Annotated in this window: 56 protein-coding genes (2 of these 56 cut by a window edge); 25 read left to right on the top strand and 31 right to left on the bottom strand. The window is 41.7% G+C overall.

Annotation, left to right across the window (positions count from 1 at the left end; translation table 11 throughout):
- The 3 genes in view from HMPREF9145_RS02595 to HMPREF9145_RS02585 are tightly spaced (at most 51 nt apart) and all read right to left on the bottom strand, a layout consistent with a single transcriptional unit that may run on beyond the window.
- Positions 1-734, bottom strand: the 5' portion of a protein-coding gene (locus HMPREF9145_RS02595) for a cytochrome d ubiquinol oxidase subunit II (protein ID WP_021824575.1). The gene continues 409 nt to the left of window position 1, outside the view; 734 of the gene's 1,143 nt are visible here — the first part of the coding sequence; it begins with the start codon at positions 732-734; the stop codon falls past the left edge of the window.
- Positions 731-2,281, bottom strand: coding sequence for a cytochrome ubiquinol oxidase subunit I (locus tag HMPREF9145_RS02590; protein WP_007134247.1), 1,551 nt, complete (start codon positions 2,279-2,281; stop codon positions 731-733). The genes HMPREF9145_RS02595 and HMPREF9145_RS02590 overlap by 4 nt, the downstream gene beginning before the upstream one ends.
- Before the next feature lie 51 nt (positions 2,282-2,332).
- Entirely contained in the window at positions 2,333-2,566 is a 234-nt protein-coding gene (locus HMPREF9145_RS02585) for a DUF4492 domain-containing protein (protein ID WP_036906256.1), read from the bottom strand.
- 181 nt (positions 2,567-2,747) lie between these two features.
- Between HMPREF9145_RS02585 and HMPREF9145_RS02580 the strand changes: the two genes are divergently transcribed.
- From HMPREF9145_RS02580 to HMPREF9145_RS02560, 5 genes are read left to right on the top strand one after another with little or no spacing between them, the layout of a single operon-like run.
- Positions 2,748-3,620 (top strand): GumC domain-containing protein, encoded by an 873-nt coding sequence (locus HMPREF9145_RS02580; protein ID WP_021824515.1) that lies wholly within the window; start codon positions 2,748-2,750, stop codon positions 3,618-3,620.
- A 40-nt stretch (positions 3,621-3,660) separates the two neighbouring features.
- A complete protein-coding gene (locus HMPREF9145_RS02575; protein ID WP_021824603.1) occupies positions 3,661-5,160 on the top strand; it encodes a TolC family protein in 1,500 nt (499 codons plus the stop codon).
- 21 nt (positions 5,161-5,181) lie between these two features.
- Positions 5,182-6,165: an HlyD family secretion protein gene (locus tag HMPREF9145_RS02570; protein ID WP_007134251.1), complete on the top strand. Its 984-nt coding sequence runs from the start codon at positions 5,182-5,184 to the stop codon at positions 6,163-6,165.
- Positions 6,166-7,335: an ABC transporter permease gene (locus HMPREF9145_RS02565; RefSeq protein WP_007134252.1), complete on the top strand. Its 1,170-nt coding sequence runs from the start codon at positions 6,166-6,168 to the stop codon at positions 7,333-7,335.
- Positions 7,335-8,621, top strand: coding sequence for an ABC transporter permease (locus tag HMPREF9145_RS02560; RefSeq protein ID WP_021824757.1), 1,287 nt, complete (start codon positions 7,335-7,337; stop codon positions 8,619-8,621). The genes HMPREF9145_RS02565 and HMPREF9145_RS02560 overlap by 1 nt, the downstream gene beginning before the upstream one ends.
- 335 nt (positions 8,622-8,956) lie before the next feature.
- Here HMPREF9145_RS02560 and HMPREF9145_RS02555 read toward each other — a convergent pair whose 3' ends face one another.
- The 9 genes from HMPREF9145_RS02555 to HMPREF9145_RS02515 all read right to left on the bottom strand — a co-directional run bounded on the left by HMPREF9145_RS02555 (position 8,957) and on the right by HMPREF9145_RS02515 (position 18,357).
- A complete protein-coding gene (locus HMPREF9145_RS02555) occupies positions 8,957-9,670 on the bottom strand; it encodes a hypothetical protein (RefSeq protein ID WP_036906254.1) in 714 nt (237 codons plus the stop codon).
- A gap of 1 nt (position 9,671) precedes the next feature.
- On the bottom strand, positions 9,672-10,562 hold the full coding sequence (locus tag HMPREF9145_RS02550) for a hypothetical protein (protein WP_021824539.1): 891 nt from the start codon (positions 10,560-10,562) through the stop codon (positions 9,672-9,674).
- Positions 10,563-10,660: 98 nt separating this feature from the next.
- A complete protein-coding gene (locus tag HMPREF9145_RS02545) occupies positions 10,661-11,767 on the bottom strand; it encodes an Mrp/NBP35 family ATP-binding protein (RefSeq protein WP_021824728.1) in 1,107 nt (368 codons plus the stop codon).
- 352 nt (positions 11,768-12,119) lie between these two features.
- A complete protein-coding gene (trmB, locus tag HMPREF9145_RS02540; RefSeq protein WP_021824683.1) occupies positions 12,120-12,890 on the bottom strand; it encodes a tRNA (guanosine(46)-N7)-methyltransferase TrmB in 771 nt (256 codons plus the stop codon).
- Positions 12,891-13,082: 192 nt separating this feature from the next.
- A complete protein-coding gene (locus HMPREF9145_RS02535; RefSeq protein ID WP_021824616.1) occupies positions 13,083-13,712 on the bottom strand; it encodes a DUF975 family protein in 630 nt (209 codons plus the stop codon).
- An 82-nt stretch (positions 13,713-13,794) separates the two neighbouring features.
- Positions 13,795-14,835: a branched-chain amino acid aminotransferase gene (locus HMPREF9145_RS02530; protein WP_262502492.1), complete on the bottom strand. Its 1,041-nt coding sequence runs from the start codon at positions 14,833-14,835 to the stop codon at positions 13,795-13,797.
- Between the two features lie 620 nt (positions 14,836-15,455).
- A complete protein-coding gene (gene xseB, locus HMPREF9145_RS02525) occupies positions 15,456-15,653 on the bottom strand; it encodes an exodeoxyribonuclease VII small subunit (RefSeq protein ID WP_021824610.1) in 198 nt (65 codons plus the stop codon).
- A 5-nt stretch (positions 15,654-15,658) separates the two neighbouring features.
- The gene (gene xseA / locus HMPREF9145_RS02520; protein ID WP_021824534.1) at positions 15,659-16,951 is read right to left on the bottom strand and encodes an exodeoxyribonuclease VII large subunit; all 1,293 of its coding nucleotides are present in this window, start codon (positions 16,949-16,951) and stop codon (positions 15,659-15,661) included.
- A complete protein-coding gene (locus tag HMPREF9145_RS02515; protein WP_036906251.1) occupies positions 16,948-18,357 on the bottom strand; it encodes a S8 family peptidase in 1,410 nt (469 codons plus the stop codon). The genes xseA and HMPREF9145_RS02515 overlap by 4 nt, the downstream gene beginning before the upstream one ends.
- Positions 18,358-18,545: 188 nt before the next feature.
- On the opposite strand from HMPREF9145_RS02515, the gene HMPREF9145_RS02510 reads away from it, so the two are divergent.
- Positions 18,546-20,369, top strand: a complete 1,824-nt coding sequence (locus tag HMPREF9145_RS02510) for a transglutaminase domain-containing protein (RefSeq protein ID WP_036906249.1) — start codon at positions 18,546-18,548, stop codon at positions 20,367-20,369.
- A gap of 50 nt (positions 20,370-20,419) precedes the next feature.
- Complete coding sequence (locus HMPREF9145_RS02505; RefSeq protein ID WP_021824677.1) at positions 20,420-22,552, top strand: DUF3857 domain-containing protein; 2,133 nt, start codon at positions 20,420-20,422, stop codon at positions 22,550-22,552.
- Positions 22,553-23,002: 450 nt separating this feature from the next.
- Here HMPREF9145_RS02505 and HMPREF9145_RS02500 read toward each other — a convergent pair whose 3' ends face one another.
- A complete protein-coding gene (locus HMPREF9145_RS02500; protein ID WP_021824510.1) occupies positions 23,003-23,290 on the bottom strand; it encodes a GNAT family N-acetyltransferase in 288 nt (95 codons plus the stop codon).
- A 205-nt stretch (positions 23,291-23,495) separates the two neighbouring features.
- Here HMPREF9145_RS02500 and HMPREF9145_RS02490 point away from each other — a divergent pair, with 205 nt between their 5' ends.
- The 10 genes from HMPREF9145_RS02490 to HMPREF9145_RS02445 are packed head-to-tail and all read left to right on the top strand — an operon-like array spanning position 23,496 to position 31,864.
- Positions 23,496-24,881, top strand: a complete 1,386-nt coding sequence (locus tag HMPREF9145_RS02490; protein WP_036906245.1) for an MATE family efflux transporter — start codon at positions 23,496-23,498, stop codon at positions 24,879-24,881.
- Positions 24,856-25,479, top strand: coding sequence for a cytidylate kinase-like family protein (locus HMPREF9145_RS02485; RefSeq protein WP_021824781.1), 624 nt, complete (start codon positions 24,856-24,858; stop codon positions 25,477-25,479). The genes HMPREF9145_RS02490 and HMPREF9145_RS02485 overlap by 26 nt, the downstream gene beginning before the upstream one ends.
- The gene (locus tag HMPREF9145_RS02480) at positions 25,476-25,985 is read left to right on the top strand and encodes a metallophosphoesterase family protein (protein ID WP_021824654.1); all 510 of its coding nucleotides are present in this window, start codon (positions 25,476-25,478) and stop codon (positions 25,983-25,985) included. The genes HMPREF9145_RS02485 and HMPREF9145_RS02480 overlap by 4 nt, the downstream gene beginning before the upstream one ends.
- A gap of 5 nt (positions 25,986-25,990) precedes the next feature.
- The gene (gene rfbB / locus HMPREF9145_RS02475) at positions 25,991-27,139 is read left to right on the top strand and encodes a dTDP-glucose 4,6-dehydratase (protein ID WP_021824634.1); all 1,149 of its coding nucleotides are present in this window, start codon (positions 25,991-25,993) and stop codon (positions 27,137-27,139) included.
- A gap of 27 nt (positions 27,140-27,166) precedes the next feature.
- Entirely contained in the window at positions 27,167-28,330 is a 1,164-nt protein-coding gene (purT, locus tag HMPREF9145_RS02470; RefSeq protein ID WP_021824735.1) for a formate-dependent phosphoribosylglycinamide formyltransferase, read from the top strand.
- A gap of 7 nt (positions 28,331-28,337) precedes the next feature.
- A complete protein-coding gene (locus HMPREF9145_RS02465; protein WP_021824547.1) occupies positions 28,338-28,610 on the top strand; it encodes a hypothetical protein in 273 nt (90 codons plus the stop codon).
- Positions 28,611-29,021, top strand: coding sequence for a sugar 3,4-ketoisomerase (locus HMPREF9145_RS02460; RefSeq protein WP_021824631.1), 411 nt, complete (start codon positions 28,611-28,613; stop codon positions 29,019-29,021).
- On the top strand, positions 29,009-29,947 hold the full coding sequence (locus tag HMPREF9145_RS02455) for a GNAT family N-acetyltransferase (RefSeq protein ID WP_021824651.1): 939 nt from the start codon (positions 29,009-29,011) through the stop codon (positions 29,945-29,947). The genes HMPREF9145_RS02460 and HMPREF9145_RS02455 overlap by 13 nt, the downstream gene beginning before the upstream one ends.
- Positions 29,944-31,044, top strand: a complete 1,101-nt coding sequence (locus HMPREF9145_RS02450; RefSeq protein ID WP_021824766.1) for a DegT/DnrJ/EryC1/StrS family aminotransferase — start codon at positions 29,944-29,946, stop codon at positions 31,042-31,044. The genes HMPREF9145_RS02455 and HMPREF9145_RS02450 overlap by 4 nt, the downstream gene beginning before the upstream one ends.
- A gap of 19 nt (positions 31,045-31,063) precedes the next feature.
- The gene (locus HMPREF9145_RS02445) at positions 31,064-31,864 is read left to right on the top strand and encodes a TlpA family protein disulfide reductase (RefSeq protein WP_036906305.1); all 801 of its coding nucleotides are present in this window, start codon (positions 31,064-31,066) and stop codon (positions 31,862-31,864) included.
- A gap of 566 nt (positions 31,865-32,430) precedes the next feature.
- Here the strand turns inward: HMPREF9145_RS02445 and HMPREF9145_RS02440 are convergent.
- From HMPREF9145_RS02440 to cdd, 4 genes are read right to left on the bottom strand one after another with little or no spacing between them, the layout of a single operon-like run.
- Entirely contained in the window at positions 32,431-33,006 is a 576-nt protein-coding gene (locus HMPREF9145_RS02440; protein WP_021824700.1) for a LutC/YkgG family protein, read from the bottom strand.
- A gap of 19 nt (positions 33,007-33,025) precedes the next feature.
- A complete protein-coding gene (locus tag HMPREF9145_RS02435) occupies positions 33,026-34,399 on the bottom strand; it encodes a lactate utilization protein B (RefSeq protein WP_021824630.1) in 1,374 nt (457 codons plus the stop codon).
- A gap of 25 nt (positions 34,400-34,424) precedes the next feature.
- Positions 34,425-35,162, bottom strand: a complete 738-nt coding sequence (locus HMPREF9145_RS02430) for a (Fe-S)-binding protein (RefSeq protein ID WP_021824725.1) — start codon at positions 35,160-35,162, stop codon at positions 34,425-34,427.
- Positions 35,163-35,189: 27 nt separating this feature from the next.
- Positions 35,190-35,672: a cytidine deaminase gene (cdd, locus tag HMPREF9145_RS02425; RefSeq protein ID WP_021824743.1), complete on the bottom strand. Its 483-nt coding sequence runs from the start codon at positions 35,670-35,672 to the stop codon at positions 35,190-35,192.
- Positions 35,673-35,832: 160 nt separating this feature from the next.
- On the opposite strand from cdd, the gene HMPREF9145_RS02420 reads away from it, so the two are divergent.
- A complete protein-coding gene (locus HMPREF9145_RS02420; protein WP_021824609.1) occupies positions 35,833-37,947 on the top strand; it encodes a DNA topoisomerase 3 in 2,115 nt (704 codons plus the stop codon).
- Positions 37,948-37,997: 50 nt separating this feature from the next.
- Here HMPREF9145_RS02420 and HMPREF9145_RS02415 read toward each other — a convergent pair whose 3' ends face one another.
- The gene (locus HMPREF9145_RS02415; RefSeq protein WP_021824687.1) at positions 37,998-38,486 is read right to left on the bottom strand and encodes a hypothetical protein; all 489 of its coding nucleotides are present in this window, start codon (positions 38,484-38,486) and stop codon (positions 37,998-38,000) included.
- A 102-nt stretch (positions 38,487-38,588) separates the two neighbouring features.
- On the opposite strand from HMPREF9145_RS02415, the gene porE reads away from it, so the two are divergent.
- Entirely contained in the window at positions 38,589-40,640 is a 2,052-nt protein-coding gene (gene porE / locus HMPREF9145_RS02410; protein ID WP_021824793.1) for a PorE family type IX secretion system protein, read from the top strand.
- A gap of 282 nt (positions 40,641-40,922) precedes the next feature.
- Here porE and HMPREF9145_RS02405 read toward each other — a convergent pair whose 3' ends face one another.
- From HMPREF9145_RS02405 to HMPREF9145_RS02395, 3 genes are read right to left on the bottom strand one after another with little or no spacing between them, the layout of a single operon-like run.
- Complete coding sequence (locus HMPREF9145_RS02405; protein WP_021824531.1) at positions 40,923-41,285, bottom strand: DUF5056 domain-containing protein; 363 nt, start codon at positions 41,283-41,285, stop codon at positions 40,923-40,925.
- On the bottom strand, positions 41,272-41,814 hold the full coding sequence (locus HMPREF9145_RS02400; protein WP_021824599.1) for an RNA polymerase sigma factor: 543 nt from the start codon (positions 41,812-41,814) through the stop codon (positions 41,272-41,274). Before HMPREF9145_RS02400 ends, HMPREF9145_RS02405 begins: the two co-directional genes overlap by 14 nt.
- Positions 41,815-41,817: 3 nt before the next feature.
- Positions 41,818-42,603, bottom strand: a complete 786-nt coding sequence (locus HMPREF9145_RS02395; protein ID WP_021824698.1) for a DUF6249 domain-containing protein — start codon at positions 42,601-42,603, stop codon at positions 41,818-41,820.
- 110 nt (positions 42,604-42,713) lie between these two features.
- Between HMPREF9145_RS02395 and HMPREF9145_RS02390 the strand changes: the two genes are divergently transcribed.
- Both HMPREF9145_RS02390 and HMPREF9145_RS02385 read left to right on the top strand, forming a co-directional pair.
- On the top strand, positions 42,714-44,000 hold the full coding sequence (locus HMPREF9145_RS02390; protein ID WP_021824684.1) for a methyltransferase RsmF C-terminal domain-like protein: 1,287 nt from the start codon (positions 42,714-42,716) through the stop codon (positions 43,998-44,000).
- Positions 43,997-44,479 (top strand): dihydrofolate reductase, encoded by a 483-nt coding sequence (locus HMPREF9145_RS02385; RefSeq protein ID WP_021824767.1) that lies wholly within the window; start codon positions 43,997-43,999, stop codon positions 44,477-44,479. Before HMPREF9145_RS02390 ends, HMPREF9145_RS02385 begins: the two co-directional genes overlap by 4 nt.
- A gap of 68 nt (positions 44,480-44,547) precedes the next feature.
- On the opposite strand, the gene HMPREF9145_RS02380 is transcribed toward HMPREF9145_RS02385, so the two are convergent.
- The 9 genes from HMPREF9145_RS02380 to HMPREF9145_RS02340 form a co-directional block, all read right to left on the bottom strand.
- Complete coding sequence (locus HMPREF9145_RS02380; protein ID WP_007134291.1) at positions 44,548-45,054, bottom strand: Lrp/AsnC family transcriptional regulator; 507 nt, start codon at positions 45,052-45,054, stop codon at positions 44,548-44,550.
- 97 nt (positions 45,055-45,151) lie between these two features.
- Entirely contained in the window at positions 45,152-45,625 is a 474-nt protein-coding gene (locus tag HMPREF9145_RS02375; RefSeq protein WP_021824617.1) for an ExbD/TolR family protein, read from the bottom strand.
- Positions 45,622-46,149 carry an ExbD/TolR family protein gene (locus tag HMPREF9145_RS02370; protein WP_036906238.1) on the bottom strand — a complete coding sequence of 176 codons (528 nt, stop codon included), beginning with the start codon at positions 46,147-46,149 and terminating at the stop codon, positions 45,622-45,624. The genes HMPREF9145_RS02375 and HMPREF9145_RS02370 overlap by 4 nt, the downstream gene beginning before the upstream one ends.
- Before the next feature lie 2 nt (positions 46,150-46,151).
- Positions 46,152-46,667: a hypothetical protein gene (locus tag HMPREF9145_RS02365; protein WP_021824584.1), complete on the bottom strand. Its 516-nt coding sequence runs from the start codon at positions 46,665-46,667 to the stop codon at positions 46,152-46,154.
- Positions 46,661-47,509 (bottom strand): MotA/TolQ/ExbB proton channel family protein, encoded by an 849-nt coding sequence (locus HMPREF9145_RS02360; RefSeq protein WP_021824712.1) that lies wholly within the window; start codon positions 47,507-47,509, stop codon positions 46,661-46,663. The genes HMPREF9145_RS02365 and HMPREF9145_RS02360 overlap by 7 nt, the downstream gene beginning before the upstream one ends.
- 15 nt (positions 47,510-47,524) lie before the next feature.
- The gene (locus tag HMPREF9145_RS02355; protein ID WP_021824791.1) at positions 47,525-48,301 is read right to left on the bottom strand and encodes a TatD family hydrolase; all 777 of its coding nucleotides are present in this window, start codon (positions 48,299-48,301) and stop codon (positions 47,525-47,527) included.
- Between the two features lie 2 nt (positions 48,302-48,303).
- Positions 48,304-49,005 (bottom strand): hypothetical protein, encoded by a 702-nt coding sequence (locus tag HMPREF9145_RS02350; protein WP_021824747.1) that lies wholly within the window; start codon positions 49,003-49,005, stop codon positions 48,304-48,306.
- 25 nt (positions 49,006-49,030) lie between these two features.
- The gene (locus tag HMPREF9145_RS02345; protein WP_021824614.1) at positions 49,031-50,002 is read right to left on the bottom strand and encodes a polyprenyl synthetase family protein; all 972 of its coding nucleotides are present in this window, start codon (positions 50,000-50,002) and stop codon (positions 49,031-49,033) included.
- A 1-nt stretch (position 50,003) separates the two neighbouring features.
- Positions 50,004-50,744, bottom strand: coding sequence for an energy transducer TonB (locus HMPREF9145_RS02340; RefSeq protein ID WP_021824692.1), 741 nt, complete (start codon positions 50,742-50,744; stop codon positions 50,004-50,006).
- A gap of 302 nt (positions 50,745-51,046) precedes the next feature.
- Between HMPREF9145_RS02340 and porQ the strand changes: the two genes are divergently transcribed.
- Together porQ and cmk are read left to right on the top strand one after the other, a co-directional pair.
- Positions 51,047-51,994 (top strand): type IX secretion system protein PorQ, encoded by a 948-nt coding sequence (gene porQ / locus HMPREF9145_RS02335; protein WP_021824647.1) that lies wholly within the window; start codon positions 51,047-51,049, stop codon positions 51,992-51,994.
- Positions 51,991-52,683 (top strand): (d)CMP kinase, encoded by a 693-nt coding sequence (gene cmk / locus HMPREF9145_RS02330; protein WP_021824696.1) that lies wholly within the window; start codon positions 51,991-51,993, stop codon positions 52,681-52,683. Before porQ ends, cmk begins: the two co-directional genes overlap by 4 nt.
- Positions 52,684-52,868: 185 nt before the next feature.
- Here the strand turns inward: cmk and HMPREF9145_RS02325 are convergent, their stop codons facing one another.
- Entirely contained in the window at positions 52,869-54,842 is a 1,974-nt protein-coding gene (locus HMPREF9145_RS02325; RefSeq protein ID WP_021824523.1) for a glycoside hydrolase family 97 protein, read from the bottom strand.
- A 1,071-nt stretch (positions 54,843-55,913) separates the two neighbouring features.
- On the opposite strand from HMPREF9145_RS02325, the gene hflX reads away from it, so the two are divergent.
- Positions 55,914-57,161: a GTPase HflX gene (gene hflX, locus HMPREF9145_RS02320; protein WP_021824496.1), complete on the top strand. Its 1,248-nt coding sequence runs from the start codon at positions 55,914-55,916 to the stop codon at positions 57,159-57,161.
- 60 nt (positions 57,162-57,221) lie between these two features.
- Positions 57,222-57,671, top strand: the 5' end (the start) of a protein-coding gene (locus HMPREF9145_RS02315; RefSeq protein ID WP_021824565.1) for a DUF4954 family protein. Its footprint extends 1,398 nt past the window's final position; 450 of the gene's 1,848 nt are visible here — the first part of the coding sequence; its start codon is at positions 57,222-57,224; its stop codon lies beyond the right edge, outside the window.

Here is a 57,671-nt window from a genome sequence, read left to right as displayed (position 1 = left end):
CCTGTTTCTGGATGATAAGCATAGCCTTCTTTCAACAAGGTTCGAACGAGGAAAGCAAGGAATAACACGAGGAAAGGTACAACGTTATAAATGAGATGACGATGTGCACGCTCATTAATGACCTTATCATCAATATTATTAATCATATAGAATAAACCCAAAACACGAGCCAAGAACATTACAGCCAAGCCGAGAATCAAATTCCATGGATCGAGCAAAGCATCGAGACCGTTACTTGCATTGGCCCAACGGCTGATGACAGGTTGCATAGAATTGGTGATATTCATCTTGTCAACGATGAAGTTACTCCCATCAAAGAACGTTGCAACAGCACCTCCAACAAGCAGTGGTCCCACGATACCATTGATGATTAAGAACCACTGAAAGGTTCGTGTTCCGAGTAGATTTCCTAACTTATTCTGGAACTCATAGCTCACCGCTTGCAGCACAAACGTAAAGAGAATGACCATCCATAACCAGTAAGCACCACCAAAACTTGTACTATAGAACAATGGAAACGAAGCAAAAAATGCCCCACCAAAGGTGACAAGTGTGGTGAAAGTAAACTCCCATTTGCGTCCTGTGGAATTAACAACAAGCCTCCGTTCTTCGGGAGTATGGCCCAAACTAAAGATTAAAGAGTTGGCACCTTGCACGAACATTAGGAACACTAAGAGTCCTCCTAAGACTGAAACCAGCAACCACCAATAGTGCTGTAAGAATGTATATGTCATACTGTTGGGGCCTCCATCCCCTTCTTTATTTGTTTCAAAAGAATGTTTATTTCTACTGCAAGCATTGTAGTAAAGAGCAAAAGGAACAGGAAGAATGTTATCATTACGCTGCTTGCATGGATATCACTGACGGCAACCCACGTGGGAAGCATGTCTTGAATAGTCCATGGTTGACGTCCCATTTCAGCCACTATCCAACCAGCTTCTGAGGCAACATAAGCCAAAGGAACAAGTACGATGGCTGAGATGTGGAGCCAACGCCAGCGTCTTTGTGAGATATCCTTACGCCATCCGACATGACCGGAGACAACAAAGAACAAGATGAAAAGAAAGCCAAGACCTACCATTATGCGGAAAGCCCAGAAGTTTAATGGGATGTTTGGCACAATCTGATCAGCTGATTTGACATACCCATAGCCGAAATATTTAATATTATCTGCCAGGGTTTTACGTGTCGTTGCGTCTTTCTTTCCAGCACGATATTGCTGTAATGCTGCGATAGCCATACGTCCGCGCTTAATCTTTTCGGCTACAGATGGCTCTTTACTACCATCATCTTTCACGTAACCTTGAATGATATTGTTCACTCCCGGAACATAACCATTGAAGTCATGTGTCGCCATAAAAGACAATGCTTTGGGTATACCTATTCTATAAGGTGGCTCTTGTTCGTTGCGATAATCAGGCTGTCCACAAAGAGGAACACCGGCAACAAGCGAAAGACTTTGCCCCTTTCCACCTTGATAAAGCCCTTCCATTGCAGCGAGTTTCATTGGCTGAACACGTGCCACTTGATAGGCAGAGTTGTCCCCAGTGAAAGCAGTTAAGAGAGAAGCACATAGTCCAACGATAGTCGCAATCTTAATACTGTTGACTGCTAACAACTTTTCTCTGCCCTTCAATAGATACCAACTACTAACTCCAACGACAAAGATTGCACCGATAATCCATGAAGATGTAACTGTATGACAGAACTTATCGACAGCAAAAGGAGATAGGGCTACGTCAAAGAAAGAACTCATTTCGAAGCGCATAGTGTCAGGATTAAAAGTCTGACCTATAGGATATTGCATCCATGCATTGGCCACTAATATCCACCATGCAGATAGAGTTGCGCCTATACCTGTTAGCCAAGTAGAAGCTAAGTGGAATCCCGCTGAGACCTTCTTCCAGCCAAAGAACATCACTGCAACAAATGTACTCTCCATGAAAAATGCAAGGATTCCTTCGATGGCGAGAGGCGCTCCGAAGATATCTCCGACAAACCATGAATAGTTACTCCAGTTTGTTCCAAACTCAAACTCAAGGATAATACCCGTTGCAACGCCCATAGCGAAGTTGACTCCGAAAAGTCTTTGCCAGAACTTTGCAGCCTCTTTCCAAAACTCTTTCCTTGTACGATAGTAACAAGTTTCTACGATTCCCATGACCACTGCAAGTCCAAGGGTCAAAGGAACGAACAGCCAATGGTAGATGGCCGTAAGTGCAAATTGCGCCCGCGACCAGTCAATTGTAGCCGCACTGACGTCTAAAAGTTGATGCATCATAATGTTGTTTATTGATTATTATTAAAACTTAGTTGAATTACAAGATATAGGTTAGCGTGCTTTTTTAGGCATACGCCGTTCTAACTGCGAATTGACAAACGTAGCCTTATCGCCGTTCTTAACTCTTGTTCCTATGAAATCAGGAAAGAAAAACAACTTCAAGACAGCAAAAATTACAAACAACTTGATAAGGATAATCAGCCAAAGCGTCTTACCCAATGTCATCTGTTTGAAGCCGTCATAATAAAGATAGAATGCCTTTTTGACAAACTTCATTATACACATTTAGTCCACTTACTTAAGGTTTTCGGCCGTAAAATTAAGAAAAAAAATTAATATGATTCGTTTTTTTCGTAAAAATGCAAAAAAAATCACTTGCTTTCAATTGCTTCTCAGAAATACTTTGATAATTAAGATAAAATAATTAAATTTGCGATGTTAATTGAATGAAAAGACAATATAACATATGAATAAGAAAATTTTAATTCCAATAATCCTTATAGGACTGTTACTTGTAGCAGGCATTGCCTATCTTTCAATTACTCTTAGCAATCAAAAGAAAGAGAATAAGGCCATGCAAGAACTGGCAGAACTCGACAAAAAAGAAATGGAAAACGAGTATCAGCAGTTCGCAAATCAGTATAGTGAGATGAAGAGTCAAATCAGTAATGATTCTATTGTGGCTCAACTTACGGCAGAACAAGAACGAACACAGCGTTTATTAGACGAACTTAGAAACGTTAAAAGCACTGATGCTGCAGAGATTGCACGCTTGAAAAGGGAGCTGGCTACTGTCAGAAAGGTGTTAAGAAGCTATGTCATTGAGATCGATTCTCTCAACAGATTAAATCAAAATCTGACTGCGGAGAACACACAAATCAAAGGACAATATGCAGAAGCTACACGTCAGATAGAAGGCCTCAACAATGAAAAAGCATCCCTATCTGAGAGAGTTGCCATCGCCGCTCAACTTGATGCGACTGGTATTTCGCTACAAGGTAAGAACAAACATGGCAAGACAACAAACAAGATTTCCAAGTGTACGGCCTTGCAATTAAACTTTACTATCAGTAAGAATGTTACTGCAGGGAATGGCACAAAGACTGTATATGTGAGGATAACTTCACCCACAGGGTCACTACTTAGCGGTGGAGGTACGTTCCAATATGAGAATAAATCCTTGGCAAGCTCTATGCAAAAAACCATTGAATATGGTGGACAAGAGACCCCTGTAACTTTATTTTGGAATGTTAACCAAGCGCTAATGGAAGGTACTTACAATGTTAGTATCTTTGCAGATGGCAATATGATTGGGACACGAAGCTTCACTTTTAAATAGTGAATCCATTGAAACAAACTGCAATTCTATAGTAAGGTAGATGAAGAAAATACTTTCTTTCGCAATTATTTGTAGCGTTATGCTGCCTGTCACGGCTCAAAACACATTGAGCCTTGATAGTTGTCGTGCATTGGCTTTGCGCAATAATAAGCAGATTAACGTTTCAAAAATGAAACAAGAGATAGCACTGAACATTCGAAAAGCAGCCAAAACAAAATATCTTCCCAAAGTAGATGCGGCGGGAGGATACCAATATTTCAGTGAAACTATCTCTTTATTGAGTAAAGATCAGAAGAGCGCGCTCAATAATTTAGGTTCAAATTTCACAACTGCTGCAGGCGGAAGTCTCGGCGGAATGATTACAGGTTTAGTGCAACAAGGCCTTATCACTCCCGCTATTGCACAGCAAATAAACGGAATGGTGAACCAAATCGGAGCACCGATTGCTGCTGTTGGGAATGATATTGGAAGTTCAATTACGAAGTCATTAGACACCAACACGCACCATATTTGGGGTGGAGCAATCATGCTTCGGCAACCAATTTACATGGGCGGAGCTATCACTGCATTGAATAATATTGCACTAATCAACGAACAGTTAGCCGCAAATGATGCTGATGCAAAGATGCAAGCTACACTCTACAGCATTGATCAAGCTTACTGGTTAGTGGTTTCTTTGAAACAGAAAAAAGCCTTGGCCGAAAGCTATCTTGGCTTAGTTAAGAAGCTTGATGACGATGTTAACAAAATGATTAAACAGGGAGTAGCCACACGCGCAGCCGGATTAAAGGTCGATGTTAAAGTCAACGAAGCAGAAATGCAATTGACTCAGGTTGAAGATGGACTCACATTGGCAAAGATGTTGCTATGCCAACTCTGTGGTTTACCAATGGATAGAGACATCACCTTAGCTGATGAGAATCGTAAACAACTGAATGTCAATCTCAATGAACAGTCAACTACTGTTGCAGATAAAGCCTCGGCGAACACCAATCGCCCAGAACTTCGACTGCTTCAGAATGCTGTCAATATCAGTGAACAAGCCACAAAACTCGTTCGTGCCACTTATCTTCCGCACATATTACTAACAGGTGGCTACATCGTTAGCAATCCCAACCTCTTCAATAGCTTTGAACGTAAGCTTGCAGGAACATGGAATGTCGGCGTAATCGTTCAAGTTCCAGTATGGAATTGGTTTGAAGGTGCCTACAAAGTACGTGCTTCCAAGGCAGCAACCAGCATGGCTCAGATGGAGTTATATGATGCACAAGAGAAGATAAATCTACAGATAACACAAAGTGAATTCAAAGTAAAAGAGGCACACAAACGACTCTTAATGGCACGCAAAAACATTAAAAGTGCAGAAGAAAATCTGCGTTGTGCAAATGTGGGCTTTAAGGAAGGTGTCATGGAAACGACTGAAGTCATGGCGGCACAGACTGCATGGCAACAGGCAAAGAGTCAGCAAATAGACGCTGAAGTGGAAGTAAAGATGGCGCAAGTCAATCTCCAAAAGTCACTCGGTGTATTGAATTATTAATATCGAAAAAAAGAAAATATCATGTCAGCAAAATCACAACATAACAACATTCTACTTGCAATCATCGCTTTTATCCTTGTCGTTGTCATTGTAGGTCTTATTGGTTTCCTAACACTTGGACGCGAAGATGATACTATTCAGGGTGAAGTTGAGGTATCAGAATATCGTGTTTCATGTAAACTTCCAGGCCGAATCGTCGAACTACGCGTTAAGGAAGGAGACTTCGTTCATGTAGGAGACACTCTGGCAATCCTTGAGATTCCTGAGATAGATGCACAGAAAAAAGTAGCTCAAGCGGCTGGCGCTGCAACCCAAGCCCTACAAGATCTCACCGATGCTGGTGCGAGAAAGGAACAGATTCAGGGTGCATTTGAGCTCGTTCAACAGGCTAAAGCAGCTGCTGAAATCACAAAAAAGACTTATACACGCATGCAGAATCTCTATAACGAAGGGGTCATTAGTGGACAGAAACGCGATGAAGCTTTCGCAGCATTCAAGGCATCTGAGGCGCAGGTTAAAGCCGCTCAAAGCCAATATGACATGGCAAAAAATGGAGCAAGATCACAAGAAAAACGCATCGCAGCAAGTAATGCACAAGCAGCAAAAAGTGCAGTTGACGTTGTTAGTTCATTGTTGAAAGAAACTGTTCAGGTGTCACAGGTTGAAGGAGAAGTGAGTGATGTTTACCCAAAAGTGGGCGAACTTGTCGGTCTTGGCTCACCAATCATGAGTATTTCTATTATGAAAGACATCTGGGGAGCATTCAATATTCGTGAAGACCAGCTTAAAGGAATGAAGATAGGCGATACATTTTCAGCCTTTGTTCCAGCCTTTAATAAAGACATTCGCATGAAGGTTTTCTATATCAAAGACCAAGGAAGTTATGCGGTTTGGAAAGCAACGAAGACCACAGGTCAATATGATTTAAAGACCTTCGAAGTGAAAGCACGTCCTATTGACAAGTTAGATGGATTACGTCCAGGCATGAGTCTGATAAAAAAATAAATGCACACACTCCAAAATATATATAAGATTGCCGTGCGAGAATGCGGCATCATCATCAAGAATCCAATCTATTGGTTCTGCATGGTGCTGTTTCCTGTAATCGTTATCTACTTTTTTACTTCACTGATGCAAAGCGGAGTACCTACAGACATGCCTGTAGGTGTGGTGGATTTAGACAATACAGCCACCACAAGAGCCATGATTCGAAAGCTCGATGCCTTTCAAAGTACAAAGGTTATTGCCTCATATAATAATGTAAATGAAGCACGACGCGCCATCCAAGAAAATAAGATTTACGCCTTCCTTTATATCCCCCGAGGTACTACAAGTGGCTTGATGAGTGCCTCACAACCTAAGATATCATTCTATTATAGCAACGTAACATTGGTTGCAGGCTCATTGCTTTATCGTGACTTAAAGACGATTAGTGCCTTAGGTTCAGCTGCTGTCGGGAAACAAAAGCTGAGTGCCTTTGGCAAGACTGAAGGAGAAATACGAACATTTTTACAGCCCATCGCCATTGACTTACACATGATTGGCAACCCATGGGCTAATTATAATGTTTATCTTTCCACAGTCATGGTGCCGGGATTACTGATGTTATTCGTCTTTTTGCTTACGCCTTATTCTATCGGAACAGAGCTAAAATTCAAACGTTCCAAGGAGTGGATGGCTATGGCCGAAAACAAAACATGGGTAGCTTTAACTGGAAAATTTCTGCCACAAACCATAATTTTCCTCGCCATCTTCTATGGATTCGAGTTCTATATCTATGGAGTGATGGACTTCCCCCACCCTGGTGGCGTCTGGTCAATGTTGCTTTTAGGGCTGCTTGCAGTGACTTCTGCTGAAGGTTTCGGTATCTTCACCTTTGGACTCATCCCGAGTCTGCGTATGTCTATGAGCGTTTGCTCACTCTGGTCAGTAGTAAGCTTCTCAGCTTGTGGCGCTACTTTCCCTGCATTTGCCATGAGTCCTATCATTGAAGGGATAGCCCAACTCTTCCCTTTACGCCATTATTACATGGTTTATCAGATGAATATCTTTAACGGATTCCCACTGATGGATGCATGGTTCAACCTCTCTGCACTCGTGCTTTTTAGCATCTTGCCTATATTTACGATGTGGAACATCAAACGTTCCATGCTATTATATGATTATATACCCTGATGGAGAACGGACTATTTACTAAGATAAGCAATGGCATTAAGGATATGTGTTATATCTGGGCCAAGGAGATGCGCTCCACAATCACAGACGAAGGGGTGCTAATATTCTTTATCCTTGTTCCATTACTCTACCCTTTGCTCTACTCATGGATATACAATAATGAGGTCGTTAAAAAGGTTCCTGTGGCAATAGTAGACTTGAGTCACAGCCAAACCAGTCGTGAATTCATCCGTGACTTTAATGCTGCTTCCGAGGTAAAAGTGGCCTACTACTGCAACAGTATCGATGAAGCGAAAGACCTTGTTGCTAAACAAGTCGTCCACGGAGTAGTCTATTTCCCGAAAAACTTCGCTCATAAACTCTACAGAGGTGAACAGGCACACGTCAGTGTTTATTGCGATATGAGTTTGATGTTGACTTATAAAGCCATCTATCAAACGGCACAAGCGGTGGCCTCGAAAATAAATTCTGCCATCCAAATCAGTCACTCCATCGACTTCACCAATCGTGATGACGAGATAACCACAAAGCCTCTTGACTATGAAGAGGTGCCAATCTTCAACACAACAGGGGGATATGGCAACGCCATTATCCCTGGAGTACTCATCCTTATCCTACAACAAACCTTACTATTGGGTATTGGTTTGGCAGCTGGAACGGCCCGAGAGAACAACCGATATCAGGAACTTATACCCATCAGTAAGCATTATGTTGGCATCTTCCGAATAGTACTTGGCAAGTCAATGTGTTACTTTATGGTGTTTGCTGTCATGGCAGCTTATCTCACCCTTTGTGTGCCACATTTCTTCCATTTCACATCAATGGTCCACGCGATTGACCTCATTGGGCTGATGATTCCTTTCCTATTGGCTGTTATTTTCTTTGGAATGGCGCTCTCATGTCTTGTGAGATATCGCGAAAATGTGATGCTACTCGTTGTCTTCACCTCTATTCCTCTATTGTTCCTTACAGGCATCTCATGGCCCGAAACAAACATGCCTGGCCTATGGAAAGCCTTTGCTCAGCTATTCCCTTCAACGTTTGGCGTGCGCGGTTTCCTACGCATCAGCAGTATGGGGGGCACCCTTGACGACATCGAACCAGAGTTTACGGCATTGTGGATTCAAACAGTTGTTTATTTCTTTGCTACGTGCGCCGTGTATCGTTATCAAATCATCAAGACACGAAAACAGGCTTATGCACGTATGGATCTGCTGAAAGCAAAGGCTGTAGCAGCAAAGAGTAAAAGACAAAATAAAACAAAAGAAATAGCACCACAATCCTAAACACCTACCTTGCAACTTGGAATGATGAGATAGATGCAGAAAAAACAAATTTGCGAATAAATAAGAATATAACAGAAATCTTATTTATTCGCAATCTTTTTTCCTTTGATTTACGATTTAAAAGATAACGTTTAAACTCATCGCCTGACCAGAGAAAATCTTCAAAGAAAGCTACCTCGTGAGAATCATTGTAACACATTGAATCTCAAAACTTTTCACCTCGTAAACAAATCTACCTCATTTCATCGCCTAAAATGAATGATATCAGACAATGAAATGACGGCTTTTGTATGGCAAAATGCCAGTATTCAAAATATCAGTTGCATGATCTTCAATTATTTTTCAGAAACCATTTCCTCCTCATCTTGATGAAGACATCTAATTCTAAAATAGGATAAAGGCAATGCAAGAACCGCTAAGATGAGAAAATAGACCATAAAGGGCGTTGGAATTCCCATATCATCATGATTCCACCAAACTGCCTGTGGCCATGTTATGCAGATGATAATGTAGACAAGTATCAGGATTCCACAACCAATAAGAAAGGTATAACGATGGAAATAAGTTGAAACAACAAAGAAGAAGGAAGAAAAGAAGAATATAAATGATAAGACATTATCGAAAGGAGAAAATTCAGATTGCCCTACCCAAGGCACTGGTTGGTATGTTGGAGTTGCGATAATTGCATCTAAAAGATATGCCAGGATACCATAAAATAAAAATGGAAACAGCACAAAGAATGTCCATCTGATTATCCAGCTACGCGAAGCATTAACACGTCGCTCGTCAATCGATGAAGCATTACTCATGCCCCATGAGGCAAAGATGCTGCAGACTAACAACCAAAGAGGAAAGAGTGCTATGACAACACTATTCATAGAAACTGTTGCTGTGGGTGAACCTATGCCACGAATTGCGGAAAGGAAGCCTTCAACAAGCAACATAAGAAGAAAGAAAACAATTGTTGTTATAATTACTTTCTTTTTAGAAGCACTCCATAAGGCACGCATAAATGCCAAAGTATTTGGGCTAAAAAATGACTGTTCCATATTATTTCTTATTATTTTTCATTAGTGTTGCCATTGGAATTGAGTCCGTTCCATAGGTAATATTGCCATACTTCTTCTCACGAACTTCAATCGAACCATAGGAATTTGGGAAGAAAGGAGTGAGATTCCCCTCATCTGTTACGAGTAAATGCCCCACTTTACAATCGCCGTCGCCATAGTTCATACTATATCCCAGCTGTATTTTCATGTTCTTAATATGAGCCTTTCGTAAATCTAATCGGTCAAAAATCCAAGCACAACAGAAGTCATCTATAGTCGTCTTTCCTAAGAAAGTAAAACTTCCATTCTCTTGGTTTGTATAATATAATGAGGGCAACTTGGCATCAACAAATAAGAAATTACATCCTGGACTATCGCATCGTATGGCCCAAAAATAAGTCGGAACAGTTAGATAAATGAATATATCGTGATTGCTATTCTCATAACTTCGTTTCAAACTTCCATCTCCTTCATCCTGATCTAAGTTATATTCTGATAACACACGGACATCAAAATCCGAATATTTATGAACGAGACGATTCTTCCTCCACACATCAATCTTTCTTCCCTTTTCAGTGGGATAACATAACAAAACACTATCCGTTCTCACCATTCGGATAAGATCTTTGGGATAGGTTACACAACACTTTTGGGGGTCGTTTGTAGTTCTTATGATGATGTTTATATTTGCATCAGGCATACTTTTAATCCAAAACCCATCTACTTTTCGTATGCCTCGGGTTTCAAAACTATCTACACTGACCTCTTCTTTCTGGGCTTCTAAGTAACTGTAAGGTGGCTCTCCTTGGGGCAAATAAAAACCAAGTACAACCATGCCAGCCGTGAATAAAAGAAAAAGTACTATGCCTAAAAGGTATGAAAGCTTTTTCATCGTATCTCCGTTTTAATAAATATCATCATAAAAGTGAGTCTTATAAGCAAAACAGCATAGTCTGCATGCAAGCAGATTATGCTGAATTAATAGGTTTGTTATTCGTTGTTCACATCAACAATCTTTGTCGGTGCCAACTCTTTATTACGCCGATTAACGACCGTTACCACAGCCTGTGCCAAACTGAGAAAGGCTTGTCCCATCACTGAATCAACCTTTGTAGCGGCTGGTTCGCCATTATCTCCTCCCTCACAAATACTTTGAACGATTGGGATTTGAGCCAAAAGTGGGACCTTTTTCTCTTTAGCTAAGTTGCTTGCACCATCTTTTCCAAAGATATAATATTTGTTTTCGGGTAGTTCCGCGGGGGTAAAATAAGCCATGTTCTCAACTAATCCAAGGATAGGAACATTCACTTTATCGTTCTCATACATGTCAATTCCCTTGCGCGCATCAGCCAAAGCAACCTTCTGAGGAGTACTAACAATGACGGCACCCGTTATAGCTAACGTCTGAAGTAGCGTCAAATGAATGTCACTTGTGCCTGGAGGAGTGTCGAGAATAAAGTAGTCAAGGTCGCCCCAATCGGCATCAGCAATAAGCTGTTTCAAGGCAGAAGTCGCCATGCCTCCACGCCAAAGTGTGGCCGTATCTGGGTCAACAAAGAAGCCAATACTTAAGAGTTTAACTCCATATCTCTCTACAGGAACGATGAGTTGTCGGCCATCTTTGTCGATAGCATAAGGCCTTTCGTCTTCGACACCAAACATTTTAGGCATTGAAGGACCGAAGATGTCGGTGTCTAACAAGCCTACCTTATAGCCCAAACGCGCCAAAGCTATGGCTAAGTTGGCTGAAACCGTGCTCTTACCAACACCACCTTTTCCCGAACTTACAGCGATAATATTCTTCACTTGCGGAAGAAGTTTGCCCACTTCTGGGCGTGGTGACGACTTAAATTCAGTTTCAATGGTCACCTTTATGTCTTTACTGACATGATAATGAATAGCAGCTTCGGCCGCCTTTACAGTCGATTTGAGGAATGGATCAGTGTCGCGTGGGAATATCAACGTTACTTTCGCCTCCATACCACTAATATGTACATCGTCCATTGCAACCATCTCACTCTCCACAAGGTTCTTCTTTGTCCCGGGATAAATTACAGTTGCCAATGCATCGGTAATCAATTTTGGATATAATGTCATCTTTCGTGTCGTTTAAATGAAATCTTTTTGTGTTTACTTTATTATCTAATTACAAAAGTAAGGATTATTTTTCATTCCATGAAATGAAACAATATAAAAAGCGAAAACGCACGGTCGTCCGACTATGCGTTCTCTATTTACTCAACTTTTAAGATTTTGTATACTTACACTCTCACGAGCTCGAGTATACACGACTAATTAAACAAAACTTTCTCCCAACGGAGATAAGCATATCTTATGTTAGCCCTAAGGCCATAACATTCATGAAACAAAAGCACAACTCATAAAAGATGTGCGATTGAAATACAAAAGTAAGGTTTTTATTTTAATACAACAAATAATTTACTTTTTTTTATTTATTCGTATTTAAACTACTTCTTTTCGGTCTATGATAACTGCGATATTCGTCCAAAGGGATTTCAATATCGGGCTCACGAAGTACACCTTGCTGTGGAAGAAGGAACTTAACATACCGTATATTCAAGCCTCTTTCTATCCACATGCGTTCATAATAGGTTTGAATGGATAAGATTTTGCGCGTTTCTTCATCTAAACCTGCGGTATGATATAGGTCATCTGTTGAGAAAATTACAGGCAAATGATTTTCCTGTATCATATAAGTGGTATAGGTAAAGAGGAAATTTGAGTCGGTCTTTACATGCATTATTCCCTCATCAACAAGGAAGTTTCGATAACGATTCAAGAAGAAAGTACTGGTCAAACGCTTGCGGGGACTCTTCATTTGCGGGTCACTGAAGGTGAGCCAAACCTCATTTACCTCATCTTTACCAAAGAAACGGTCAATGATTTCGATATTCGTGCGCAAGAAAGCAACATTCTTTAGTCCTGCTTCCAAAGCCTGCTTGGCTCCTGTCCACATACGCGCTCCCTTGATATCTACGCCAATAAAGTTCATTTCTGGATAGAGACGAGCCAATTCTACCGTGTATTCTCCCTTGCCACATCCTAATTCCAACACAATCGGATGATTGTTTTTGAAATACATTTCACGCCAATGTCCTTGCATTTCAAAAGGTACATTGTCGACAACTGAATACGGATATTGAAAGACATTGCTAAATGTCTCCATCTCGGCAAACTTGGCTAACTTTCCTTTTCCCATAGAATGAATTTATTGCAAAGGTACAAGGAAAGTATGATATACACAACTTTCAGAGGCATTATCAAAAAGAATACAACCAAATCAAATTGAAAACATGAAACCAAAGGGCAAAGAAAATGGGCATCAAACCCTGAAATCCTTTCATAAACGAAAGGTTTCAACGTTTGATACCCACAAAAAGAATATCTTTGTTTAAGCCTCTTTCACTTCTACTGAAGCCTTCTTCAAGTCCTCATAGAAGTTAACACGAGCCATGTTCATATAGGGAGTAAGCCACAAAAAGCCTACACCGCAAGTCAATAATGAAAGTAAAGCCCAACCGATGAAACTCAAATCAAGTATGAAAAGCTCAAGTTTGTGGCCATCCATCATGCGCATACTCTCCTCAATAGCAGCGTTATTCTTCATCTCTGGATTATCTTTCAAGATGTAAGGTGTCATTGCATACGAATAAGACTTAATGCAACCAGGAATTAATAACAGCAAACTCCAAAGTAAAACATAAACATAATACAACAAGGTTGTAGTCAAAACTCTTGAGAACGACTCTTTGTTGTAGCCCTCAAACATGTCTTTTGCTGTTGCTTCTCCACCTCTTACAGCGCCAAGGAAAAGCGTCTGATAGCCCCAAGTTAAAGGAAGTGCCAAGATAAATAGCACTAAACTAATAAGATGTAAGATAGCAGGACTATCCTTATCTCCTGATAAAGCTTGGGTAATACCAATGATAAGTACATAAGCTAAGGTAATAAGAACAAAGTTTCCCCACTTGTTTTCCAAGGCACTTAGCGCTCGGTTCTTGTAATTTGTAATACTGTCCATAGTATAAAATAAATTAATTGATGAGTAAATAATTTACATTCGACGGCACAAAGCCATCGAATGCGTATTTAGATTTAATTGTTTATCCAATGACAACTGTGGTCCAACCATGCTTATCTTCAATGGTTCCATACTGTATTCCACGCAAGGTTTCATAGAGTTTGGTTGACCATGGGCCTGGCTTTTCACCGAAACGATAGACTTTTCCAGTATCCATATCGTCAAGATGAGATATCGGTGAGATGACGGCGGCTGTTCCACAAGCTCCTGCTTCCTCAAAAGTCTCAAGCTCTTCTTCAGGAACTGGGCGACGCTCTACTTTCATTCCAAGGTCTTCTGCAATTTGCATCAGACTCTTATTCGTAATAGATGGCAGAATGGAAGTACTCTTTGGAGTAACATAAGTGTTATTTTTTATTCCAAAGAAATTAGCTGCTCCACACTCATCTACATATTTCTTTTCCTTTGAATCGAGATAAAACTCACTGGCATAGCCCTTTGAATGTGCAATAGAATTGGCCTTCAAACTGGCTGCATAGTTGCCACCCACTTTATATTTACCTGTTCCAAGCGGCGCCGAACGGTCGTAATCACGAATAATAACATAGGGGTTTGCAGAGAAACCTCCCTTGAAATAAGGACCAACCGGAGTCACAAAAATCATAAATAGATATTCTTCGGAGGGATGAACACCTACTTGTGCCCCTGTGCCTATCAGCAAAGGACGCACATAAAGCGTAGCTCCGCTCTCATAAGTAGGGATATATTCCTGATTAAGACGAACGACTTTCTTCACCATTTCAATGAAAAGGTCGGTCGGAACCTCTGGCATCAGAATGCCACGGCAGGTGCTTTGCAGACGCGATGCATTCTCTTCAACACGGAAAACGCGTACTTTCCCGTCAGGACAACGATAAGCTTTCAACCCTTCGAAAGCCTCTTGACCATAGTGAAGGCATGTAGCTGCCATGTGAAGATGAATATATTCTTCAGAACATACCTCTATTTCGCCCCACTTTCCGTTGCGATAATAGCAGCGAACATTATAATCTGTTGGTCTGTAACCAAACGATAAATTAGACCAATCCAAGTCTTTCATCACCTTAAATGTTTTATTGTTTATTTTTATTTCAACTACAAAAGTACAAAGAAAAATACGCACAACCAACAAATCCCTGTCAAAATTAATCACGTTTTTTATTTATTATCGTTGGAAAATGCCACTTTTCGATGAAACAAAAATGCCTTAATGATTGACCATATTACTCAAATTATCAATCTCTCATGGTGAAAAAGCAAGTTGATAAGCAATGAATAAATTTACATTATTATTGAATCTGCAAGTCCACAAAAGCCACTACATCCGTCAATAAAATTCAAAGCGCATTTGCTTTTGCCTTAAAAATTTATTATCTTTGCATCAGGGAAAGTATTGATATGCTTTCCCTTTTTTCATGGTTCTGTTCATAAGGGCATATCAAACGGCCCTTTATCAAAAATAATTCTTACAAAACAAGCCCACAATTTGGGTCATTTTACCGCGCGAAATGACATTCTTTACGACCCAATTCCATAGAGAATAATAGCCAAACTGACGCTAACGAGCAATCAAGAATATATCAACAAGGTTGCAAACACTTTACAGTTGTCCGTTATTCTTACATCTTTCTTAAACTTTGTTAATGCAATTAAGACTATAATATTACAGCTTTCGACATTCAAAAGCCATAAATTCAGCTTATATCAAGCATCTTTTTCTAAGATTTTTTTAATCTCGTTATCTGTTTTTGTCAGCCTATCTTTGCAAAGTTTAATCAGCTTTTGTGCCTTCTTTAGTTGTTCACTGAGCGCATCAATCCCAAGTTCATTGTTCTCCATTTGCGTCACAATATGCTCTAACTGATGCAAAGCCTCTTCATATTTTAATTCTTCTTTTGCCATATTCTTTATTTGATAATTGATAGAATGGTTCCGTTTTCAAGTATTGTTTCTATTTCATCACCGCTCTTCAACAGTGACTTGTCTTTCACTATTCGCCCATTTAACATGGTCATGCTATAGCCCCGATGCAGCAACAACGTAGGATTGAGCGACTTTACACGCTGACTAAGTAAGCTTAAATGATAGTTTTCACGCATCATCTGTTGTTCTATAGTCGGTTTTATGCCCCGTTTCAACTGCTCGAGTCTATGAGTTTCTTGCACCAAATGGGTTTGAATAGCCGTTGTTAAAGCTTGAAACCTATGTTCAAGCATAGTCTCTTGGCGCTCCTTATACAAGGAAAAAAGCATTGGAATCTTCTCTCCAAGGTGTTGAAGTTGAGCTTTTTCCATTTCCATTCGATGCCGAACACTGGTTAACAGCTCTGTTTGCGCATCGAGAACACGCTCATAAACTTCTTCCAAATGGTCTACAAGGAAGGCCGCTGCGGCTGTAGGCGTTTTCACACGAGTATGAGAAACCATGTCAAGTACAGACTCATCGCGGTCGTGTCCGATACCCGTGATGACGGGAAGTGGAAAGTTTGCCACGTTCTCGGATAGCGAAAGGGTGTCAAATCCGCTCATATCGCTCGTGGCACCACCGCCTCTTATGATCACAACCACATCGAAATCATCCATCCGTTGATTGATTTTGTTGAGGGCAGCTATCACACTTTGTTCAATCTCCTCACCTTGCATGACGGCAGGAAACAAGCGAGTATAGAACTTCAATCCATAGGAATTGTCGTTCAACTGATGACAGAAGTCACCATAACCCGCGGCATTTGCGCTTGAAATAACAGCGATTCGTTGGGCAAAAAGCGGTAGTTCGAGCTCCTTTTGCAAGTCGAAAATGCCCTCAGCTTGTAGCTGTTTGACTATCTCTAAGCGTTTACGTGCCATGTCACCCATAGTAAATTCGGGATTGATATCTGTCACAATCCATGAAAACCCATAGGCTTCGTGGAAGTCGGGATAAACCTTTAGCATCACTTTTAGTCCAGCATGAAGATGTTGTCCGCTAACTTCCTCAAACTTAGGGCGCAGTGTTTGCCACTTGTTTTTCCAGCATTTGGCTGACGCTTTGGCTACAGGCGTGTTACTGAAAAGCTCTTTTTGTATCAGTTCCATATAGCAATGGCCCCGCACTTCGCGAAGTTCGGAGAGCTCAGCTTCAACCCAATACTCGTTATCAAAGGCAGTTGAGATGACTTCTCGCACGAGATTGTTGAGTTCAAAGAGTGATAATGCTTTCATTTTCGACCTGAATTATAGGCTTTCCAAAAGTCAGGAACGCCGTAACCAAAGACATTATTGGGCGTGGTTGCATTGTTTCCGCTCTCAATGACAAGGCGAATAATCTCATGGGCAGACTTATCTGGCAGTGCCTGCCAAAGGCAAGCGACCATCCCAGAGATAAGGGGTGCAGAGAAAGAAGTACCCATTTCATCGACTATAGTGCCTCTACCTGAGATGACAGCTGTAGGACTTCCATAGGCCATTACATCGGGTTTGACTCGTCCATCCTGTGTAGGTCCAACGCCAGAAAAGGCTGCATTCACGCCCGAAGGTGAGATTGCACCAACCGTAAGAATATCTTTTGCATCGGCAGGGAAATTGATTTTCTTCCATGTTCCCATGCCATCATTACCTGCACTGTTTACCAACACGATACCTTTTGATGCCAACAGCGATGCCGTTCGCGAGATAAGGGTCGTCATTCCATCCATTTCATCATAGTGATGATTGGTAGATGCATCATCAAAATCATGATAACCGAGCGATGAATTGATAATATCCACCCCCATAGAATCGGCATATTCCACTGCTTCTGCCCAATAATCCTCTTCTGCAATGCTTTCCGTTTGGCGGTCTTCACAACGTATCAACAGATAGGAAGCATCCGGAGCACTACCTACATAGATACCCGGCAGGTCGGCAGCCATAACAGAAAAGACCATCGTTCCATGCTCCATCTCCGAGAAAATGCTTTTAGAACAAGGCACAACAAAGTCGTTCTGTCCCACAATTCGACATTTTTGCAGGCATGGAATACGGTCAACATTCATAAAACCAGCGTCAAGGACGGCAATCATCTTGCCCTTTCCGCGGTATCCTGAGACGTGCATCTTAATCCCATTTAACGTGAGAAGTTGTTCTTTTGTGACGCCAAAACGGTTGCCTTCTGCTATGGTATCCCAACGATTAAACTCCTTTTTAAAGTTCAATCTGACGGAGTTTGTAATAGAATCTGGTGAAGAGAATGTGCGGAAAACACTCTTCACAAAAGGTAATTTCAATAATTCATAAACCTTTCCTGGGTTACTACAGCGCACAAGTACGGTGTTATTCCATTTACTTTTGCCCACAATCTTCAACTCTTTTGATGCCGAAATGGCATGCAAATAAATTTCATTGAGTGGTAAATCGGTTGAATCAATGGCAAGATGTTGGCGCTTTCGTCGCTCAATTGCACGTGGCGAAAGGTATTCAGAAGGGGCATTTAACGAATAGCGCGAATGGTTTTTATCTTTCAAGGTCACGCGAAACATATAGCATTTTCCACCAGGATAAGAAATCATCTCGGTGGCATTGACTCTTGCAAAGGCAGAAGCCACACAGCAGAGAAATGCAAACATGAACAGGAAAGAAGTTTTATTCATTGATACATACTTAGGTTTCAAGTGTACAAAAGTAATATTTTATCTCATAAAAACAAAGAAAAACGGATGAAAACCAGTTCACACTGAAAATAGTTATAACTTAAAGAACAACCTAATGAAATTTTATTTATCTTTGCGACTGATTCATATTATATTCGGACAACTGTTTTTCTTACATACGAACGCACATGAAATGTAATCTAAAATCATTCTTATTGTCGGCAGGAATATTGCTTCTGACAATGTGTTTTAACACTACTTATGCACAGAAATGGGACGACAAAATCATCATTTCGCAATGTACTGACCAATATGTCATGTCACTTGACCATGAGAATCCAATCGTTAAGAACACGAAACGCTATGTTTACGAATCTAATTCGGCTATAACCGTCAACCCAGAAACAGCTGCTTTCTACGGAGAGAATATCACATTAGACGATGTTTCGGGGCGAGGAATGAAGTTATATAAGAATATTACCCCAGAGAATGTATTCTATGATGACACTAAAGCCTGTATCATTCGAGGATACATTGACAAGAAAGGTGGAACTTGTAAAGCCTCATTTGAACGTACTTTCAAAGATATCAAATACTTTACTCGCATATATCTCCTTGAAGAGTATTTCATTCGAGATAAGACCTTGACGATAACCATCCCCAAACAACTGTCAGGTTATCACATCAAAGAAATGAATTTTAAGGGCTTTAACATTGAAACCTCCCATAAATCTACCCCAGAAGGCGAAACCTTTACTTACACTTTGCACAATGCGGACCGCATGAAAGAGGATAAAATGATGCCCCCTATCTCAAATGTATACCCATATTTGCTCATCACGGGGTCGTTTTCAGATGCCAATGCGCTTTATTCTTGGTCAAAAGAAATGGCAAATGTAGACTGCACCATACCCAATTTAAAGGAACTTTTACAAGAAATCAACGCACATAGTAAAACAGATGCGGACAAGATTAGTAACACTTATCAATGGATTCAGGACCATATTCGCTATGTAGCCTTTGAAGCTGGCATCGCAGGACACCGCCCAGATACGCCTAAAGAGGTGCTCCGTAAACGATATGGTGACTGTAAAGGTATGGCCTTATTACTCAAAACGCTCCTCAAAGCGCAAGGTTTTGACGCACGACTTACCGACATTGGAACGGATGAAATACCTTTTAAGATGAGCGAAGTACCTACACTTGCTGGTGCCAACCACGTCATTTGTACGCTCTTTTACAAAGGAAAGACCTTCTACATCGATGCTACTTGCAACCACATTCCATACACTTATACGCCACAACACATACAAGGTTCAGAGGCAATGATAGAGAATGGAGACAAGCCTTTGATGCAAATTGTGCCACAACAAAAGGCAGATTCGTCCATTGATAGCCTCTCTTATGCTTACCATCTGCAAGGAGATGCACTTGTAGGAAAAGCAAACTATCTGCTAAGAGGCGACATGAAAGAATGGTTTATGAGTCTCATTGACGATGCAGGAAACAAGAATAGCGAAGAGATCTTAGCCAATAATCTTAATGCTGACACGCATAACATGACGGTTAATAACGTGAAATGGATAGATAAAGACGCACGAAATATGTGGGCAAACTTTGTTGGTGACATCGTCAATCAGCCTGCAATACAACAAGCTGACGGTGAAATCTATGTTGAACTCAACCCTCATAATAACCTTTTTGATAATAGAATAGACACCACGGGGCGTGCAAATGACTATTATTTCCCTGTGCGTTGCAACATCGTTCGACAGGCTTCATTGACCATTCCAGCAGGATATAAGGTTGATTATATGCCTCCTTCTGCCACGTTCTCTACTCCAGAAGGCATCCTTTCGTGCCATTTCAGCCGAAAAGGAAACACTATTCTCTTCCACCAAAAGATGCAAATCAACCATCGTCGCATACCCATTGCAAACATTCCAAAATGGAATGAGACCATAAGCAAATGGAAAGATGCTTGCAACGAACAGGTAGTATTAAAGAAATAACAAAGTAAATAACACACAAATAATACTCATCTATAAACAGATTCATATTTATGAAGAAGCTATTAACTATGCTTTTGTTGGCCATCATCGCACTTCCAACATTAGCGTTTGACGACAACGACTACCAAAAGTTTGTCAAAGAGGTGAAAGAAAACGTATGGAAAAAAGACCTTCCACAATTCAAAAACCGCACAGTTCCAGCGCAATACAAGAACGAATCGGCTGTGATTTTGGCACGATATGAGGAACTTTCCATCGACTTAAGTAAGAAATTCAACTTCTTTGCCTTTGCAAACCTCAAGCAAAACACAGCAAATCATCTAAGACGTTATCTCGTTAAGATAAACGATAAAGCTGCACTTGATAAATACTCTACATTTGATTTCCGCACATATGACCGCTCTTTCAATGATTTTTTGCTTCGCGAAGACCATCGAACTGTGCTTGGAGTGCGCGTCATTAAACCCAATGGAACTATCAAAGAGGTAAGCAGTGACGAATATCAAGACGCTAACGAGGGCAAGAAAGGACAAGAAAAGCGCGCCAAACTGGCTGTACCTGACTTGCAAGTTGGTGACATGTTAGACTATTTTGTCTATGACTTTGACGTGATAAAAGAGGATAACTTCGACCCAACTTTATTCTTTTTTGGAGCTGATTACCCAATACTTGACTACACGATTCATTGCGAAATAGATAAGAAACTCTGTACACAATATCGCACGATGAATGGCGCTCCAGACTTTAAATCGGGTGAAAAAGGTGACTATATTACCCTTGATGTGCACGCTAAAAACATAGATAAGACGTTGCCAAACTATGCCTTTAACCCTATTGCACAGGCTCCATTCACGTTACTTTATGTTACCAACAACAACATTGCTTTACTCTATACACCACAGAGTGCAAAGCAAAAGGGACTGCAAGCAAACCCTGATGCAAAGGTGATTCAACAGGATGCATGGACTGATTGGAATGATCATTGCCCCAAATGGGTATTCAACAAGAAGATGGGTAAGGTCATAAAGAATGCTAAAAAGCTTGGAAGTGATGAAGAGAAAGCTGACTATATATACAACTATTGGGTATTACAATCACTGTATTTCAATCAACCTCAAGAGACCGATGATAACTTTTCAACGCTCTTTACGACAATTCTTGATATGTTGAAAGTACCTTATAGTCGTGCAATACTAACCAGTTGGTATAACGAACCCCTTGATCAGCTCATCAGTTATATCGATGTTTCACGCGCAATTATGCTCAAAAACGGGAAATGTTACTTTCCTTTGAACAACGTAGTAAGTGCAAATGTCATCCCTTCTCTTTATCAAAACCGAGATGGAATGTATACAGACAGGGCGAAAAAGTTTTATAAAGGCCCATTCACTACATTCAAAACAGCAGGTTCTAAGGCTTCAGACAATGTAGAAAAAGTTACGGTTGACGCTACGATTACAGATGGAATATTAAATATTAAGCGTCAAAATACGACGACAGGTTGCGAGAAAGAAGGTCTCATTTCGACTTATTCCACTGGTGAAGATCTCGTGAAAGCATGGGGCAAACCCTATGGAGCTACGACCTCATCTGACATCTATAACTATAAAGAAAGCGAATCAAAGGCGAGGGCAACCGAACGAACAGAGAAGGACAAACAAGTCATTCCGGAGAGGTTTTCAAAAGAAATCAAAGCCTATCATGATAGAGCTGCCATGAAGATTAATGCCACAAGCGTAGACAATTACGCTGAAAACAACACTCCATTTGTCTATACAACAGACTATCAAATGGATGGATTGGTGAAAAAGGCAGGCCGTAATCTTGTGGTTTCTGTAGGTCAGTTGTTTGGACAACAAACCCATATTGAGGGCAAAGATCGTAAGCGTGATGCGGATTTAATCTTTGATTTCCCCCGCACTTACACTGTAACCATGAACCTAACGATTCCTTCTGGCTATTCTATTGCACCTGAAAGTTTGCAAAAACTCAATAATAACATAGACAATGAGTATGTAAACTTCACAACAAAAGCCCAAGTTCGTGACGGAAAACTCGTTATAAACTTTGATAAAGTGTATAAACAGCAACGCATACCTGCGGCTAAATGGGCACAGATTCTTGCCATGCTTGACCAAGCTTACGAGTTTACAAGCCAGCAAGTTGTATTGAAGAAGAATTAAACACAACTCACATCCTCTTTTGCCCTGCCTTTGTCTGAAACATGATATTCTTAAAACAATCGGATAAAAGCAAGGCAAAAGTGGTGTTTTATGCATTATATTTATTTAACAAAATAATCAAATTAATTTACGATAAAATCCATTTTATCAGATAAATCAAAATCAACGAGTCTTTCATTCACATGAAATAACTGCATCATCCCATGCATTTTATCTCATAAAATCAGCCTGTTTGTTCCATAAAATGACCCACTTCACAAAGCAATTCGATATGGATTAATACAGGTTTCAGCCCTATCCTACCAAAAGAACAAAATAAAGCATGAAAAAAGGGAAAGCACTTTCGCACTTCCCCTACGGCAAAGATAATAAAATGTAGAGGCAAATGCAAATGTAACTTGAATTTAATTTACAGTTAAGCACTATCTACCTACCTCTCAAAACGCATTATTATTTAGAACTATTCACATCATCATACGCACTATGTCGGGCGAATTGTGCTACGACATACGAGCAAACGGCACGAATCTTTTTGTTGTTTTGTCGCGCATAAGCTACGGCTTCATCAAGTAAGGCGCGTGCAACGCCACGACCTTCATAAGCATTTCCTACGAGAGTATGCGTGATTGCGAAACGTTCTTTGTCGTCCCATTCATACTCCATCTGACCGATTTCAACTCCGTTTTCAAGTGCAACGAAACGACCACCTGTTGGTTTTTCTTCTTGTTTTATTTGCATATCACTTTGTTTTTAATAGCATTATATAACGCTAAAAGCGTTGCAACAAATCTCTTGCCAAGTCTCTTTAGCTGTCAAGCTGACTGCTTGCTTCAGCCCACTGAAAAGAGATTGAAAGCGATTTACCGCATAATTCATCATATTTTCGTTACATTTCATCTTTATAAACAAGGTGAAACCAAAAATAATTTTGTATATTTGCATCATGGATAATAAGGAAGCTACACTGCAATTAGGCACACAACCCGTTGGGAAATTGCTGTTACAATATGCCATGCCGGCCATCGTTGCCATGATGGCAGCATCGCTTTACAACATTGTTGACAGCGTATTTATCGGTCAACGCGTTGGACCAATGGCAATTTCTGGCCTTGCTATCACCTTCCCTTTTATGAATTTAGCAAGCGCTTTCGGTGCAGCGGTGGGCGTAGGAGCCTCTACTTTGATATCTGTTAAGCTGGGACAAAAAGACTATAAGACTGCAGAAAACATCTTAGGAAACACGGTTTCACTGAACCTTATCATAGGAATTGGCTTCTCGATAGTGTCATTATTGTTCCTCAATCCTATTCTTCGATTCTTTGGAGCCAGTGATGCCACGCTGCCATACGCCCGAGATTACATGCTGATTATATTGGGAGGAAACGTCTTTTCGCACATGTATTTCGGCATGAATGCCGTACTTCGTGCTGCAAGTAAGCCGCGACAAGCCATGTATGCCACGATATTTACCGTTGCAATGAACACACTTCTCGACTATATCTTCATCGTAGAATTTGGTTGGGGCATTCAAGGTGCGGCCTATGCAACGATACTTGCCCAGGTGATGGCCCTCATTTGGCAGCTTCATATCTTTAGTAATAAGAAGGAACTACTCCATTTTCAGCGCGGAACTTATAGGCTTCGGAAGTCTTTAGTGAGGAATATCATCGGCATAGGAATATCTCCTTTTGCCATGAATGCATGTGCCTGCATGGTGGTAATCTTTATTAATCAGCAGCTCGTTCGTTACGGAAGTGACTACGATGTGGGTGCATACGGCATCGCAAATAAGGTTTCTTTCGTCTTCATTATGTTCGTAATGGGCATCAATCAGGGTATGCAACCGATAGTAGGATATAACTATGGCGCGCAACAATTAATGAGAATGATTCGCGTAGTGAAGCTATCGATTGTGGCAGCAACGGCAGTTGTATTCACAGGATGGCTCATTGGGATGTTTGCTCCCTATTATTGTGCACGCGCATTCACCAAAGATCCGACGCTGATTCGCTTGGGAATGAAAGCCATTCGGTTAAGCATGATTATGTATCCTGTTATAGGTAGTCAGATGGTTACTGCGTTTTTCTTTCAAAGTATCGGTAAGGTTAAGATTAGTATCTTCCTTTCTTTGTCGCGACAACTCATCTTTTTACTTCCTGCTTTGATTGTGATGCCAATGTGGTTTGGCGTAAATGGTGTTTGGTATGCAATGCCATTCTCGGATGGTTTCGCTGCCGTCATAGCCGCTTTAATGCTGATGGGCTACATGAGAAAATTCAAGAAACAATATAATGAAATACAACATGAAAGACCAAAAGATAATTATTAATATAGGAAGGCAAATAGGAAGCGGTGGAAGAATCATTGCACGACAACTTGCAGAGGTGCTAAACTGCGCCTTCTATGACCGAGAACTCTTGAATCTTGCAGCCAAAGAAAGTGGTTTTAGCGAGAAGTTCTTTGAGCAAAATGATGAGAAGAAAGGCTTCCTTCATACGCTTTTCCACGTCAATATCCCACTAATGGGCGAGAATAACTTCTATAAGAACGACTTCTCTCAAGAGAGTTTATACCAATTTCAGAGTGATGCTATCACCAAAGCTGCCCGAGAAGGTAACTGCATTTTTGTGGGAAGAACGGCCGATTACGTACTGCGTGAGTTTCCAAATACAGTGAATATCTTCATCACGGCTAAGCTTGAAGACCGCATTCAGCGTGTTGCCGAACGACAACATCTGTCAGAAGAAGAAGCCAGAAAATATATTTCAGCACGTGAAGAGGCCCGCGCTATCTATTATAACTACTATACTGGTAAGAAATGGGGAGCCTCTGAGAGTTATGATCTCTGTGTAAATAGCAGTATCTTAGGTTTAGATGAGACTGTGGAATTTATCACATCATTTATAAAAAGGCGTTTTAAGCAATGAAGAAAATAGGCATTATCAGCGACACTCACGCCTATTGGGACGATAAATATGAGCTATATCTCGGCGAATGTGACGAGATATGGCATGCTGGAGACATAGGTTCCGTGGAACTTGCCGACCGCTTTGAAGCGATGAAAACTATCTTTCGAGCAGTTTATGGCAATTGCGATGGCTATGAATTACGAGCCCGTTATCGTGAGATTCTACGCTTTAAATGTGAAGATGTGGATGTAATGATGACACATATTGGCGGTTATCCGGGACGTTATGAACGTGCAATTGTCCCGAAACTCATGGCATCTCCGCCCGACTTATTTATCTCTGGACACTCTCATATCCTTAAGATTATGCCGGATAAAAGCTTGAATCTTCTCCACATTAACCCCGGAGCAGCAGGTATGCAAGGCTGGCACAAAGAACGAACCATAGTTCGTTTGACGATTGAAGGAAACAAATTCACTGATTGTGAAGTAATAACATTAGGACAGAAACATTCAAAATTATAGATAATATGAAGACATATCTTGTGACAGGTGCCGCTGGTTTCATTGGCGCTAACTACATTAAGTATCTCCTTTACCGTAAGTATAAGGACCAAGACATTAGAGTTATCATCCTCGATGCCCTCACTTATGCCGGCAATCTCGGTACAATCAAAGATGATATTGACGATAAACGCTGTGTATTTGTAAAGGGAGATATCCGTGATCGCGAACTCGTTGATCGTCTATTTGCCGAAAATGACATTGACTATCTTGTCAACTTTGCAGCCGAAAGCCATGTAGATCGCAGCATAGAAGACCCACAACTATTTCTGAATGTTAACATTTTAGGGACTCAGAACCTTTTAGATGCGGCTCGGAGAGCTTGGGTTACGGGCAAAGATGAATGTGGTTATCCCACATGGAAAGCCGGAAAGCGTTATCATCAGGTATCAACCGACGAAGTATATGGCAGTCTTGGCGCCGAAGGATACTTCACAGAGCAGACTCCTTTGTGTCCACATAGCCCATATAGTGCCAGTAAAACGAGTGCAGATTTATTCGTTATGGCTTATCATGACACGTTCCACATGCCCGTAACGATTACGAGATGTTCGAACAATTACGGCCCTTATCACTTCCCAGAGAAGTTGATTCCATTGATGATTAATAACATTTTAGAGGGCAAAAAGCTACCCGTCTATGGCGAAGGACTAAATGTTCGCGACTGGCTTTATGTGGAAGATCATTGCAAAGCCATTGATTTAGTTGTACGAGAAGGCCGTGAAGGTGAGATATATAATGTTGGAGGACACAATGAAATGACCAACATTGACATCGTAAAGCTAACGATTAAGACCATACATGATATGATGGAAGCCGATAAAGGCTTGCGTTCTGTACTCAAAAAGAAAGTAAAGGACGCGCAAGGTGACTGGGATATCAGTTGGATTAATAACGATTTAATCACTCATGTGACTGATCGTTTGGGCCATGATCAGCGATATGCCATCGATCCTACTAAGATAAAAGAAGAACTTGGGTGGTATCCTGAGACACGATTTGCCGATGGTATCGTCAAGACTATTAAGTGGAATCTCGACAATCAGCAATGGATTGAAGAAGTAACCAGCGGAGATTATCAGAAATACTACGCTGAAATGTATGGTAATAGATAACCCTCTAATCGATAATATCCCCCAACCATGACAAAGAAAATCATGCTTTTAGGCTCTGGAGAGCTGGGAAAAGAGTTTACTATTGCAGCAAAACGTGTTGGACTTCATGTCGTTGCATGCGACCGTTACAATGAAGCGCCTGCAATGCAAGTGGCAGATGAACGCGAAATCTTCAACATGTTGGATGGTGATGCCTTAGCAGCCGCTGTGGAAAAGCATAGTCCTGACATCATCGTTCCAGAGATAGAAGCTATCAGAACAGAGCGACTTTTTGACTTTGAACAACGTGGAATACAAGTTGTTCCCTCTGCAAAAGCAGTCAACTTCACAATGAATCGTCGCGCAATTCGTGACCTTGCATCTCGTGAATTGGGCCTGCGCACAGCCAAATACTACTATGCAAAGACCTTCGAAGAGTTCAAACAAGCTGCAGACGAGATTGGTTTTCCTTGCGTGGTAAAGCCATTAATGAGTTCAAGTGGACACGGACAAAGTTATGTTCATAATGATAATGAGCTGCAAGCTGCTTTCCATGAGGCCATGGAAGAAGGCAGAGGAGACGTTAAAGAGGTTATCATTGAAGAGTTCATTGACTTTGATTCAGAGTTCACTCTACTCACTGTAACTCAAAAGAACGCACCAACCATCTTCTGTCCCCCTATTGGTCATGTGCAGAAATCAGGCGATTATCGTGAGAGTTGGCAGCCATTTTGTCTCCCCGATGAAGCCTTATCACAAGCTCAACACATGGCAAACGAGGTGACAAAAGCATTGGAAGGATACGGCATTTGGGGTGTAGAATTCTTCCTAACCAAGCAGGGAGAAGTAATCTTTTCAGAGCTAAGTCCGAGACCACATGACACAGGTATGGTCACGTTGGGACACACAACAAACCTCAACGAGTTTGAACTTCATCTGCGAGCTATTATGGGTTGGCCCATACCTGCTATTCATTTAGAGCACAACGGCTGTTCAGCTGTCATCCTTTCAAAAGAAAACGCCGACCATGAACCTACATATCATCTCATGGAGGCATTGAAAGAAGATTGCACGCGCGTTCGAATCTTCGGCAAACCCGACCAACATGTCAACCGAAGAATGGGCGTAATGCTATGTTATGGCAGCCTCGACAGCGACATGAATGAGTTGCGTGACAAGGCAAAACGATTGGCTGCAACTGTTATTAAATAAGTAACACGTGGAAGAAATAGACAAAATTGACACGATAACCAAGTTTCTTGACGACCTCGAGAAACTTGGAAAGCAACTCTCTCTCATTCAAGAAGAGCAGAAAAATGTGCTTGCTTATATGCTGAATCTAAAGCAAAAGCATAACACTGAGACGCAAGAATACAATCAGCTTGCAGTCAGAAGTAGAGACTTACAGGCTTTAATTGACAAATACCGCCCTATCTATGAGGAACGAATCTCATGGATAAGGGACATCAAAAAGAAAGGGAAAACAAAATAGATGAATGAATTAGGACAGCTAATTAACCTGCCGAAAATCATTGACCCGCGTGGAAACCTGACCGTTGCTCAGGCTTTTGAGCATGTACCCTTTGCCATAAAGCGTGTTTATTGGACGTATGATGTACCCTCAGGTGAAAGCCGTGGTGGACACGCGCACTACAAATGCCGTGAGTTTATCATTGCCGCCAGCGGCAGCTTTGACGTATGTCTTGACAACGGGCAAGCCAAAAAGACTTATCATCTCAATCATCCTTATCAAGGATTACTTATTGATACCAACATCTGGCGTACGTTAGAAGACTTCTCTTCGGGTGCCGTTTGCCTCGTGTTAGCCGAAGATGACTTCGACGAAAAAGACTATATATACGATTATCAGCTATTCCTTAGCCACTTAAAATGTTTGAAATAAAGCCCTATTCCCCTGAAATGAAATCCGAATGGGATGCATTTGTTGATGCATCTAAAAACGGATTGTTTCTCTTTTTCAGGGATTACATGGACTATCATCACGACAGATTTGAGGACCATTCGATTGTAGTTTACCGACAAAACAAGCTCTATGCGCTCCTGCCGGCAAACATTTCACACGATGTTCTCTATACACATCAGGGCCTGACTTTTGGCGGATTGATTGTCGATGAGCATTTCACTGCAGCTGAATCTATTACAGTTTTCAAGCTCATCAATGCCTATTTGCGCAATGAAGGCATACGAAAAGTAGTGTATAAAGCTATCCCCTGGCTCTATCATCCGCAGCCCGCTGAAGAAGATTTATATGCTATTTACCGCACAACTAACGCCAAATTAGTAGCCCGAGACATATCAACTGCCATCCGACTTGATATGCCTTTAGCCTACAATGAGATGAGAAACAGGGGAATAAAAAAGGCACTTCACCATGGCATAATAGTCGAAGAAAGTAATCGTTGGACTGACTTTTGGGAGGTGTTGACGACTAATCTACAAACCAAATATCATGTTTCGCCCGTTCATTCGCTGTCAGAAATACGCATGCTTAAAGCCAGATTTCCAAACAACATCCGTCTTTTTACAGCACAATTAAATAATAAAGTACTTGGCGGAACGGTGGTATATGAATACGGAAATGTGGCACATACGCAGTATATTTCAGCCTCTTTAGAAGGTAAAAAGCTGCATGCTCTCGACCTACTTCTCGACAAATTGATTCATGAAGTATATCGAAATAAGACGTGGTTTGACTTTGGGAAATCCACCGAACAACAGGGAACAATCCTCAACGAAGGCCTCATCTTTCAGAAAGAGAGCTTTGGTGGCCGTGCCGTTTGTTATGATTGGTATGAATGGAACTTATGAAAATAGAATATCTTTCACTGCAACGCATCACACAACAACATGCCGATGAACTTCACAAAGCTGTGCAAAAGGTCATCGATAGCGGCTGGTATCTCCAAGGAAAAGCTACAAACGACTTTGAAACGGCTTATGCTCAGTATATTGGAACGCAACATTGCATCAGCTGTGGCAATGGACTTGATGCGCTGACCCTCATCTTTAGAGCGTATAAACAGCTTGGAAAACTTCATGAAGGTGACGAGGTTATCGTGCCCGCCAATACCTATATAGCTTCTATTCTCGCCCTAACCGAAAACCGACTCAAGCCAATCCTTGTCGAACCTGATATGCTTTTGCAACTCGATGTCACACGGATTGAGGCTGCTATCACACCGAAAACACGAGCTATTCTGCTTGTACATCTCTATGGAACTTGTGCTATGCACACCATCATTAGCGCCATTTGCAAACGCCATAACCTACTGCTTGTAGAAGATAATGCCCAAGGTCACGGCCTAAAATGGCATGAAAAACATACGGGAAGTATAGGAGATGCCGCGGCACATAGCTTCTATCCAGGAAAGAATCTGGGTGCAATGGGCGATGCAGGTGCCGTGACAACAGACGATAATCAACTTGCAACCATCGTCCGCTCTCTTGCTAATTATGGCAGCAATCGCAAGTATGTATTCCCCTATCAAGGCTTAAACAGTCGCATGGATGAATTGCAAGCAGCCGTATTAATGACGAAGTTGACCTACTTAGATCATGACAATCAACGTCGCCGTTACATTGCAAAACGCTATGAAGAGGCTATTCGTCACGAGGCCGTTACACTGATAAAACCGCGCAATTCCGTGTTTCATATCTATCCGATATTATGCAAAAGACGCGATGAATTGCAGCAATATCTGGCGTCGAAAGGTATTGAAACCCTCATCCACTACCCCATTCCACCCCATAAGCAGGCTTGTTATGCGGCATGGAACAGCCTACAACTCCCTATCACAGAACGCATTGCAGCAACAGAACTCAGTCTGCCCTGCAATCAAGCCATGACCGATGACGAGATGGAATATGTCATTCATTCGATTAACACATGGGAAAAGACAATATAAGAACATAAAATATACAACAATGAAACACAACATTTACAAAACCACCATCGTAGCATTATTGCTATTTTTCATTCCTTTTATGCCAACAAGTCAGGCACAACAGACTAAAAAGGAACTCGTAGGAGTACTCATTAATCATCAGTTTTATTCAAAAGATATGCCGCTTAACGAAATCATGAGCATACAGAAAGGTCTTCAAAATCTTGATGATGGTGAGCAACATACAGTACTTCATATCCTTGTTCCTGACGATTTTGTTGCGCCAAAGACTTGGAAGAAATATGAAATCAAGCGCAGTAATGTCGTCAATGCCGACAAATTTGAAGCCAAAGTGCTCCTTTTTGATGAGATGAGAAAGGTAACTCACAGTGCAGACAAACAATTTAAAAACCCTAAAATCGGTCAAAAACTGCCAGGAACATTCACACTTCAAGACCTTGACGGAAACACTTGGACGCAAGATTCGCTAAGAAACCGAGTGACAGTAGTTAATGTTTGGTACTCAGGATGTGGTCCTTGCAGGAAAGAAATGCCTGAACTATCAACCTGGAAGACCCGCTTTCCAGAGGTAACTTTCCTCTCTGCAGACTTCGAAAAGCCTGAGATTGTGAAAGCCATCACCGAAAAACATGGCTTCAACTGGACGCATTTGCCCAATGATAGATACTTTACGCAATGGGTAGGTAACGAAGGTTTCCCGCTAACGCTTGTCATAGCAATGGATGGAACGCTGCAATACCTCTCACACAAAACATGTAATGAAACACGTGAAGAAGTGTTTAGACTCCTCAAATGGCTTACAACCATACAAAAAGAATAAGTTAGAATTAACTTAACAAAAGCCTCTTGAAGACAGCCTTTGTTTCAAACTTAAGTCCAATGAGTCACGAATAGGGCCGTTATTTGCTTGTTTAGATAAGTCATTGATCACCAAAAGGTTTCATCATCACACATTATTTTCAGCACCGAAAAAATGGATTTATATTGCAAATCAAGGCGGATGGTGAAACCATTTGCGTCAGTTCATCATGTGAAATGCGTCAAATGGTGTCGTAAAATGGCTGCAATCATCTCATGAAATGCAGCAGAAAAAATGATAAAATGGGAACCATGAGACATAAAATGACCTGAATCAGGGGCTGCAACCATTTGAAAGAAGTCTTCACTTCACTCAAAAAAGTAAGAAAACACAATGAAAATCCTGTTTAATTCTACAGAATGAGCTTTCAGAACACATGTTTTTTTGAAGAAGATACTTTACAAAGAATAAGGTAAAAACTTAGAAAAACCAATAAAAACGGTTTCTCATATTCGTTCATTTCAACCTTATTTTTATGTTGAAATGCAAGTCAACAGAATATGAGAAACCGCAGTATGTGAGAAGACTTAGCTCACAAGAATCACCAAAACGGAGCGTGCTGCCTGCGCACCCATAACCAACGCCTGTTCAATATCAGCCGTTTTGCTCGGTCCACTGATAAAAGTTCCAAAGCCATAAGACGTCATTTTTATCCTCTTATAAGCCTGATGCATGTTATCTACGACTTGATTTCTGTCGAGAATAATAACTAAATTCTCTGAGATAAAACACACAACCTTCTCTTTCATGACTTGAGGTATCCATATACAACCATTCTCTGCCACCCCAACTTCACCCTTAACAACGCCCACATCCGTGCCATTGAGGTCACTGGCTTCGGCAACTGTGTCGGGGTTTAGTTTGGCTTTGATGCCTGGAACATTACTGGCAATGACCTTAGCATCAGGATATGCCTCAGCAATTAAAGCGTTAAGGTCGTCTGTTGGCTTTGCTTCGACAATATTTGCGCCCGCAGATTTAGTCATTTCTACAAACTGCTTGATAGGCTCAGGATAGGTAAGAGCGTCGATATGCAAGTCAGGCATGTCGTATTGTTGACGGATATGAGAACGCAATCTATCGAGAAAATCTTTCTTTTCCATAACTATTCATTACATGATTTCATTTAACCTGGCCTTTCTTCCATAGCTCGTGGAAAGACTTTTTGGCAAATTCGGGCTTCGTATGTCCTATTCCCCATGGATTGAGATGCTTGAAATGAGTCATCCTTTCAGGGACAAAGTCGGCCAAAGGAGCAAACATTAATGCCGTATGATAAAGCCAAGAACTGTCATAAAGCACTTTCATTCCTTCAGACATTGCCTTTTTCATTCTGTCAGCCTTACCCATTTCATCAAGACTTTGACGCCAAACATAGATCTGACTACCAGGTGCTACCTCGGCCGGACAAATATTATCACAACTCAAACACAATGAACAAGCACTGACATCACCATAGTTTTGCTTTGGATTATGCATCATTCCAAGATTCACTCCGATAGGTCCTGGGATGACATAAGTATAACTATGCCCACCACTTCGACGGTAAACAGGGCAGGTATTCATGCAAGCGCCACAACGAATACACTTCAAAGTTTCCCAATGATCAGGGTTAGCGAGAAGCTTACTGCGTCCATTGTCAACCAAAACCACGTGCATTTCACCACCTGGACGTGCCTGACGGAAATGTGAAGTAAAAGTAGTTGCAGGCTGACCTGTACCACATCGGCTTAGCAAACGATGGAAAACAGCCAATGAATCATAGTCTGGCACAAGCTTTTCTATACCCATCGAAACGATATGTAGCTTCGGAATAGAGGTTGACATATCAGCATTTCCCTCGTTCGTACATACCACAATATCGCCTGTTTCGGCTACACCGAAGTTGCAACCGGTCATTCCTGCCTCAGCCTCTATAAACTCATTACGAAGCGAATAGCGTGCACACTGCGTAAGATATGCAGGATCATAGTTGCCAATTTCATGCGAAATGCCCTTCTCTTCGAACATCTTTCCAACCTCTTGTCGGGTTAAATGGATGGCAGGCATAACGATATGGCTCGGCCGTTGGCCTAAAAGCTGGAGGATACGCTCGCCTAAATCTGACTCAACAACATCGATTCCACGTTCTATTAGATAAGGATTCATCTCACATTCTTCCGTCAACATAGACTTCGATTTGACCATTTTCTTAACGCCATGTGACTTGAGAATATCATATACAATGGCATTAAACTCGGCGGCATCACTGGCCCAATGCACAATGACTCCACGGCTTTCGAGTTGAGAAGTGAACTTCTCAAGGTAGCCAACAAGATGCGAAAGAGTGTGTCGTTTGATATCACTCGCGTGCTGTCGCAAGTCTTCCCATTCAGGCAACTGATGTGCAGCAGCATCATGTTTCATACGAAGTGACCAGAAAGTTTGGTCATGCCATGTTGTCTTGTCATGGTTTTCGTTGAATATGGCAGCCCTTTTTGAATGATCTGTACTCATAGATTTCTTTTCCTTTTATGCTAAATTAGAGTCCGGCAGCCAATATTTGGGCTACATGAACGAATTGAATGGGTTTGTGTTCTCGCTTAGCTATGCCTGCCATATGCATCAAACAACTGCTATCTGGGCCTGTAACAAACTCGGCACCTGTGGCCATGTGTCGACCAATCTTATCCTCTCCCATGCGTATAGAGACTGCCGTTTCTTCAACAGAGAACATCCCTCCGAAGCCACAACACTCGTCTTTGTGGTCTGGTTCCTTAATCGTGATATCCTTGATTAATTTCAACAAGTCGATAATCTTATTGTAAGGAGGGATGTTTCGCTCGGAAGGAGCAGACAATCCAAGTTCTCTCACGCCGTGACAACTATTATGCACGCTCACCACATGAGGGAAACTACCAGGCAAAGACGTGATTTTCAGCACGTCATGTAAGAACTCTACGATGTCCATTACCTTCTTAGAAGACAGACATTCGTGTTCCCCTTTCAGCAAACGAGGGTGATAAAACTTCACGTATGCAGCGCAAGAAGCAGATGGAGCAACAACATAATCGAAGCCAGAAAACATGGAATCAAACTTCAAAGCCAATGACTTTGACATGCTTTCAAAGCCTGCATTCCCCATAGGTTGACCGCAACAAGTTTGCTTTTCGGGGTAACCGACGTCAACACCAAAGTGCTTTAACAGCTTATATGTGGCGACTCCGGCCTCTGGATAAAGTGCATCTACATAACAAGGAATAAACAATCCTACTTTCATAATGTTTTTGTTATAATATAAAGCGTGTCATTTTCGCATGTTTTCATCCACGAAAGCAAAGGGCAAAAGGTCCTTAACACTATGTAGAATATAGACACCTGACGTGCCAAAAAGCAACACACGGACATTTTGTTTGTATCGATCTTCTATCTCAAGCATTACTTGTCGGCATGCGCCACAAGGCGTAATAGGATCTGATAAGAAGCCTTTCCCATTGTGAGCAACAATTGCTAATGTATCAATTGCTTGCTCAGGATAATGCGATTGAGATGCAAATATGGCTGAACGCTCGGCACATAAGCCCGAGGGGAAAGCCGCATTTTCTTGATTAGCGCCTATAACAACACGACCATCATGCAGACGCAACGCCGCCCCTACATGGAAATGGCTGTATTTGGCATAGCTATTCTTGATGGCAGCCTTAGCACATTCTATGAGGTTTTGGTCCTGTTCACTCAACTCATCGAATTGACAGAAATCATAATCTATTTCTATCTTCAATTTCTTCATTGCGTATTAATGTTATTGAATACTATCTACAAAGGTACAAATTAAATCGAAGTATCTATATGTTAAAAGCACTTTTTTATCAACTTGCAAGGCTTCAATCTTCATTTTCGTGACATTTTCAACAATAATTTGTATCTTTGCAGACCTAAACTAATAAAGAATGATCGTCTGTATTGCAGAGAAACCAAGCGTAGCAAGAGACATAGCACGCATCTTAGGAGCCACAACGGCAAAGAGCGGATATATGGAAGGCAACGGATATCAAGTCACTTGGACCTTCGGACACCTATGCGAATTGAAGGAACCAAATGATTATCACGAGAACTGGAAGCACTGGAGTCTCGCCGCTTTGCCTATGATTCCTGAACGATTTGGAATTAAAGTCATCCCCGAAGATAGCATAAAGAAACAGTTTTCGATTATAGAGAAACTCTATGCAGGTGCAGATGAAATCATCAACTGTGGCGATGCGGGACAAGAAGGAGAACTAATCCAACGATGGGTAATGCAGAAAGCCAACGTAAAATGCCCCGTAAAACGCCTTTGGATATCTTCAATGACAGACGAAGCAATTCTACAAGGCTTCCAAAATCTTAGAGATGAGCAGCAATATCAACCGCTTTATATGGCTGGTTTGAGTCGAGCTATCGGCGATTGGATGCTTGGTATGAATGCAACTCGACTCTACACACTGAAATATGGGCAAAATAAACAGGTGTTAAGTATAGGTCGTGTGCAGACACCTACACTGGCTTTAATCGTCAATCGGCAAAAAGAGATTGACAACTTCAAGCCAGAACCTTATTGGGTTTTAGCCACTATATACCGTGATACCCAATTCACAGCCACGTCAGGTAAGTTTACTAATAAGGAAGAAGGCGAGAAAGCATTTGCTACAATCGAAGGAAAGCCGTTCACAATCAAAAGTGTTCAGAAGAAGAAAGGAACGGAAACTCCCCCACATCTCTATGACCTCACTTCCTTACAAGTGGATTGTAACCGTAAGTTTAGCTACTCGGCAGAGACTACTTTGAATCTAATTCAAAGCTTATATGAAAAGAAATTCACCACCTATCCACGTGTAGACACACAGTATTTAAGTGATGATATCTACCCGAAATGCCCTCAAATACTAAATGGTTTGAGTCAATGTAAGATAGAAAGTCAGCTAAAGTACATGCCGTGGATAAGGAATTTGGCTGCCATCAGCAAGAAATTACCCAAGAGTAAGAAGGTTTTCGACACCAGTAAAGTTACAGATCACCATGCCATCATCCCCACAGGAGTTCCTGTTCAGGGACTAACGATCATGGAACAAAATGTGTTTGACCTCATCGCCACACGCTTTATCAGTGCCTTTTACCCTGATTGTAAGTTCTCTACCACTACAGTTCTTGGCGAAGTTGACGGCATTGAATTCAAGGTTACGGGTAAAGAAATATTGGAAGAAGGCTGGAGATGTCTCACAGAAAGCTCCTCAACAAAGAATGAAAAGAATGAGATGCCATCAAATAACATGGCATCTCAAGAGAACGAAGCAAACACTTCTTCTTCTCTTCGAGGTGGAGTTGAGGGAGAAAATATTACGCTTCCCACCTTTACTCAAGGCGAAAGTGGTCCTCATACGCCTACACTGACCGAGAAACAAACCACACCTCCCAAATACTATACAGAGGCTTCACTGCTTCGAGCCATGGAAACGGCGGGCAAATTTGTTGAAGATGATGAGCTAAGAGCAGCCTTAAAAGAGAATGGAATCGGTCGACCTTCGAGCCGAGCAGGCATCATTGAGACCCTGTTTAAACGTCGATATATCCGACGGGAACGCAAGAATCTCGTTGCAACGCCTACGGGAATAGAACTCATTGACATGATACATGAGAAGCTACTCACCAGTTGTGAGCTCACAGGTATATGGGAAAAGAAACTCAGAGACATTGAACACAAGAAGTATGATGCCTCACTTTTCATCAGCGAACTAAAGGAACAGATTGCTAATATCGTTAAAGATGTGCTCAGTGACAATAGCAATCGCCGTGTAACTATACTCTCTGATGAAGACGTAAAGAAGAAAACGAAGAAGAAAGTAACTTCAAAAAAGACCACAAATAAGCCTACAAAGAAGGCTAAGCCATTAGTACCGAGTGACGAACTCATTGGGAAAGCCTGCCCAGTTTGTGGGAAAGGACACATCATTAAAGGTAAAACGGCCTATGGATGTAGCTGTTGGAAGGATGGCTGTAAATTCGTTTTGCCTTTCAATGACAAAGCTTAGACGGCGTTCATCAAGGTGAATAACCATTTGATGTCTGCCTATTTTCATGCTCATTTCTGTCTTTTCAAGAAACATTCTATGGCTTTCCTACTCCTCAACGAGTCGGTTTCACCCACATAATAGCCTCTATAGACTCTCTTTTTAAGGCCAAACCACCTTTTATATACTGATACATAATCACTATTTGTGACAAAAGACGCATAGTCAACTACAACTTCATACTCCTTGTCTTGATAGAGAACCTCATACGTTTTGCCTGCCATCACATAACTATAAAATAGTAAGTGCAACATCAAAACAGGCAAACTGAGCCATGATATCGCGTATAAAGCTTTTGTCACGGCATTCGAATTACGCTTACTTTGCACATAAAGCCATCGAATCATCAAGGCACAACACGATGCCGGACCAAGTAACCAAAGAGCATCATTCAATGCAGCTGGCCACGCAATATTCAAGAGAAACTGTGGAATTTCCAATGCCAAACACGTCCAAAACACGCCTACCAGTAGTCTGATAAAAATCTTTTTTATCTTCATATTGAGTTTATCAACCAGACAAAGATATAAAAATCTATCATAAACTCCTATCAAAACTCACTAAAAACTATAATATAACTCCATGCAAAACGTTATCTATGTATGCAGAAATCCCACCTTATTATATATATTCTTGCCTGCCTTGTGCTCACCGCTTGTAGCTTAGAGCGCGCTATAAAGAAAGGCGATCAGCACCTATCTGTTGGAGAATACTACGACGCGGCAGTGCAATATCGCAAGGCTTACCAACAAACACCGACCAAACTACGCCGAGAACGTGGACTAATGGCAGTCAAAATGGCACGCTGTTATGCAAAGATTAACCAAACACAACGAGCCATTTCAGCCTTTCAAAACGCTATCCGCTATGAACAAGCAACGCTCAACGACAAGCTCATCTATGCTCAACTGTTGCTCAAAGACGGTCAATACAAGGCGGCAGAAAAGGCATTTCTCGCTCAGAAAGACTCTCTTCCTAACGACACTTTGATATTAAATGGTCTTGCTTCTGCACGCCAGGCACCCGCTTGGAAGAAGCAAGGAAGCAAGTATGTCGTTAGGAAAATGGATGTATTTAACTCTTATAAAGCCGACTATTCGCCTGTATTCTATGGGCCAGATCACAACATTCTATATTTCACTTCAACGCGAAAGGAAGCTTTAGGTGACGAACTTAATGGGATAACGGGAATGAAAAACGGAGATATTTTCTATTCCGAAAGAAACGATAAAGGCAAGTGGAGCAAGCCCGAACCTATTGGAGGAGAGCTTAATTCGGCTTTCGATGAGGGCGCATGTGCCTTTTCTCCCGACGAAAGAACTATGTATCTGACGCAGTGTTCCACTGATCCTGTCTCACCACGCTATGCTCGTCTCATGACATCTTCACGTAGCGATGCCTTATGGACTAAGCCTACTGAGTTTCCAATTAGCCATGACACGCTTTCTATCTTCGCTCATCCTGCCGTGTCACCTGACGGCAATTGGCTTTACTTTACATCGGATATGCCGGGCGGAAAAGGTGGACTTGACCTCTGGCGCGTACGCATAACAGCAGCCGGACTCGGTGGAGTTGAGAATCTGGGAGCGCCAATCAACACCGCAGGGAATGAGGAATTTCCAACCATTCGGCCTAATGGCGACCTCTATTTCTCAAGTAATGGTCATGCCGGAATGGGCGGATTAGACATCTATATCGCACATTTCGACTCACAAGGGAAGGCTACGCTCTCCCACCCTGGCTATCCTTTGAACAGCAATGCAGACGATTTTGGCATGACATTCGAGGGACCTCACAACCGCGGATACTTCTCTTCAAACCGCAATGACAGCCGAGGCTATGACCACATCTATAGCTTTGAATACCCCGAAATTGTGCAAACAGTCAAAGGATGGGTATATGAGAAGGACGGATATGAACTCCCTCGCGCCCAGGTTTATATGGTTGGAAACGATGGAACGAATCTAAAACTGAGTGTAAGAGGCGATGGTTCCTTCACCGAAACCGTCAAACCAGGAGTTGATTACATCTTCTTGGCTACCTGTGATGGCTTTCTCAATCACCACGAAGCACTGAATGTGCATGCTGAAAAGGCTTCAAAAGAATATGTGTTGCAGTTTCCTTTGGCCTCAATTACAGCCCCAGTACTGATTGATAACATCTTCTATGACTTCAATAAAGCCACACTTCGTCCCGAATCTACAGCCGCTCTTGACGACCTTGTGGCGTTGTTAAACGAAAACCCACATGTAACCATTGAGATATCTGCCCATTGTGACTACCGCGGTTCAGTCGAATATAACCTCCGTTTGTCTCAACAAAGGGCCGAAAATGTAGTGCGTTACCTCATCAGTAAAGGCATTTCTGCCGACCGATTAACGGCAGTTGGTTATGGGAAACAACGTCCGAAAGTAATCCGAAAGAGGCTTACAGAGAAGTACACCTGGCTGAAAGAGGGCGACAAACTGACTTCATCGTTTATCGAAAAGCTAAATAAAGAGCAACAGGAAATATGCAATCAGTTGAACCGACGCACAGAGTTTAGTGTGCTACGCACCACGTATGGCATGTTTGATAAAGACGGAAAACTGAAAAAAGAGGCTGAAAAGAGACAACAAAAGAAGGAGAATGAAACGCCCGACATTTACTTTTAACAACATTGATTCCCACATTTTATAACGCAACTAATTCCAACTCATTTTTTGCATCATATCAAACCATTCCGTAATTTGTATCATATCACCGCATGAAATGCGTCATTTCACGCGGTAAAATGAAGCAAATCGCAAGACAATATGACGCAAATCATTATGTGAACTTTGGGGGTTCAAAAACCCAGATATAACAACAAAGAAAGCGAACAATTTGAGTTTGTTCGCTTTCTAAACTGCTTGAGTCTATCTATTTGATTGAGAATCTCTTGCAAAACCAATTAATCAAATAAACCTTTTGTCACTTATCAAGACTTGATATACACCAAAGACTACTGCCGAAACAATGCCTACATATACCCATATCGCTGTAGTGAGGTTCAGTTCTGGCATGACAAAGGAGGTCGAAAGGCTATTCCAAAGGTGTGTCAACGCAACAAAAAGCACCTTCATTCCTTGGTGAACATAAAGATAAATGACCATCGCCACAGTGCAAAGTATCATCCATACCGTATTCAAATACTTTATTCTTGACTGCGGAATGCGTCGCATCACGCTGCGAGAGAAGCCTCGATTCTCTATCTCGGGCAGCGAATTGGCTTCAAAAAAGCGTTCAATCAACTTTTCATCGATATTATTTTCTGTCATATCCATTATGCTTTAGATAGGTGGTTAGTTTCTGTTTGCCTCGCGAAAGATGGCTTTTTACAGTCCCTTCTGTCATGCTGGTAATCTCTGAAATCTTAGCAATGGCCTGCCCTTCAAGCAGTCGAAGTGTGATGCAAAGACGCTCTTTGTCTGACAAAATGCAAAGTGCCTGCTGCAAATCAAGCTTCAAACCACAGTCAACGCCATTGGCTTTCTGTCCCAACATGCTTGGACTTTCGATGTTATCTGTAGGTTTTCTACATTTCATATAATCGTAAAAGGTGTTATATGCAATGCGATACAGCCATGTAGAAAAGCTGGAAAGTCCCCGGAAACGCGTGATATGAGTGTATGCTTTGACAAAGGTGTCTTGGGCAAGGTCGTCACTCAACTGAACATCTCCCCCGGTTTGAGCGAGAAAGAAACGCCGTATAGGCGACTGATATTTCACAACCAATCGGTCGAAAGCCTTTCGGTTGTGAAACACAGCCACCTGCGTTACGAGAGAGATATCGTCTAATTGTTTCACGCTTTATTTGTCTTGAGGATGAGTTTCGTCATTGTTTGAAGCCTCTTCTGCGTCTTTTTCTTCCGTAAATTCAGGCATTTCATCTGAGAAATCATCATGCGTTTCCGTGTCTTTCTTACGAGAAGTCTTCACAATAATCATCTGTCCAGCCCCCATACAAAGTATCAACGCACCTACACCGATAAGCTCTTCAGCACCCAAAAAGGCGAAAAGGAACATGAGTCCAAGTCCTGTTGCGGCCGTCTTTACCCCACGTTGCCATTGCTGTTCATTCGAATAACGATATTGAGCCTGTGACTTCACGACGGAAGGAATAGGGCGTCCGCTCTCAATGGCTTTCTCTGTAAGCATCACTTTATCGTTATGTTTGCGGATGAGATAACGCAAAACAAGAACTATAATGATAAAAGGGGCGATGAGAAAGAGGAAGACTAACACCACAATCAATAAGGCAAAGATAACTGCTCCAATACCCAATGTTCCCGTGACTGCCTTTAAGAACCATGGCGTATCATTCCAATCGTTGCTATAAACAGCTGTACCTGAGGTGTAAGTCGTATCTACTACCGCTGTATCTTCAGTCGCATCATCCGTTGAAGTAGTGTCAGAAAAGGCTTCGATGCCCTTATCCTTGGAGTTCTTGTCTGCCGTTTGAGCAGCTTGAGTAGAAGACTTTGCAGTGTGATGAACCGCTTCTGTGCGTGGCGTATGCCTATGATACTTAGCCATTGCGCCAGGAACCGTTCCGAATGTTAGCACGAACAATAGTGCAATTAATGTTTGTTTCATATCCATTTCTTTTTTAATTATTTCTGCTTTTTAGACGAACCACTTTATGGTTTAGTTGCAAAGGAACAAAAAAATTTTTAATTTTGCATGGTAGAACAAGACAACTGACGATGAAACTACCTAAAGAGTTTACAGCATATACGCGAGAATTAATGGGTGAAACGTGCTTCACAGCCTTTGAAAACGCAATGAATGAAGACGTTCCGGTCAGCATTCGACTGAATCCTTTCAAGCTCAATAGCACGCAAGTGAGCATAAAGGACAAGGAAACGGATGTGCCTTGGTGTCGTGATGCAATGTTTTTGAAATCGCGACCAAACTTCACTTTCGACCCTTTCTTTCATCAAGGACTCTATTATGTGCAAGAGGCGGCGTCGATGTTTGTAGCTCATGTGATTCGCGAAGTGGTCAAACGTCCCATACGAATGCTTGACCTTTGTGCGTCACCCGGTGGAAAATCCACTTGCTCCTATGCGGCTTTACCTGCCGGAAGCATGCTTTTTAGCAATGAACCGATACGCCAACGGGCGAACATTCTAAATGAAAACATATTGAAATTTGGGGTTTCTGATATCGTGGTTACAAACAATTATGCACGCGATTACCAGCAAAGCCGACTACAATTTGATGTTATTCTGACCGATGTTCCATGCTCTGGAGAAGGTATGTTCCGTAAAGATGCAGGGGCAATTGACGATTGGAGTGTGAAGAAAGTTGAGGAATGTGCGCGCCTGCAACGTGAGATTGTGCGCGATATTTGGCCTTGTCTCAAGCCGGGAGGAGTGTTAATCTATTCTACTTGCACCTTTAATGCGCACGAAAATGAAGAGAATGTTGCATGGATAGCAAAGGAATTAGGTGCCGACTTCATAGAGATTTCAACAGAAAAGGCGTGGAATATCACAGGAAGTCTTGTGGACGAGCACCCTGTTTACCGCTTTATTCCTGGGCGAACTCGTGGAGAAGGGCTCTTCATGGCTGTACTTCGGAAACACGGAGAGGCTGAAGTAATGTCTGAAGAGAAGCGCTTGAAGGAGATAAAGACTATCAATGAGAAGGATTTAAAAAGGCTACATGTGTTGTCACATGGGCCACTTCCCGACATAATAAAAGGCAAACAGGCCATTCCCGACCAATCAAAAGCCCTCTCAGTAGCAGCTGATTTAGAGAACTATCCACACGTTTCGGTAGATCTTCAGCAAGCCATTGCCTACTTAAGGACTGAGGCTATCACGCTGACTTCTGATGCTCCGCGAGGTATAGTGTTACTCGTTTATCGTGGTTTTCCACTTGGTTTTGCAAAGAACTTAGGGAATCGCGCGAACAATCTCTATCCACAGGCGTGGAAAATTAAAAGTTCTCACATTCCAAATGATAACAATATAGTGATAGAATGACGCTCTCTCTTATTGCAGCTGTAGCCAAAAATCGAGCCATCGGCTATCACAACAAACTGCTGTTTGCCATCAAAGAAGATATGGAACATTTCAAACAATTGACTATGGGCCATGTGATTATCATGGGACGCCATACGTTTGAATCGTTGCCGAATGGGGCTTTACCGCATAGAAAGAATATTGTTATCAGCAAATCACAAATGGTTTTCAAAGGCTGTACACGTGTTTCATCATTTGAAGAAGCTTTGTCCATGTGCCAAAAAGAAGCAGAAGTGTTTGTAATTGGAGGTGAACAGGTGTATAAAGAAGCCATTTCACAGGCTGATAAGCTGTATTTAACGGAGATAGATGCCTTACCTCAGCAAGCAGATGCCTTCTTTCCAGCTTATGACGACTGGCAACTTGTGGCTAAAGAAGAGCATAAAAAAGGCAAAAGCAAGTCACTTGCCTTCGCCTTTTCTATTTATCATAGGTGCTAAGTGAACACCTTTGCACCTATATTATAGTTATCTCATCTCGGGAAAGAATAGAGATGAGCATTCAATCCTTAAGCTTTTTCGTCGTCATCATCGTCATTATCTTCGTCCACTTGAATGTCGGCGATTGGCAATTGACGGTCAATGAGCATACTAAATGATATGATTGTTTCACTACGTGATAGCCCTAAAGGCTGCAATTTGTCGTGAATAATCTGCATCATATGGTGATTATTGCGCGCGTATAGCTTGATAAAGAGATCCATTCCACCTGTAGTTGTGTGACATTCTACTACTTCAGGGATACGTTTTAAGGCATCAACCACGAGGTCATGCTTCTCTGGATTCTTCAAGTATAAAGCGATATAAGCGCACGTTTCATAACCAATCTTCTCGGGATCTATAATAAATTGTGAGCCCTTTAGTACGCCAAGTGAAGTTAATTTCTGTATACGTTGATGGATAGCTGCCCCACTTACATTACAGGCGCGCGCTACTTCAAGGAATGGAATGCGTGCATCCTCAGAAACAAGTCTAAGGATTTTCTTATCCAGTAAATCTAAATTATGATGTGACATGTTATATATTAATTTGCTTGCAAAGTTAGTATATTCGTTCGAATATTGCAACTTTATTTCTAATATAATGATAGATTGTTAGCTGATTTCACTTAAATTAGTGCTTCGTTTCTATCGCAGAGTAATTTATCTTCAATGCTTTTGCTTGACGAAGTGCCTGTTTTACCTCATTAATAACACTCATTTTTGTTGCTTTATCGGCTTTAATGGAGACTGTCATCAACTGTTGATCCTCAGGAGAAAGACTGCTTTTTTCTGCTGAAATGTAATCAATGATTTCGCGAGGTGTTACATATTTATCGTTCAACTGAATGCAAGAACCATCAAAAATAAAAGCCTTTGCAGGATAATGGGCATTAGTTGGCCGCCCAATATGAATGTAACTAACGGCCGATTTCTTTGTTAAGCGCGTGAGTTCTGTACCTTGTGGCACTCGATATTGTACCTTAAGAGTTTCCTTTCTCATGTGGGTTACTATCATGAAAAAGAACAAAACAGAGAATATTAAGTCAGGAAGTGATGCGGTGTTTAAGCCTGGCATCTCATTAGAATGATGTCGAAACATACTCATTTTGAACCTCCTTTCTGCGCCGTTCCATAAGTTTCAGCAACTCGTTGAGGACAAAGTGTCCGCAATTGCTCGCGTTGTTGCGCTGTGAGTTGTTGGTAAGAGCGACCAAATTTGGCTTTAGCGGTGCGGTCACGCCATGTGTGATAGGCAGTAACAAGCGCATTTTGAACGTGAAAATAAGCATCATAACTCGACTCAGGATTAGCATCTAAGGTGATGAGATGATTCTTTCCACGTGCTGTAATGAATTGAATAAGGCTTAAAGGAAGCTGTTTTTGCGTCATCGGTTTACCGTCAACAAGCAACTGATTCCGTGCCGTTATCTTGATCTCCAACAGCCGTTGGCGATTCACTTCAGTCTCATTTTGTTGCTGTTTGTGCTCCGCTGGCGGCAATTGTCTTGATAATCCCTTATCAATATCCATGGAAGAAGCCACCAAAAAGAATATCAACAGCATGAAAGATATGTCTGCTGTAGACGTAGTATTCAGTCCCGGTACACTATGTTTCCTATGTTTAAACATGCTCACTTCTTTGCTCCTCTGTAATATTTTGTAGCTCCATAGATCACCGAACCTATGGCAATGAGTAACAATATGACTGAAGTATAGATGAACATATCAGCTGTTTTCAGCCAAAACCAATCGCCATAAGGATGTCCATTGACGCGCATGGCACGACCAGATGATAGGAGAAACGACACGATTACAATGCCAACAGTACCTAAAACAACGCTCCGTGAGATGCGAGCGGCAGGCACATTGTTCTCTATTCCATTACCCCCGCCACGCAAACGATAAACACTTCGCACAACAGCCCATATCGAAAGACCTAATGCAAGCAATGCCAACAGTGGCATAAATATCAACAATAAGTCAGTGAAAAGAGGCGCATTGAAACTCGGATTGTCTGCAAACGGATGGTCATATCCCACACAATAGAACAACAAAAACACCAAAACTGTGAGCGATATCAATAGATAAAGCACACGTTGTGATATCTTTTCCGTTGGCCAATGCCTTATATTGCTCAGTCTTAACATTCTTTCTTCAACTTATATTTCATCACAATATCCAATAAAGAGATAGCACTTTCTTCCATTTGTGACGTGATGTGTTCAATCTTTGAAAGGATATAATTGTAGAATATCTGTAGAATCAGCGCCACAATAATACCAAATATGGTCGTCAGTAAAGCCACTTTCATACCCGAAGCCACGATAGTTGGGCTGATGTCTCCAGCCGTTTGAATCTGATCAAAGGCCATAACCATGCCGATAACTGTACCTAAGAATCCCAAAGAAGGAGCCATAGCAATGAACAAAGTAATCCAAGAGCAACCCTTTTCTAAGTTGGATGACTGCACCGAACCATAGGAAACAACAGACCGTTCGATGTTATCTATACTCTCGTTTATACGTTCTAAACCTTGGAAACAGATAGAAGCGACAGGCCCACGAGTATTCCGACACAACGCTTTTGCACCCTCAATATCACCTTGCATGATGCTATTGTCGAGGTCATTCATAAACTTTTTCGCATTGATTTCAGACAAACTGAGATATATAATGCGTTCAATACAGAAAGCAAGTCCTATGACTAAGGCCAAAGCTACAAGCGACATAAAGCCTGCATCGCCTTCAATGAACTTGGTTTTCAAGGCTTGATGGAAGCCCTCGCTGGTCACTCCATCACCTAATAACGCACTACTGTCTGCCGCAGCCTCATCCAATTGCGCTGCAAGGGCATCGTCATTTGCCGATGAATCAACTGCCGTTGTATCTGCTTTTGCTTGTTTTACACTCTTGTTCTGTGCTGTTACAGGGCCCCAAGACATGGCTGTTAGCAGCAAAAGCAGGACAATACGTGCCATAAAATGTTTCATCTTTATTTCTGTTTATTATATTTTTGTGAATATACGCTTTACATTTTCTTCGGTCACACGCGCCACTTCATCAGCTGAAACCCCATAAACTTCAGCCAACTTCTCTAATACCAACCTCACAAAAGCACTTTCATTGCGCTCTCCACGATGTGGAACGGGGGTCATATATGGGCTATCTGTCTCTAAAACGATACGCTCAAGAGGGACTGAAGCAGGTAAATCCTCACGCAGATGACTACTCTTAAACGTCAACACTCCACCGATTCCAAGTGCAAATTTGTCAAATTGTAGCAGCTGTTCTGCCTCTTTTTGATTGCCCGTGAAGCAATGAAAGACTCCTCCAACAAGTTGCTTTTCATAACGTTTCAAGATGTGTACCAACTCATTTTGAGCCTTCCGGCAATGTATCATCAATGGAAGTTGCGACTCAATTGCCCATTCTACCTGTGCTTCAAAAGCCAAAAGCTGTTGTGATTCGAAGGTTCTGTCCCAATAAAAGTCAAGTCCTACCTCACCAATGGCTATGAAATCAGCATCATTAAAGTGTGACTTTATCTTGTTAAGCTGGTCCTTCCAGTCTGCCTTTACCTCCTCGGGATGCAATCCTATCATAGGATAAGCATAGCCAGGGAACTGCCGACACACGGCAACAACACTGTCTACAGACTTCAAGTCAATAGCAGGAATGAACACACGCCCTACTCCTTGCTCCTTCGCACGACGGATTACATCGAGCAAATCGTCCTTAAACTCGTCGCCATCTAAATGTGTATGTGTATCTGTAAATATCATTTTTAATATAAATGTTCCTCGTTTCGTCGATAATAATAAATCACTCCACACTTCCGACACTGCTCAAACCTTACCTCGGGAGGTTCATTTTGGAAGTGCGCCTCTATCTGATTCCACAGTTCAAGAATGATTTCGTCGACCTTAGGACGTAGTTCTTGCACCTTTTCTAAAGCCATCTGCGTTTGCTGTTTCAATCTAAGCTGCTGCTCGTATGCCTCATTAAAGATATCAAAATGCGTCGAAACCATACCAATAGTTGGGCTATATATGGCTCTGCCTCCTTGCGAAAGGCGTTTCTTTTCGCCCTCTATTATCTTGGGTCCCCAATAAAGTAATCCCTCAACCGATTTGAGATTGGCAGGCAAAGCCGTTGTCGTCTCTTCCAAACCATATAGCTTCAGCTGAGTCTTTCGTATCTCTCCACGCTCTACTGCCATAAGCAATACCTGGATAAAATGAACGACATACATCATCGCTTTGCATTGAGGTTTCTCCACATAAGGTGCTCTTCGCGTCTGCACTTGCAATTGAAGAGCATATTGATTGACTGCTGTCTTGAGCTGATTGTAAGCAGGTTGGGCTGCATTCATCGTCTTCCAGTCGATAAATCTACCATTAACAGTGTAGAGACTATCGCTATCAAGCAAGGTCTTTAATGCCTTAAGTCTGCTTGCATCCGTTTTAGGTAATCGTCTATAGGGCATGATTTACGTCTTGAAATAGGCTCAATTAATACGTTCTGTGCATCATATTTTGAACATAATGCCGCAATTCTGTCTTGCGTTTATCGTCAACTTGCACAACATCAAGATACTTTTTACTTTCTTCAAAGAAATGGGTTATCTGCTCATTTGCCAGCTTATCGACACCCACCTTATTATATATAGCCGTTACTGCGGCCACTTTCTCATCGTTGTTAAACGTTTCTGCCTCCATCCAATGCTGCAGTTCTCGGCGCTGTTCGCTATTAGCCAAGTTGTAAGCATTAATGAGCATGTAGGTCTTTTTATTGCAAATGATGTCTCCTCCAATCTTCTTTCCAAAGACTTTCGGGTCGCCATAGACATCAAGATAATCGTCTTGAAGTTGAAAAGCAAGTCCTATTTGCTCACCAAACTTATATAAATAGTCCTGATCTTGCTTTGAAGCACCCGCCAAAATAGCCCCAATCTTGAGCGCACAAGCCAGTAACACGCTCGTCTTTAGACGTATCATCTCGATATATTCAGCTTCAGTGACGTCGTTACGAGTTTCAAAATCCATGTCGTATTGCTGCCCTTCACCAATCTCTAAGGCTGTTTCGGTGAAGGTATGAAGCACATCTGACAAATAGATTTGACTGCATTGAGCGATACGTTCATAGGCAAGAACCAACATAGAATCACCGCTAAGAATCGCTGTATTGGCATCCCATTTACGATGAACTGTTTCATGTCTGCGCCTCATCTCAGCGTTATCCATGAGGTCATCGTGTAATAAGGTGTAGTTATGATAGGTTTCTAATCCGCACGCCGGCATGAGAATAGACTCTACATCGTCTTTAAACAGCCCATAAGCCAATAGCATCAACACGGGCCTTATACGCTTTCCACCCATTGAAAGCACATATTTCACGGGGTCATACAGGCCACTTGGCTTGCGGTCATACCTTAGCTTGCTTAGAAAGTCGTTGACTTTCACTAATAATTCATCAGCATTCATGTTATAACTTAAAGTTTATCGGAATCGCAAACAGCGTCCGACAAGGTTTATTTTTGTCTATACCGGGCTTCCATTTTGGCATCATTCGCACAACACGTAAAGCCTCTTGATCAAGCAAAGGATCGACACTTCGCTCCACCTTTTCATTCGTTATAGACCCATCTTTGTTGATAATAAACGACACAACGACCTTGCCTTCAAGGCGCTGTTTCTGTGCCAACACGGGATAATGTAAGTTCTTTGTGAGCCACTTCATAAACTCAACCATGCCTCCCGGGAATTCAGGCAGCTTCTCAACAATGCGGAAATGCAATGGGTTATCATTCTCGTCAACAGCTACCTGAGATTGAGCTGTGGTGGTGTTTGGCTCATCTTGCGTGTTCGTACGCACGTTTTCACCTCCCACTCCCTGGGTCATATCGCCATTATTCGGACTAATTTTATCGCCCAACTTAGGGTTTCCATCAACAGCTTTGAGTTTTTCGGTAACCGCATGTGAGGCAGAACCCGATGCAACCGAAATCATATCGCGCGTATCCATGGCTGGCATGAGCTCGATATCTTGGCTCATATCATCGGTTGTTTCATTGTTGTGCTCGTCTGATGTGGGTGCAGAGGTATACTCAAAACTCACATAAAGCAAAGCCAACACAAACACTAACCCCAACAGAAAGTTTGTTATCCGCTGGTGTTCCAAGTCTGCTTGATATGATTTTTTTTCTCCACGCTGTGCAAAATCCATTTTCTTTCGCCACGGCTGATAGCTGATTCACTCACCACCACTAACACATTGTTATTCAATGTGTTTCAGATAGCCGTACAAACTACGCCATTTCGTCTCACAAAATGCCTCATTTTATCGTGTAATTAAGGCCATTTCATCCACTAAAATGACGCAAATCAAAAGCCTCTTTAAGGCTGTTCAAGTGCTCACCCCATTGATAAGGTGTTCACATTACCAGCAAAGGGCTTCACATTGTAAGGCAAAATTAATGCTTATATTTGAAAAAAAACGTATCTTTGTCGAATAATTAGGAAAATTAAATGAAAATAACTGCATTCGCACTTCTATTAATTCTAAGCGTGACTCCATCCAAAGCGCAGGATAGTCAGACGGGATTTAACTTCCTAAGACTACCAGTTAGTGCCCACGCGGCAGCCATTGGAGGAGACAATATCACGATGATTGAGGATGACGAAGCACTCATTTTCAACAACCCTTCGTTGCTTTCGAGCGTCTCAGATAAGTCAATCAACCTCAACTTTATGCACTATATGCATGGTGCAAACATGGCAAGTGCGGCCTTCAATCGTAACATTGGAGAGCATGCTTCATGGGCTTTATCGGCGCAATATCTTGATTATGGCAAGATGAAAGAGGTTGATGCAGACAACGTTCAAACGGGAGAATTCAACGCAAAAGATATCTCTTTGGCAGGTTATTTCTCGTATATGCTCGCCGAAAAGCTTGCTGGTGGCATCGCAATGAAGGTCATAACATCCTATATTGGAGACTATAACTCCATCGCAATGGGTGTCGATTTAGGACTTAATTACTATGATAGTGACCATGAATGGAGCGTCTCTTTAGTCGCTAAAAACCTTGGAGGACAACTCAAATCTTACGTTGATCGATACGACAAAATGCCTTTAGATGTTCAGTTAGGAGTTTCAAAACAGCTCACGAGTACACCGATAAGGTGCTCTGCAACGATAGTAGACATGAACCATTGGAACTACAAACTAATCGATCATCTCATAGTAGGCGCCGACGCATATCTATCAGAAAGCTTCTGGATTGGACTCGGATATAACTTCCGAAGAGCACATGAGATGCGCATCTTCGACACATCTGGTGAGGCAAAAAGCCATGGGGCGGGCTTCAGTATGGGTGCAGGCTTGAACTTAGAGCGGTTCAAACTCAACCTCGCTTATGGCAAATATCACGTTAGTAACAATTCAATCATCATCAATATTGCATATACTTTATGAAGAAAATCACTATCGCCATTGATGGTTTCTCGTCATGTGGCAAGAGCACTATGGCCAAAGATCTGGCTAAACAGTTAGGATATATCTATGTAGATACAGGCGCAATGTATCGTGCAGTGACGCTATTCGCCATGCAACATGGGCTCTTCAATGCCGACGGCAGTGTCAAAACACAGGACCTTCAGCAACAAATGAGCCATATAAACATAACGTTTAAGTTCAACAAACTCACGGGAAGACCAGACACTTATCTTAATAATGAGCTCGTAGAAAGCAACATTCGAACGCTTGAAGTGAGTAATCACGTGAGCCAGGTTGCTGCAATTCCCTTCGTGAGAGAAGCCATGGTAGCGCAACAACAGCGTTTAGGTAAGGACAAAGCTGTAGTGATGGACGGACGAGATATAGGCACTGTGGTGTTCCCTGAGGCTGAGTTGAAGGTGTTTGTTACGGCATCTGCTGAGGTAAGAGCACAGCGCCGATATGATGAACTCAAAGAAAAGGGCATGCCTGCCGACTTTAACGACATTCTGAAAAACGTCGAAGAACGCGATTATATCGATAGTCATCGCGAGGTAAGTCCATTGCGTAAGGCCCCCGATGCAATCGAATTAGACAACAGTCACATGACCATTGCCGAACAAAGTGACTGGCTTATGAAGCTGGTTAAAGAGAGAATCGGTGAATAGAAGCATGAAACAAATCATGAAAATGTTGCTAACAATCTATTCATTACTATCAGAACATAAAACAATATAAAATGAAATAGGATTTCTACCATTATAGATTGAGTAGAAATCCTATTATTTTTATCCTATAAGTAAATAGAAAATAGGTCACAAAACCTATCGTGAAGCGCAACGCTTCCACGCACTTACTCGTTCACAATGACGCCACCACGGGGCTGAACGATTACCTTCAACAAGCCATTTTTACCTATTTTCTGTCGTTTCATGCCAGGAGTGAGCCACAAAGAACCTGCTTTTTTCGGGCCATCTGCATACACTTTGACTTCCTTTCCGGCAAACATTGGGAGATGAAGTGTCATGGAAATAGGTTGCTCTTCGGCACTAATGGCAGCAGCATACCACTTTCCTTCCGTTGTCTGTCGAGCCACAGCAAAGTGTTTTCCGGGGTAACCTGCAAGGAAACGAAGGTCTTTCCACGTTGTTGGTACTTGCTTTAACCATTCCTTTTCGAAGTCAGGCAGCCCCTCAAGTGCATTGGGTGTCAACGCAACGCAATTCACACTACATTGATTTGTGATTGCCGTTGCCATCTCAAAGATGTCACCTGTGAACCTCTGATGACGGCTTTTGTTGTCCTTACTCATGTGATGATTCATCAAGATTCCACCCCAATCAAAGGCTGCAACGGCATTCCTTGTAAAGGGATATAAGGCTAATTGGAACGCCTCTTGACGTGCAAAGTACTCCGTAAAGTACACATTTTCGCTCGCCAATGCAGCCTCATTAGCGATAAAATTGGGGTACATTCGCTCCCAACCCCTTGGTAAAGTGCAGCCATGGAAGATGACTTGAAGTCCATATTCGTTAGCATCGCTGAGGATATCTTGAAAGAGTTGCAAGATTTCTTGCTTGTCACCACCGAAGAAGTCGACTTTAATGGCCTTCACACCTATCTGCTTCATCCACGCCATGTCACGCTTTCGAGCTATCGAATTGCTCATAATGTTGCGGGGACCTTGCGGTGCATCGTTCTCCGTTCCATTGCTGTTATACCACAATATCAAACTAACTCCTTTGCTCTTTGCATAGTTTGCTAACGCCTCTATACCCTTTCGACCAATTTGTTTGTCCCAAAGTGCATCGACAAGTATGTACTCATAGCCCATTGTTGAAGCCACATCAATGAACTTTTTCTGGTCTTCATAGTTACAACTTTCATCCATCCAAAGGATCCAACTCCATGTATAGCGCCCGGGTTTATAGTCATTTTGTGTAGTATAAAGAGGTTCAACGACGTCATAAGGAATGGTTGTTTCCACGATGGGTTGCAGCGAATTACCAACTGTTATCGTGCGCCATGGCGTGCTACTTGGTAGGGGAATAGAGGCAAACTCGCTACCAAACCCGTTGTTTTCTCCTGCTTGTGGGTAGGCAATATGATATCCTTTCGTGGGCTCATATTCGGATAATCGGCAGCCGGGATAACTCGAAGAACCAGTCTCTGAGATAAGAATCCACGTGTTGTTTCCTTTATTTGGAATCCGAAACAGACAGGGAAAAGTATATCCTACGCCATATTTCGACTTGTCAGTAAGGCGTGCATCGGGGACAAACTCCTCCTCATAACTCGGTTTAGTGCGTTGCCATCCCGACATAGGTTGTATTTGTGGCGTCATAAAAGTACGCGTTTCGTCGGGGAAATTGAAACTACTCGTCTCTCCATATACAACTGCACATCTTGGGTTTTCATCCTTTACAGGCAATAAGGTATAGCGATACGCCACATCATTATTAGCAATATAAAATGTAATCTGCAACGGATAACCTTTATCATTGACTAATTTCAGTGTCAACATTGTGGCCTTTTGGTCTACATGTGCACGCTTTGTGCGCGTCATATCATATACAGTTTGTACCGCCTTTTCAGTGGCTTCAACAATCTTCATGCCTTGTGTGAAGTCACCATAATCAGCTTTCAGTCCCAACTTTGAAGGCTTTATCACCTCCAATCCATCATAGTTCAGTGTATAAGTTGGCTGTCCACCATCGTCTCTCACCGTGAGATGGAGCCGTTTATCAGGCGAAAAGGCCGTGTGTTCTGATGCAAAAACAAAGGTAGTGAGGCTCAAAGCCCATAGCGACAAAAGGAGTTTCTTCATGTAAGAGTAATAAAATTGTTTCGGTGATACAAAGATAAGACTAAATTTAAGAATGGCAAATGGTTTGCAAAGAAAAATCTTTCACAGCAAGACAAAAAGCAAAAAGAGACCTTAAACATATCGCTCCATCAAAGGAAATAATAGAAAGAGATAGCTGATTTATGTAAAAACATACTACCATTTTTAACACTTTGCAATGACATCAAATAGAGATAGAATTACAAGAAAACAGGAATCTCTCCGCCCTTTTAATGACAAAGCAAGACGATTTGAATCACCTTACATCCTAAAACGACCCACTTTGCCTCACTATTTGCTTCAAATCACACGCTAAAATGCACTAAATAGAGATACAAATTAGTACATTTTGCGTCATTTTCTATCGTTATTTCAGGATACCTTTCAACACATTTTATCTAACTTTCTGATAATCATTGCACTGTAAAACGCATAAAATAGCAATCATTTCCAGCAGAAATACACTTCAAAACAGGCGGCCTTAATTTTATGAAACCTATTGTAAAGATAAATCAAATCCTTTAACACATCTCGCGTTCCCATATAAAACGTGTTCTCAAAGCGGTTGAACCAAGAACATAATGCTTTGATTGCTAACAGCCAAAGCACCTTAATGGGCTAAAAAAGAAAAAGCCCCGACGACACGTCGAGGTTTGTTTCTTCATAACATGTTGGTTTGTTTTGTTTCTAAATAGTTTTTTGTTTTTTGAAAATCAGTGTGATATTCATTATCATCTAAGCGCAAAATTAAGTAAAACTTTCATTGAATCGCAATTAAAACAAGCAAAAAAGGCAAATACTTACGTAAACGTTTGCAAGGGATAACCGGTCAATTCGCTGTGTAAATATAGGCTACAAGAGATTTATTATGCCTCATGTCACCCCGTGAAACAAGGCATTTTCAGTGATTCATAAAAAAAGAATACAGGCTGATATACGCCTATTTTAAAAGCAAAAAGACTTACTTTTGGCTGTTATTTTCTTGTGTTTATCCTATGAACTATCACGTTTATTTATTAAATTTGCACCATACTATATTTATAAAACCATTTAATGAAAGAATTTGTAATCTCTGAAGTCAAGGCCGAAACAGCCATTTTGGTGGGTCTTATCACCAATACACAGTCGGAAGCCAAGACAAAAGAATACTTAGATGAACTTGAATTTCTTGCCGATACGGCTGGAGCTGTGACGGTGAAACGCTTTACTCAGAAGGCCAACGGACCCAGCTCGGTGACTTATGTGGGTAAAGGTAAGTTAGAAGAAATCAGAGAATACATCGAAATGTGTGCCGAAAATGAGGACCCAATCGGTATGGTTATCTTTGATGATGAGTTATCTGCCAAGCAGATTCGCAACATAGAGAACGAACTAAAGGTAAAGATTCTCGACCGAACATCCTTGATTCTTGACATATTTGCTATGCGAGCACAGACTGCCAACGCTAAAACGCAGGTAGAACTTGCCCAACATCGTTATATGCTTCCACGCTTACAACGCCTTTGGACGCACTTAGAGAGGCAGGGAGGTGGCTCTGGTTCGGGTGGAGGTAAAGGCTCTGTAGGACTTAGAGGGCCAGGAGAGACGCAGTTGGAAATGGACCGTCGTATCATTCTTCAACGCATAACGTTACTTAAACAGCGTTTAGAGGAGATTGATAAGCAAAAGAATACGCAGCGAAAGAACCGCGGTCGGATGATTAGAGTGGCGCTTGTGGGCTATACAAATGTGGGCAAGAGCACGATAATGAATCTGTTGTCAAAAAGTGAAGTGTTTGCCGAGAACAAACTATTTGCCACCCTTGACACCACAGTTAGAAAGGTTGTCATCGACAATCTGCCTTTCTTGCTGGCTGATACCGTAGGCTTTATTCGCAAACTCCCTACAGATCTCGTCGACTCCTTTAAGAGTACACTCGACGAAGTGCGTGAAGCCGACTTATTGTTGCATGTGGTTGACATCTCACATCCAGACTTTGAAGAGCAGATTCAGGTAGTAGAGAAGACCCTCTCTGACTTGGGTTGCAGTGAAAAACCATCGATGATTATCTTCAATAAGATTGATAATTACCACTGGATAGAGAAAGATGCTGACGACCTTACACCCGAAACGCGTGAGAATATCGCCTTAGAGGACTTAGAAAAAACGTGGATGGCGAGGCTGAATGATAACTGTTTGTTTATTAGTGCGAAAGCAAAGATCAACATAGATGAATTCCGTCGCACGCTATATACAAAGGTTCGAGAGCTTCATGTGCAAAAGTATCCTTACAATGACTTCTTATATCCCGAGGTGGAATAAATCTCTTTACTTCGGCATTCATAAATAAGAACAATGATTTATATATCATAAATAAACACCATGCGACAGCTTTCAGATGAAGAAATAAGGATTCTTGAAGACCGAAATTGCTGGGCTGAGGATTGGACCAACGTGCATGTGTCTGATGATTTCAAACCAAACTACATGCATCGTGTCATGCTTTACGGCGAGGTTTCTATTGGTGACTTCGATAAAAACATTGAAGTGAGCCGTGGATTCATGAAACATTCGGGCATCAACAATGCGACATTGCGCAACGTAACGATTGGAGACAACTGCCTCATTGAGAACATTGGCGGTTTCATTAATAATTATACGATTGGTGACGACTGTTATATCAGCAACGTAAATGCAATGGAAACTACCGATGGAGCTACCTATGGAGAAGGTAACTTGATTTCAGTGCTCAACGAAGTAGGCGATGGTAACGTCATTCTTTTTAGCGAATTGAACAGTCAGTTTGCGGCTTTCATGGCAAAACACTTTTGT

Origin of the sequence: Segatella salivae F0493 (assembly GCF_000477535.1) — a bacterium.
Lineage (GTDB): Bacteria > Bacteroidota > Bacteroidia > Bacteroidales > Bacteroidaceae > Prevotella > Prevotella salivae.
Note: the sequence above shows the minus strand (reverse complement) of the source record. Positions and strands in the feature narration are given on the sequence as shown.

Coding starts and splice junctions, on each gene's coding strand:
- HMPREF9145_RS02590 (WP_007134247.1), bottom strand. CDS start 2,281: ATGATGCATCAACTTTTAGACGTCAGTGCGGCTACAATTGACTGGTCG.
- HMPREF9145_RS02585 (WP_036906256.1), bottom strand. CDS start 2,566: ATGTGTATAATGAAGTTTGTCAAAAAGGCATTCTATCTTTATTATGAC.
- HMPREF9145_RS02580 (WP_021824515.1), top strand. CDS start 2,748: ATGAATAAGAAAATTTTAATTCCAATAATCCTTATAGGACTGTTACTT.
- HMPREF9145_RS02575 (WP_021824603.1), top strand. CDS start 3,661: ATGAAGAAAATACTTTCTTTCGCAATTATTTGTAGCGTTATGCTGCCT.
- HMPREF9145_RS02570 (WP_007134251.1), top strand. CDS start 5,182: ATGTCAGCAAAATCACAACATAACAACATTCTACTTGCAATCATCGCT.
- HMPREF9145_RS02565 (WP_007134252.1), top strand. CDS start 6,166: ATGCACACACTCCAAAATATATATAAGATTGCCGTGCGAGAATGCGGC.
- HMPREF9145_RS02560 (WP_021824757.1), top strand. CDS start 7,335: ATGGAGAACGGACTATTTACTAAGATAAGCAATGGCATTAAGGATATG.
- HMPREF9145_RS02555 (WP_036906254.1), bottom strand. CDS start 9,670: ATGGAACAGTCATTTTTTAGCCCAAATACTTTGGCATTTATGCGTGCC.
- HMPREF9145_RS02550 (WP_021824539.1), bottom strand. CDS start 10,562: ATGAAAAAGCTTTCATACCTTTTAGGCATAGTACTTTTTCTTTTATTC.
- HMPREF9145_RS02545 (WP_021824728.1), bottom strand. CDS start 11,767: ATGACATTATATCCAAAATTGATTACCGATGCATTGGCAACTGTAATT.
- trmB (WP_021824683.1), bottom strand. CDS start 12,890: ATGGGAAAAGGAAAGTTAGCCAAGTTTGCCGAGATGGAGACATTTAGC.
- HMPREF9145_RS02535 (WP_021824616.1), bottom strand. CDS start 13,712: ATGGACAGTATTACAAATTACAAGAACCGAGCGCTAAGTGCCTTGGAA.
- xseB (WP_021824610.1), bottom strand. CDS start 15,653: ATGGCAAAAGAAGAATTAAAATATGAAGAGGCTTTGCATCAGTTAGAG.
- xseA (WP_021824534.1), bottom strand. CDS start 16,951: ATGAAAGCATTATCACTCTTTGAACTCAACAATCTCGTGCGAGAAGTC.
- HMPREF9145_RS02515 (WP_036906251.1), bottom strand. CDS start 18,357: ATGAATAAAACTTCTTTCCTGTTCATGTTTGCATTTCTCTGCTGTGTG.
- HMPREF9145_RS02510 (WP_036906249.1), top strand. CDS start 18,546: ATGAAATGTAATCTAAAATCATTCTTATTGTCGGCAGGAATATTGCTT.
- HMPREF9145_RS02505 (WP_021824677.1), top strand. CDS start 20,420: ATGAAGAAGCTATTAACTATGCTTTTGTTGGCCATCATCGCACTTCCA.
- HMPREF9145_RS02500 (WP_021824510.1), bottom strand. CDS start 23,290: ATGCAAATAAAACAAGAAGAAAAACCAACAGGTGGTCGTTTCGTTGCA.
- HMPREF9145_RS02490 (WP_036906245.1), top strand. CDS start 23,496: ATGGATAATAAGGAAGCTACACTGCAATTAGGCACACAACCCGTTGGG.
- HMPREF9145_RS02485 (WP_021824781.1), top strand. CDS start 24,856: ATGAAAGACCAAAAGATAATTATTAATATAGGAAGGCAAATAGGAAGC.
- HMPREF9145_RS02480 (WP_021824654.1), top strand. CDS start 25,476: ATGAAGAAAATAGGCATTATCAGCGACACTCACGCCTATTGGGACGAT.
- rfbB (WP_021824634.1), top strand. CDS start 25,991: ATGAAGACATATCTTGTGACAGGTGCCGCTGGTTTCATTGGCGCTAAC.
- purT (WP_021824735.1), top strand. CDS start 27,167: ATGACAAAGAAAATCATGCTTTTAGGCTCTGGAGAGCTGGGAAAAGAG.
- HMPREF9145_RS02460 (WP_021824631.1), top strand. CDS start 28,611: ATGAATGAATTAGGACAGCTAATTAACCTGCCGAAAATCATTGACCCG.
- HMPREF9145_RS02455 (WP_021824651.1), top strand. CDS start 29,009: ATGTTTGAAATAAAGCCCTATTCCCCTGAAATGAAATCCGAATGGGAT.
- HMPREF9145_RS02450 (WP_021824766.1), top strand. CDS start 29,944: ATGAAAATAGAATATCTTTCACTGCAACGCATCACACAACAACATGCC.
- HMPREF9145_RS02445 (WP_036906305.1), top strand. CDS start 31,064: ATGAAACACAACATTTACAAAACCACCATCGTAGCATTATTGCTATTT.
- HMPREF9145_RS02440 (WP_021824700.1), bottom strand. CDS start 33,006: ATGGAAAAGAAAGATTTTCTCGATAGATTGCGTTCTCATATCCGTCAA.
- HMPREF9145_RS02435 (WP_021824630.1), bottom strand. CDS start 34,399: ATGAGTACAGATCATTCAAAAAGGGCTGCCATATTCAACGAAAACCAT.
- HMPREF9145_RS02430 (WP_021824725.1), bottom strand. CDS start 35,162: ATGAAAGTAGGATTGTTTATTCCTTGTTATGTAGATGCACTTTATCCA.
- cdd (WP_021824743.1), bottom strand. CDS start 35,672: ATGAAGAAATTGAAGATAGAAATAGATTATGATTTCTGTCAATTCGAT.
- HMPREF9145_RS02420 (WP_021824609.1), top strand. CDS start 35,833: ATGATCGTCTGTATTGCAGAGAAACCAAGCGTAGCAAGAGACATAGCA.
- HMPREF9145_RS02415 (WP_021824687.1), bottom strand. CDS start 38,486: ATGAAGATAAAAAAGATTTTTATCAGACTACTGGTAGGCGTGTTTTGG.
- porE (WP_021824793.1), top strand. CDS start 38,589: ATGCAGAAATCCCACCTTATTATATATATTCTTGCCTGCCTTGTGCTC.
- HMPREF9145_RS02405 (WP_021824531.1), bottom strand. CDS start 41,285: ATGACAGAAAATAATATCGATGAAAAGTTGATTGAACGCTTTTTTGAA.
- HMPREF9145_RS02395 (WP_021824698.1), bottom strand. CDS start 42,603: ATGAAACAAACATTAATTGCACTATTGTTCGTGCTAACATTCGGAACG.
- HMPREF9145_RS02390 (WP_021824684.1), top strand. CDS start 42,714: ATGAAACTACCTAAAGAGTTTACAGCATATACGCGAGAATTAATGGGT.
- HMPREF9145_RS02385 (WP_021824767.1), top strand. CDS start 43,997: ATGACGCTCTCTCTTATTGCAGCTGTAGCCAAAAATCGAGCCATCGGC.
- HMPREF9145_RS02380 (WP_007134291.1), bottom strand. CDS start 45,054: ATGTCACATCATAATTTAGATTTACTGGATAAGAAAATCCTTAGACTT.
- HMPREF9145_RS02375 (WP_021824617.1), bottom strand. CDS start 45,625: ATGAGTATGTTTCGACATCATTCTAATGAGATGCCAGGCTTAAACACC.
- HMPREF9145_RS02370 (WP_036906238.1), bottom strand. CDS start 46,149: ATGTTTAAACATAGGAAACATAGTGTACCGGGACTGAATACTACGTCT.
- HMPREF9145_RS02365 (WP_021824584.1), bottom strand. CDS start 46,667: ATGTTAAGACTGAGCAATATAAGGCATTGGCCAACGGAAAAGATATCA.
- HMPREF9145_RS02360 (WP_021824712.1), bottom strand. CDS start 47,509: ATGAAACATTTTATGGCACGTATTGTCCTGCTTTTGCTGCTAACAGCC.
- HMPREF9145_RS02355 (WP_021824791.1), bottom strand. CDS start 48,301: ATGATATTTACAGATACACATACACATTTAGATGGCGACGAGTTTAAG.
- HMPREF9145_RS02350 (WP_021824747.1), bottom strand. CDS start 49,005: ATGCCCTATAGACGATTACCTAAAACGGATGCAAGCAGACTTAAGGCA.
- HMPREF9145_RS02345 (WP_021824614.1), bottom strand. CDS start 50,002: ATGAATGCTGATGAATTATTAGTGAAAGTCAACGACTTTCTAAGCAAG.
- HMPREF9145_RS02340 (WP_021824692.1), bottom strand. CDS start 50,744: ATGGATTTTGCACAGCGTGGAGAAAAAAAATCATATCAAGCAGACTTG.
- porQ (WP_021824647.1), top strand. CDS start 51,047: ATGAAAATAACTGCATTCGCACTTCTATTAATTCTAAGCGTGACTCCA.
- cmk (WP_021824696.1), top strand. CDS start 51,991: ATGAAGAAAATCACTATCGCCATTGATGGTTTCTCGTCATGTGGCAAG.
- HMPREF9145_RS02325 (WP_021824523.1), bottom strand. CDS start 54,842: ATGAAGAAACTCCTTTTGTCGCTATGGGCTTTGAGCCTCACTACCTTT.
- hflX (WP_021824496.1), top strand. CDS start 55,914: ATGAAAGAATTTGTAATCTCTGAAGTCAAGGCCGAAACAGCCATTTTG.